This window comes from Amycolatopsis solani, assembly GCF_033441515.1.
GTDB classification, from domain to species: domain Bacteria; phylum Actinomycetota; class Actinomycetes; order Mycobacteriales; family Pseudonocardiaceae; genus Amycolatopsis; species Amycolatopsis solani.
This window is the reverse complement of record NZ_JAWQJT010000001.1, coordinates 3,229,785-3,285,920: the sequence shown is the minus strand read 5'-3', so window position 1 is coordinate 3,285,920 and position 56,136 is coordinate 3,229,785. Positions and strand designations below refer to the sequence as shown.

Annotated in this window: 55 protein-coding genes (2 of these 55 running past the window's edge); 30 read left to right on the top strand and 25 right to left on the bottom strand. The window is 72.5% G+C overall.

The window, feature by feature from the left end:
* Window positions 1-313, top strand: the 3' end of a protein-coding gene (gene bdeA, locus SD460_RS16125; RefSeq protein WP_290062678.1) for a bis(hydroxyethyl) terephthalate hydrolase. Its footprint begins 617 nt before the window's first position; only the last 313 of its 930 coding nucleotides appear in the window; its start codon lies beyond the left edge, outside the window; its stop codon occupies window positions 311-313.
* 22 nt (window positions 314-335) lie between these two features.
* Here bdeA and SD460_RS16120 read toward each other — a convergent pair whose 3' ends face one another.
* Entirely contained in the window at window positions 336-1,175 is an 840-nt protein-coding gene (locus SD460_RS16120; RefSeq protein WP_290062676.1) for a helix-turn-helix transcriptional regulator, read from the bottom strand.
* Between the two features lie 100 nt (window positions 1,176-1,275).
* Here SD460_RS16120 and SD460_RS16115 point away from each other — a divergent pair, with 100 nt between their 5' ends.
* Entirely contained in the window at window positions 1,276-2,157 is an 882-nt protein-coding gene (locus SD460_RS16115) for an aldo/keto reductase (protein WP_290062675.1), read from the top strand.
* Here SD460_RS16115 and SD460_RS16110 read toward each other — a convergent pair.
* Window positions 2,138-3,115 carry an NAD(P)-dependent alcohol dehydrogenase gene (locus SD460_RS16110; RefSeq protein WP_318306307.1) on the bottom strand — a complete coding sequence of 326 codons (978 nt, stop codon included), beginning with the start codon at window positions 3,113-3,115 and terminating at the stop codon, window positions 2,138-2,140. The two genes, SD460_RS16115 and SD460_RS16110, sit on opposite strands and share 20 nt — an antisense overlap.
* 91 nt (window positions 3,116-3,206) lie before the next feature.
* Here SD460_RS16110 and SD460_RS16105 point away from each other — a divergent pair, with 91 nt between their 5' ends.
* Both SD460_RS16105 and SD460_RS16100 read left to right on the top strand, forming a co-directional pair.
* Complete coding sequence (locus SD460_RS16105) at window positions 3,207-3,860, top strand: TetR/AcrR family transcriptional regulator (protein WP_290060051.1); 654 nt, start codon at window positions 3,207-3,209, stop codon at window positions 3,858-3,860.
* 45 nt (window positions 3,861-3,905) lie between these two features.
* A complete protein-coding gene (locus tag SD460_RS16100) occupies window positions 3,906-4,913 on the top strand; it encodes an LLM class flavin-dependent oxidoreductase (protein ID WP_290060053.1) in 1,008 nt (335 codons plus the stop codon).
* A 1-nt stretch (window position 4,914) separates the two neighbouring features.
* Here the strand turns inward: SD460_RS16100 and SD460_RS16095 are convergent, their stop codons facing one another.
* The 3 genes from SD460_RS16095 to sigK form a co-directional block, all read right to left on the bottom strand.
* Window positions 4,915-5,583: a fasciclin domain-containing protein gene (locus tag SD460_RS16095; protein WP_290060055.1), complete on the bottom strand. Its 669-nt coding sequence runs from the start codon at window positions 5,581-5,583 to the stop codon at window positions 4,915-4,917.
* A 140-nt stretch (window positions 5,584-5,723) separates the two neighbouring features.
* A complete protein-coding gene (locus tag SD460_RS16090) occupies window positions 5,724-6,422 on the bottom strand; it encodes an anti-sigma factor (RefSeq protein ID WP_290060056.1) in 699 nt (232 codons plus the stop codon).
* Entirely contained in the window at window positions 6,419-7,015 is a 597-nt protein-coding gene (gene sigK / locus SD460_RS16085; protein WP_290060057.1) for an ECF RNA polymerase sigma factor SigK, read from the bottom strand. The genes SD460_RS16090 and sigK overlap by 4 nt, the downstream gene beginning before the upstream one ends.
* Window positions 7,016-7,601: 586 nt before the next feature.
* Between sigK and SD460_RS16080 the strand changes: the two genes are divergently transcribed.
* Complete coding sequence (locus tag SD460_RS16080; RefSeq protein ID WP_290060058.1) at window positions 7,602-8,015, top strand: SsgA family sporulation/cell division regulator; 414 nt, start codon at window positions 7,602-7,604, stop codon at window positions 8,013-8,015.
* Window positions 8,016-8,028: 13 nt separating this feature from the next.
* On the top strand, window positions 8,029-9,468 hold the full coding sequence (locus SD460_RS16075) for a class I adenylate-forming enzyme family protein (protein WP_318306306.1): 1,440 nt from the start codon (window positions 8,029-8,031) through the stop codon (window positions 9,466-9,468).
* Here SD460_RS16075 and ilvD read toward each other — a convergent pair.
* Window positions 9,369-11,060 (bottom strand): dihydroxy-acid dehydratase, encoded by a 1,692-nt coding sequence (gene ilvD / locus SD460_RS16070; RefSeq protein ID WP_318306305.1) that lies wholly within the window; start codon window positions 11,058-11,060, stop codon window positions 9,369-9,371. The two genes, SD460_RS16075 and ilvD, sit on opposite strands and share 100 nt — an antisense overlap.
* Before the next feature lie 113 nt (window positions 11,061-11,173).
* Here ilvD and SD460_RS16065 point away from each other — a divergent pair, with 113 nt between their 5' ends.
* Together SD460_RS16065 and SD460_RS16060 are read left to right on the top strand one after the other, a co-directional pair.
* Entirely contained in the window at window positions 11,174-12,250 is a 1,077-nt protein-coding gene (locus tag SD460_RS16065; protein WP_290060062.1) for an NAD(P)H-dependent amine dehydrogenase family protein, read from the top strand.
* Window positions 12,247-12,732, top strand: a complete 486-nt coding sequence (locus tag SD460_RS16060) for a carboxymuconolactone decarboxylase family protein (RefSeq protein WP_290060064.1) — start codon at window positions 12,247-12,249, stop codon at window positions 12,730-12,732. Before SD460_RS16065 ends, SD460_RS16060 begins: the two co-directional genes overlap by 4 nt.
* A gap of 52 nt (window positions 12,733-12,784) precedes the next feature.
* Here the strand turns inward: SD460_RS16060 and SD460_RS16055 are convergent, their stop codons facing one another.
* Window positions 12,785-14,338 (bottom strand): GMC oxidoreductase, encoded by a 1,554-nt coding sequence (locus SD460_RS16055; RefSeq protein ID WP_318306304.1) that lies wholly within the window; start codon window positions 14,336-14,338, stop codon window positions 12,785-12,787.
* 224 nt (window positions 14,339-14,562) lie between these two features.
* Between SD460_RS16055 and SD460_RS16050 the strand changes: the two genes are divergently transcribed.
* From SD460_RS16050 to SD460_RS16040, 3 genes are all read left to right on the top strand, one after another.
* Window positions 14,563-14,910 (top strand): RNA-binding S4 domain-containing protein, encoded by a 348-nt coding sequence (locus SD460_RS16050; protein ID WP_438860836.1) that lies wholly within the window; start codon window positions 14,563-14,565, stop codon window positions 14,908-14,910.
* 258 nt (window positions 14,911-15,168) lie between these two features.
* Complete coding sequence (locus tag SD460_RS16045; RefSeq protein WP_290060067.1) at window positions 15,169-15,681, top strand: sigma-70 family RNA polymerase sigma factor; 513 nt, start codon at window positions 15,169-15,171, stop codon at window positions 15,679-15,681.
* A gap of 23 nt (window positions 15,682-15,704) precedes the next feature.
* The gene (locus tag SD460_RS16040; RefSeq protein ID WP_290060068.1) at window positions 15,705-16,007 is read left to right on the top strand and encodes a cupin domain-containing protein; all 303 of its coding nucleotides are present in this window, start codon (window positions 15,705-15,707) and stop codon (window positions 16,005-16,007) included.
* A 3-nt stretch (window positions 16,008-16,010) separates the two neighbouring features.
* Here SD460_RS16040 and shbA read toward each other — a convergent pair whose 3' ends face one another.
* Together shbA and SD460_RS16030 are read right to left on the bottom strand one after the other, a co-directional pair.
* Window positions 16,011-16,652 carry an RNA polymerase sigma factor ShbA gene (gene shbA / locus SD460_RS16035; RefSeq protein WP_290060071.1) on the bottom strand — a complete coding sequence of 214 codons (642 nt, stop codon included), beginning with the start codon at window positions 16,650-16,652 and terminating at the stop codon, window positions 16,011-16,013.
* 40 nt (window positions 16,653-16,692) lie between these two features.
* On the bottom strand, window positions 16,693-17,100 hold the full coding sequence (locus SD460_RS16030; RefSeq protein WP_290060069.1) for a hypothetical protein: 408 nt from the start codon (window positions 17,098-17,100) through the stop codon (window positions 16,693-16,695).
* A gap of 346 nt (window positions 17,101-17,446) precedes the next feature.
* Between SD460_RS16030 and SD460_RS16025 the strand changes: the two genes are divergently transcribed.
* Both SD460_RS16025 and SD460_RS16020 read left to right on the top strand, forming a co-directional pair.
* Window positions 17,447-20,257, top strand: coding sequence for a tetratricopeptide repeat protein (locus SD460_RS16025; RefSeq protein WP_318306302.1), 2,811 nt, complete (start codon window positions 17,447-17,449; stop codon window positions 20,255-20,257).
* Entirely contained in the window at window positions 20,254-21,852 is a 1,599-nt protein-coding gene (locus SD460_RS16020) for a protein kinase domain-containing protein (protein WP_318306301.1), read from the top strand. The genes SD460_RS16025 and SD460_RS16020 overlap by 4 nt, the downstream gene beginning before the upstream one ends.
* Before the next feature lie 60 nt (window positions 21,853-21,912).
* Here the strand turns inward: SD460_RS16020 and SD460_RS16015 are convergent, their stop codons facing one another.
* Window positions 21,913-22,881, bottom strand: a complete 969-nt coding sequence (locus SD460_RS16015; RefSeq protein ID WP_318306300.1) for a hypothetical protein — start codon at window positions 22,879-22,881, stop codon at window positions 21,913-21,915.
* Window positions 22,882-23,397: 516 nt separating this feature from the next.
* Here SD460_RS16015 and SD460_RS16010 point away from each other — a divergent pair.
* Genes SD460_RS16010 through SD460_RS16000 form a run of 3 tightly spaced genes read left to right on the top strand, consistent with a single transcriptional unit; the run spans window position 23,398 to window position 26,835 of the window.
* Entirely contained in the window at window positions 23,398-25,560 is a 2,163-nt protein-coding gene (locus tag SD460_RS16010) for an ATP-binding protein (RefSeq protein WP_318306299.1), read from the top strand.
* Between the two features lie 56 nt (window positions 25,561-25,616).
* Window positions 25,617-26,615, top strand: coding sequence for an SEFIR domain-containing protein (locus SD460_RS16005; protein ID WP_290059005.1), 999 nt, complete (start codon window positions 25,617-25,619; stop codon window positions 26,613-26,615).
* A gap of 52 nt (window positions 26,616-26,667) precedes the next feature.
* On the top strand, window positions 26,668-26,835 hold the full coding sequence (locus tag SD460_RS16000) for a hypothetical protein (RefSeq protein ID WP_290059004.1): 168 nt from the start codon (window positions 26,668-26,670) through the stop codon (window positions 26,833-26,835).
* Window positions 26,836-26,989: 154 nt separating this feature from the next.
* Here SD460_RS16000 and SD460_RS15995 read toward each other — a convergent pair whose 3' ends face one another.
* Genes SD460_RS15995 through SD460_RS15985 form a run of 3 tightly spaced genes read right to left on the bottom strand, consistent with a single transcriptional unit; the run spans window position 26,990 to window position 29,565 of the window.
* Window positions 26,990-27,622 carry a TetR/AcrR family transcriptional regulator gene (locus SD460_RS15995; protein ID WP_290059003.1) on the bottom strand — a complete coding sequence of 211 codons (633 nt, stop codon included), beginning with the start codon at window positions 27,620-27,622 and terminating at the stop codon, window positions 26,990-26,992.
* Window positions 27,623-27,631: 9 nt separating this feature from the next.
* Entirely contained in the window at window positions 27,632-28,489 is an 858-nt protein-coding gene (gene sigJ, locus SD460_RS15990) for an RNA polymerase sigma factor SigJ (protein ID WP_290059002.1), read from the bottom strand.
* Complete coding sequence (locus tag SD460_RS15985) at window positions 28,486-29,565, bottom strand: amidohydrolase family protein (protein WP_318306298.1); 1,080 nt, start codon at window positions 29,563-29,565, stop codon at window positions 28,486-28,488. Before SD460_RS15985 ends, sigJ begins: the two co-directional genes overlap by 4 nt.
* Window positions 29,566-29,678: 113 nt before the next feature.
* Between SD460_RS15985 and SD460_RS15980 the strand changes: the two genes are divergently transcribed.
* From SD460_RS15980 to SD460_RS15970, 3 genes are all read left to right on the top strand, one after another.
* Complete coding sequence (locus SD460_RS15980) at window positions 29,679-30,572, top strand: ABC transporter ATP-binding protein (RefSeq protein ID WP_290059000.1); 894 nt, start codon at window positions 29,679-29,681, stop codon at window positions 30,570-30,572.
* Complete coding sequence (locus SD460_RS15975) at window positions 30,562-31,380, top strand: DUF2705 family protein (RefSeq protein WP_290058999.1); 819 nt, start codon at window positions 30,562-30,564, stop codon at window positions 31,378-31,380. Before SD460_RS15980 ends, SD460_RS15975 begins: the two co-directional genes overlap by 11 nt.
* Window positions 31,381-31,465: 85 nt before the next feature.
* Entirely contained in the window at window positions 31,466-33,772 is a 2,307-nt protein-coding gene (locus SD460_RS15970) for a putative bifunctional diguanylate cyclase/phosphodiesterase (RefSeq protein ID WP_290058998.1), read from the top strand.
* 315 nt (window positions 33,773-34,087) lie between these two features.
* Here the strand turns inward: SD460_RS15970 and SD460_RS15965 are convergent, their stop codons facing one another.
* Window positions 34,088-34,909: a cyclase family protein gene (locus SD460_RS15965; RefSeq protein WP_290058997.1), complete on the bottom strand. Its 822-nt coding sequence runs from the start codon at window positions 34,907-34,909 to the stop codon at window positions 34,088-34,090.
* Window positions 34,910-35,006: 97 nt separating this feature from the next.
* Here SD460_RS15965 and SD460_RS15960 point away from each other — a divergent pair, with 97 nt between their 5' ends.
* Entirely contained in the window at window positions 35,007-35,429 is a 423-nt protein-coding gene (locus SD460_RS15960) for a DUF5709 domain-containing protein (protein WP_438860662.1), read from the top strand.
* Between the two features lie 266 nt (window positions 35,430-35,695).
* Entirely contained in the window at window positions 35,696-38,452 is a 2,757-nt protein-coding gene (locus SD460_RS15955) for an AfsR/SARP family transcriptional regulator (RefSeq protein WP_318306297.1), read from the top strand.
* Here the strand turns inward: SD460_RS15955 and SD460_RS15950 are convergent.
* Window positions 38,449-38,817 carry a MerR family transcriptional regulator gene (locus SD460_RS15950; RefSeq protein WP_290061859.1) on the bottom strand — a complete coding sequence of 123 codons (369 nt, stop codon included), beginning with the start codon at window positions 38,815-38,817 and terminating at the stop codon, window positions 38,449-38,451. The two genes, SD460_RS15955 and SD460_RS15950, sit on opposite strands and share 4 nt — an antisense overlap.
* A gap of 54 nt (window positions 38,818-38,871) precedes the next feature.
* Here SD460_RS15950 and SD460_RS15945 point away from each other — a divergent pair, with 54 nt between their 5' ends.
* Entirely contained in the window at window positions 38,872-40,032 is a 1,161-nt protein-coding gene (locus SD460_RS15945) for an MFS transporter (RefSeq protein ID WP_318306296.1), read from the top strand.
* Between the two features lie 58 nt (window positions 40,033-40,090).
* Here the strand turns inward: SD460_RS15945 and SD460_RS15940 are convergent, their stop codons facing one another.
* Window positions 40,091-41,278, bottom strand: a complete 1,188-nt coding sequence (locus tag SD460_RS15940) for a glycoside hydrolase family 18 protein (RefSeq protein WP_290061863.1) — start codon at window positions 41,276-41,278, stop codon at window positions 40,091-40,093.
* 156 nt (window positions 41,279-41,434) lie between these two features.
* On the opposite strand from SD460_RS15940, the gene SD460_RS15935 reads away from it, so the two are divergent.
* Entirely contained in the window at window positions 41,435-41,827 is a 393-nt protein-coding gene (locus tag SD460_RS15935; protein WP_290061856.1) for a hypothetical protein, read from the top strand.
* Here SD460_RS15935 and SD460_RS15930 read toward each other — a convergent pair.
* Complete coding sequence (locus tag SD460_RS15930; RefSeq protein WP_318306568.1) at window positions 41,821-43,170, bottom strand: pyridoxal phosphate-dependent decarboxylase family protein; 1,350 nt, start codon at window positions 43,168-43,170, stop codon at window positions 41,821-41,823. The two genes, SD460_RS15935 and SD460_RS15930, sit on opposite strands and share 7 nt — an antisense overlap.
* A 43-nt stretch (window positions 43,171-43,213) precedes the next feature.
* Window positions 43,214-43,798: a YdeI/OmpD-associated family protein gene (locus SD460_RS15925; RefSeq protein ID WP_290061853.1), complete on the bottom strand. Its 585-nt coding sequence runs from the start codon at window positions 43,796-43,798 to the stop codon at window positions 43,214-43,216.
* Window positions 43,799-43,883: 85 nt separating this feature from the next.
* On the opposite strand from SD460_RS15925, the gene SD460_RS15920 reads away from it, so the two are divergent.
* Window positions 43,884-44,417: a GNAT family N-acetyltransferase gene (locus SD460_RS15920; protein WP_290061852.1), complete on the top strand. Its 534-nt coding sequence runs from the start codon at window positions 43,884-43,886 to the stop codon at window positions 44,415-44,417.
* Here the strand turns inward: SD460_RS15920 and SD460_RS15915 are convergent.
* Both SD460_RS15915 and SD460_RS15910 read right to left on the bottom strand, forming a co-directional pair.
* Entirely contained in the window at window positions 44,407-44,874 is a 468-nt protein-coding gene (locus tag SD460_RS15915) for a nitroreductase family deazaflavin-dependent oxidoreductase (protein WP_290061861.1), read from the bottom strand. The genes SD460_RS15920 and SD460_RS15915 overlap by 11 nt on opposite strands.
* A 23-nt stretch (window positions 44,875-44,897) precedes the next feature.
* A complete protein-coding gene (locus SD460_RS15910) occupies window positions 44,898-46,826 on the bottom strand; it encodes a glycosyl hydrolase family 28-related protein (RefSeq protein WP_318306295.1) in 1,929 nt (642 codons plus the stop codon).
* 214 nt (window positions 46,827-47,040) lie between these two features.
* On the opposite strand from SD460_RS15910, the gene SD460_RS15905 reads away from it, so the two are divergent.
* The 4 genes from SD460_RS15905 to SD460_RS15890 all read left to right on the top strand — a co-directional run bounded on the left by SD460_RS15905 (window position 47,041) and on the right by SD460_RS15890 (window position 49,577).
* The gene (locus SD460_RS15905; protein WP_318306567.1) at window positions 47,041-47,577 is read left to right on the top strand and encodes a class I SAM-dependent methyltransferase; all 537 of its coding nucleotides are present in this window, start codon (window positions 47,041-47,043) and stop codon (window positions 47,575-47,577) included.
* A gap of 96 nt (window positions 47,578-47,673) precedes the next feature.
* A complete protein-coding gene (locus SD460_RS15900) occupies window positions 47,674-48,852 on the top strand; it encodes a PucR family transcriptional regulator (protein ID WP_290058208.1) in 1,179 nt (392 codons plus the stop codon).
* Window positions 48,853-48,891: 39 nt separating this feature from the next.
* Complete coding sequence (locus SD460_RS15895) at window positions 48,892-49,371, top strand: DUF2975 domain-containing protein (protein WP_290058207.1); 480 nt, start codon at window positions 48,892-48,894, stop codon at window positions 49,369-49,371.
* Window positions 49,371-49,577 carry a helix-turn-helix domain-containing protein gene (locus tag SD460_RS15890; RefSeq protein WP_072476895.1) on the top strand — a complete coding sequence of 69 codons (207 nt, stop codon included), beginning with the start codon at window positions 49,371-49,373 and terminating at the stop codon, window positions 49,575-49,577. The genes SD460_RS15895 and SD460_RS15890 overlap by 1 nt, the downstream gene beginning before the upstream one ends.
* 18 nt (window positions 49,578-49,595) lie before the next feature.
* Here the strand turns inward: SD460_RS15890 and SD460_RS15885 are convergent, their stop codons facing one another.
* A complete protein-coding gene (locus SD460_RS15885) occupies window positions 49,596-50,105 on the bottom strand; it encodes a hypothetical protein (protein ID WP_290058206.1) in 510 nt (169 codons plus the stop codon).
* Window positions 50,106-50,355: 250 nt separating this feature from the next.
* Between SD460_RS15885 and pgfA the strand changes: the two genes are divergently transcribed.
* Window positions 50,356-51,423: a cell envelope lipid trafficking protein PgfA gene (gene pgfA, locus SD460_RS15880; RefSeq protein WP_290058205.1), complete on the top strand. Its 1,068-nt coding sequence runs from the start codon at window positions 50,356-50,358 to the stop codon at window positions 51,421-51,423.
* On the opposite strand, the gene SD460_RS15875 is transcribed toward pgfA, so the two are convergent.
* On the bottom strand, window positions 51,420-52,115 hold the full coding sequence (locus SD460_RS15875) for a class I SAM-dependent methyltransferase (protein WP_290058204.1): 696 nt from the start codon (window positions 52,113-52,115) through the stop codon (window positions 51,420-51,422). The genes pgfA and SD460_RS15875 overlap by 4 nt on opposite strands.
* A gap of 160 nt (window positions 52,116-52,275) precedes the next feature.
* Between SD460_RS15875 and SD460_RS15870 the strand changes: the two genes are divergently transcribed.
* On the top strand, window positions 52,276-53,415 hold the full coding sequence (locus SD460_RS15870; RefSeq protein WP_318306566.1) for a glycosyltransferase family 4 protein: 1,140 nt from the start codon (window positions 52,276-52,278) through the stop codon (window positions 53,413-53,415).
* A 43-nt stretch (window positions 53,416-53,458) separates the two neighbouring features.
* On the opposite strand, the gene SD460_RS15865 is transcribed toward SD460_RS15870, so the two are convergent.
* The 3 genes in view from SD460_RS15865 to SD460_RS15855 are tightly spaced (at most 3 nt apart) and all read right to left on the bottom strand, a layout consistent with a single transcriptional unit that may run on beyond the window.
* Window positions 53,459-54,520 (bottom strand): hypothetical protein, encoded by a 1,062-nt coding sequence (locus SD460_RS15865; protein ID WP_290058202.1) that lies wholly within the window; start codon window positions 54,518-54,520, stop codon window positions 53,459-53,461.
* A 3-nt stretch (window positions 54,521-54,523) separates the two neighbouring features.
* The gene (locus SD460_RS15860) at window positions 54,524-54,706 is read right to left on the bottom strand and encodes a hypothetical protein (RefSeq protein ID WP_290058201.1); all 183 of its coding nucleotides are present in this window, start codon (window positions 54,704-54,706) and stop codon (window positions 54,524-54,526) included.
* Between the two features lie 3 nt (window positions 54,707-54,709).
* On the bottom strand, window positions 54,710-56,136 hold the 3' portion of the coding sequence (locus SD460_RS15855; protein WP_318306294.1) for an MmpA family trehalose lipid delivery protein. 256 nt of this gene lie beyond the right edge of the window; the window shows 1,427 of its 1,683 coding nt (coding positions 257-1,683); the start codon falls outside the window, past its right edge; its stop codon occupies window positions 54,710-54,712.

Below are 56,136 nucleotides of genomic sequence, written 5' to 3'. Positions count from 1 at the left end.
GAAGAGCTGGTCGACGGTGCAGGTGCCGACCCTGGTCGTCGGGGCGGAGGCGGACACCGTCGCGCCGGTGGCGACGCACTCGATCCCGTTCTACACCAGCCTGCCGTCCTCTTTGGACAAAGCGTACCTCGAACTGCGCGGGGCCAGCCACTTCGCGCCGAACTCGTCGAACACGACGATCGCGAAGTACACGCTGTCCTGGCTCAAGCGGTTCGTCGACAACGACACCCGCTACGAGCAGTTCCTCTGCCCGATCCCCGGCACCAGTCTGTCCATTTCGGACTACCGGGGCACCTGCCCGCACAACGGCTGACGCCCGGCCGCCGGGCCCGCGGTCAGCGTTCCGCGGGCTCGGCGGCCCACTGCAGCAGGAACCGCAGCGCCTCTTCCGACGGTGAGCCGGGCTCGGCGGTGTAGGCCACCAGCCGCTGTCCGGGGTGCGTCTCGACGGCGAACTGCTGGACGTCCAGGGTGACCGGCCCCGCCACCGGGTGCCGGTAGGTCTTGGTCAGCTCCCGGGCCCCGCGCACCTGGTGGGTGTCCCACCACAGCCGGAAGTCCGCGTCCTTCTCCAGCAGCTCGCGCACGAGCGCGGCGAGCACCGGGTCGGCCGGGTCGCGGCCGGACTCCATCCGCAGCACCTCGACGCACGCGCCCGCCGCCCGCGGCCAGTCCGCGTAGCGGGCGCGGTAGTCCTCGTCGAGGAACGTCAACCGGATCAGGTTCCGCTCGGCGGGCGGGCGCGCGCCGAAGTCGCCCAGCAGCGCGACCGCCGCGCGGTTCCAGGCCAGCACGTCCTGACGGCGGTTCAGCACCATCGCCGGGACGTCCGGCATGCCGTCGAGCAGCTGCCGCAGCGGGCCCGCGACGTGGTCCTCGGCCGGCGCCCGGGTCTCCGGGGCGACGTCGGCGAGGGTGAACAGGTACGCGCGCTCGTCCGGGGCCAGCCGCAGCGCGTCGGCGAGGGCGTCGAGGACCGCGCGGGACACGCGCCGCGTGCGGCCCTGCTCCAGCCGGACCACGTAGTCGATGCTGATGTGCGCGAGCTGGGCCAGCTCTTCCCGGCGCAGGCCGGGGACCCGCCGGAGCCGCCCGTCGTCGGGCAGCCCGGCCCGTCGCGGGTCGAGCGCGGCGCGGCGGGCCCGGAGGAACTCGCCCAGTTCGGTGGCTGCCATGCCCCCAGTGTCGCAAGACCGGCCGCCGCGTGCCTGGTACCAGGCTCCATAGGCAGAACCCTCCCTGGCCGGCCACCCCGGACCGGCCGACGGTGGAGTCATGACCGAACGAACCACCCTCCAGCTCGGCGACCTGACGACCGGCCGGATCGGCTACGGCGCGATGCGGCTCACCGGCCCCGGCCACTGGGGCGACTACCCCGACCGGGCCGCGGGCCTCGAGCTGCTGCGCCGGGTCGTCGACGCCGGCGTCACGCTGATCGACACCGCCGACGTCTACGGCCCGCACACCAACGAGCAGCTGATCCGCGAAGCCCTCCACCCGTACCCGGAGCACCTGGTGCTCGCGACCAAGGGCGGCTTCGTTCGCAGCGGCCCGGAGATCTCCACGATCGCCGCGATCGGGCACCGCCAGTACCTGCGCCAGTCCGCGATGCTGTCCGCGCGCCGCCTCGGCGTCGAGCGGATCGACCTCTACTACCTGCACAGCGGCTACGCGCAGGACGCGTCCTTCGAAGACCAGGTCGGCACGCTCGCCGAGCTGCGGCAGGAGGGGGTGATCCGGCACATCGGCCTGTCCAACGTGACGCTGGAGCAGCTGAAGGCCGCCCGCGAGATCGTCGACATCGCCGCCGTCACCGCGCACTACAACGTCGTGGACCGGCACGAACAGCCGTTGCTGGACGCCGCCACCGAGGCCGGCGCGGTCTTCGTCCCGTGGCAGCCGGTGTCGCTCAGCACGCCGGGCGCGCCGACCGACACCGCCGGGCCGGCCGCCGTCCGCCGCGTCCTCGAACCGATCGCGGCCCGCCACGGCGCCACCGTCTCCCAGGTCGCGCTCGCCTGGCTGCTCGGCCGCTCGCCCGCCGTCATGCCGATCCCCGGGACGACGTCGCTCGCGCACGTGCGCGAAAACCTCGCCGCGCAGGACCTCGTCCTGAGCCCCGAAGAGGTCGCCGAGATCACCGCGCTGCGACGGTGACGGCAAGCTTTCCCCGGGTGTGCCCGGCTTCCTGGTAGGCGAACGCGGCACGCAGGTCGTCGAACGGGTAGGTCCGGTCGATGACCGGTGTGAGCGCGCCGCGCTCGGCGAACGCGGCCAGCTCGCCCAGCACCGCCTTCTTGTCCGGGCAGCCCACCGCGTCGGCGAGCACGACCCGCCGTCGCGCGAACGGGCCGGCCGCCAACGCGGCGAAGACGTGCCCGGCGGGCTGCAGCCAGCGCCCGGCCGGGCCGCCGACGGCGACGAAGGTGCCGTCCCGCTCGAGGATCCGGCGGCAGGCGAACAGCGTCCGGCCGCCCGCGACGTCCAGCACGAAGGCGTAGCGGCGGCCGCCGCGCGTGAAGTCTTGGGTCCGGTAGTCGAAGACGTGCGTGGCGCCGAGGGACCGGACCAGCTCGGCGTTGGCCGCGCCGCACACGGCGTCGACGTCGGCCCCGAGTGCCTTGGCCAGCTGGACGGCGAAGGTGCCGACGCCGCCGGAAGCGCCGTTGACGAGGACCCGCTGCCCCGGCGCCACGCCCCGCAGGGCGACCAGCGCGGTGACGGCGGCCATCGGCATCGTCGCGGCTTGCTCGTGGGACAGGTTCGCCGGCATCGGTGCCAGCAGGCTTTCGGGCACGCACACGTACTCGGCGTGGGCACCCCGCGGCAGCAGGGCGTAGACGTCGTCGCCGGGTGAGAACTCGGTCCCGGCCGTCTCCACCCGGCCGGCGAGGTCGCAGCCGAGGACGCCCACCGGCGGGCGGCGGAGCCCGAAGCCGCCGGTCATCACGCGCGCCACGCGGGGCTCGCCTCTGAGGAAGTGCCAGTCGTACGGGTTGACCGAGGTGGCGTGCACCCGGACCAGCACCTCGCCTTCGCCGGGGACGGGATCGGGCAGGTCTTCCCAGGTCAGAGCTTCGGGCGAACCGTACATACGCTGTACGAGAGCCTTCATGACATCTCCCTTACGTTGTAAGTCTTACGTCGTAAGGTAGCTCCGGGCGCGCCATCGGGTCAAGACGGACTTACGTTGTACGATCTTCGGCGTGACCACTGACGCCCGGACCCCGCTGAGCCGGGAGCGCGTCCTGCGCGCGGCCGTCGCGCTCGCCGACGAGCACGGCCTGCCCGCGGTGACGATGCGCCGGCTCGCGGACGAACTCGGCGCCGAGGCGATGTCGCTCTACTACCACGTGGCCAAGAAGGAAGACGTGCTCGACGGGATCGTCGACGTCGTGGCCCAGGAGATCAACGAGGCGGTCGCCGCACTCGAGCCCGGCCCGGACTGGAAGCGGACGGCCCGGCGGCGCATCCTCGCCGCCCGCGAGGTGTTCCTCCGCCACCGCTGGGCCCCGGCGCTGTTCGGGACGCGGTCGTCGACGAGCGTGGCGGTGCTGAAGTACTACGACAACCTGGTCGGCTTGATGCGCGAAGGCGGCTTCTCGCACGACCGGATCCACCACGCGCTGCACGCGCTCGGCAGCCGGGCGCTGGGGTTCAGCCAGGAGCCGTTCGACCCCGGCCCGGGCTCGTCGGCCGAAGTCCCGCCGGAGGTGGTCGCGCAGCTGCCCAACCTGGTGGCCATGCTGAGCGAGATCGCCCACGACGACCCGGATTCGACGCTGGGCTGGTGCGACGACCAGGCGGAGTTCGAGTTCGGCCTGGACCTCGTCCTCGACGGCCTGGACCGGCTGCGGTAGTCCACCAGGTGGGACACCCCCGAGCACCGGAGCAGAATCGGCGGGGTGTCACGACCACTGCGGAAGCTCGGCTTCCTGACCATCGGCCTCTTCGACGCCGCCGACCCGCGGCGGGGGCACGAGTCGACCCTCGAGATCATCGAACTGGGTGAGCGGCTCGGGTTCGACAGCGCCTGGGTGCGCCACCGGCACCTGCAGTACGGCATCTCGTCGCCGGTCGCCGTGCTCGCCGCCGCGTCGCAGCGGACGAGCCGGATCCACCTCGGCACCGCCGTCATCCCGCTCGGCTGGGAGAACCCGCTGCGGCTCGCCGAGGACCTCGCCACCGTCGACCTGCTCTCCGGCGGGCGGCTCAACCCGGGGATCAGTGTCGGGCCGCCGATGCGCTGGGACGACGTCAAGGAAGCCCTCTACCCGGACACCGCCGACGCCGAGGACTTCTCCTACGACCGCGTGGAACGGCTGCTCGGGTTCGTGCGCGGCAAGCCGGCCACCGGGTTCAGCGGGACGCAGGGCTTCGAGGTGTTCTCCGACCGCGTCCAGCCGCAGGCGCCCGGGCTCGGCGAGCGCCTCTGGTACGGCGGGGCGAGCCTGCGCTCGGCCGAGTGGGCGGGCAAGCACGCGATGAACTTCCTGACCAGCAGCGTGGTCAAGGCCGAAGGCGAGAGCACGGACTTCGCGGACATCCAGCTGTCGCACATCCAGGCGTTCCGGGCCCACCACCCTGACGGCGAGGCCGCCCGCGTCTCGCAGGGCCTGGTCGTGATCCCGACCGACCGCGCGACGCCGGAGCAGCGCGCCAAGTACGAGGCCTACGCCCGGAAACGGCTGCCGCGCACGGCCGAACCGCAGGGCCCGGCCCGGATGCTCTTCTCCCCCGATTTCGTGGGCACGTCGGCGGAAATCGCCGACCGGCTGAACGCGCACAAGGCGTTCCGCGAAATCGACGAGGTGGCTTTCGCCCTGCCGTTCACCTTCGACCACGAAGATTATGTGCAGATCCTCACCGATATCGCGGAACGCCTCGGCCCGGCACTGGGCCGGAATTCCTGACTTACTTGTTGGTGCCCGGCGTGAGGACCTTGTCGATCACGAAGACCGTGGCGTTCTTCGTCGGGATGTTCCCGCACAGGATCTTCGCGCCGTTGACCGTCATGTTCTCACCGGAACCCTCGATCTTCAGCTGCCCACCGGCCGCGTTGAGGGTGTCGAGCGAGCCCGCGGCCGCGAGGCCCTTGGCGTCGTAGCGCTTGCCGACGACGTGGTACTGCAGGATCGGCGACAGCTCGGCCGGCTTGCCCGCCAGCTCGTTGAACTTCGCGTCACCGAGGGCGGCGAAGGCCGGGTCGGCCGGGGCGAACACCGTGATCGAGGGCGCGCTGTTGAGCGTGTCCACCAGGTTGGTGGCCTTGACCGCCGCCACCAGCTTGGTCAGCAGCGGGTTCGTCGACGCGGCCGAGGCGACCGGCTGCGGGCCCATCGAGTCCAGCGAACCGGGCGCGGACCCCTGCGGCAGCTGGGAACAGGCCGGGCCGAAGACGTCGGCGTTGGTGGTCATGCCGTCGCCGGCCGCGGCGGCGCTGGAGGACGGGGCGGCCATCGACGACGACGGGGCGGGGGCGCTGGAGCTGCCCGACGAAGCGGTGTCGCTGCTGCTGCACGCGGCCAGCGAAAGAGCGGCGACAGCGGCGACGCCGATTCCGGCGACACGAAGCTTGGTCACGAAAATCACTCCCATAAGCGGCTGAGAACTTCTTCTTGACGGGTATTCGGAACTGCTCGTGAATCGGTTTGCCACCCGATCGGGTGATCCGGGTCACTGACGGTGGGAAAGCGCTATCTGCCGAAGAGGGAAACGTTTGCTCAGGTCAGGTCGATCCGGGTGACCGACGGCGTCGTCGGGCCGGGTGAACCGCCCGCGGGCTCGACGGTGATCCCGATCCGGTCGACCCCCGCCGGCAGGGTGGTCTCCATGGGCCGCATGCGGTCCGGCGACTCCGGCTGCATCAGCCCGGCCGAATGCGCGCCGCCCTTGCCGATCAGCCACACCTGGTAGACGTGCGCCGCGTCGAGGGCGGGCAGCCCGGACGCGAGCAGGACGGCCTGGTTGCGGCTGCGGGAAACCACGAGCGTCGCACTGCCTTGTCCGGTCCCCTGGATCGCCGTGGCGTCCGGGGCGGCGAGCACCGGATCGGCCTTCTGCTGCGGGACGGTCGTGGTCTGCACGCCGGCCAGCACCACCGCCGCCACGGCCGCCGCGGCGGCCCCGAACAGCGCGACGCGCACCTGCCACGTCTTAGCGCGGCTGAGCTTGCGCACCACGGGCACCCGCGGCGGCACCTGCCGGGTGCGGGCCACGTCGGCGAGCACGACCAGCTTCAGCTCCGGCGGCGGCGTCACTTCGGCGGCCACGCCGAGCCGGGCGCCGGTCGCGCGCAGTTCCGCGACCTCCTGACGGCAGGCAGGGCACTCCCCGAGGTGCCGTTCGAACTCGGCCCGCTCCACATCGGACACGGCGTCGAGCGCGTAGGCCCCGGTCAGCGTGTGCAGCTCGGCGGTCATCGGTCCACCCCCAAGCAGTCACGCAGCCGAATCAGGCCATCGCGGATCCGGGTCTTCACGGTTCCCGGCGCCACCTTCAGCACCTCGGCGACCTCGGGGTAGGTGTAGCCGTTGTAGTAGGCCAGCACGATCGACTCGCGCTGCAGGTCGGTGAGCGCGGACAGGCACTGCCGCACCCGCTGCTGGTCCAGACCGGCCAAAGTGGACTCGGTGACCTCGTCGAACGGCCGCCGCACGTCCATCCGCCCGGCCCGGTCCTCCCGGTCGAGCACGGCCTGGTGCGAGCGCACGCGGTCGACGGCCCGGCGGTGCGCGATCGTCAGCACCCACGAAAGCGCGCTCCCGCGCTCCGGGACGTACCTCGTGGCCTTGCGCCACACCTCCACCAACACCTCCTGAGCCACTTCCTCGGCTTGCGCGTGGTTGCGCAGCACGCGCGTCACCAGCCCGAGCACCGGGCCGGCGACGAGGTCGTAGAGCGACGAGAACGCGGTCTCGTCACCCGCCGCCACCCGCCGCAGCAGTTCCTCGGCGCTCGGCGGAGGCACCGGCGTCTCGTCCGGATGCAGCCGTAGCCGTCCACGCTCACCCATGCCCGGCACCCTCCACGTCACCCACCACGCCCTCCGGCCTCGAGGGGGATTCGCGGCCGGACGCCGGGGCGGACTGGTGCGCAGTGGCCCTTCCCACCCGGAAGGCCCAACTCCGGCCCGCCGACCCATCCGGCGACGCCGCGGCTTCGAAAGCCAGGGATACGGGTGCCCGTTTCGTGGGCTGGGGGGCGTTCCCGGCCCGGGGTAGCGGCTGTGATGCGGGGTCGCGAATAACTCATTCGCGACCCCGGCGCCCCATCCGGCGCCCCGGGTGGCTCCGAAAAGCTCGGGACTCAGAGCCCGCTCAAGCTCCAGCACGCGGGTCGCGAATGACTCATTCGCGACCTCCGAGGTCCCCAATGACTCATTCGCGACACCCGGCGGCCACCGGCAGACCACGCCGCAAGCTCGCCTGGCCTCTTACCGTGTGTGAGGACTTGCCCGTTCGGCCATGCCCACGGTGACCTCCGACACTTCTTGATCACCCCGAAGTGTGAAAGATTTTCGGAACGCTGGGCGTTGAACTCACTATGCGTTATCTCTGGAACAAGACGAAGTTAACCGACGAGTAGCAAAGGGGGCCACCATGGCCGACCCGCACAGCGTGACCAGCGCCGGCGTGGACTTCGCCCTGCGCACCTTCGGCGCCGGGCCGCGGCCCGTGCCCGCCGAGCTCGAGTACGACACCCGGGATCCCTACGCGGTCGCCGTGGTGCTGCACGCCGGCCCGAGCGCGGTCCGGTGGCTCTTCGGGCGGGACCTGCTGGCCGACGGCCTGCTCGCCCGCTGCGGTGACGGTGACGTCCGGATCGGGCCCGCCGGAGATCCCGCGCTCGTCGTCGTGGAGCTGAACTCCCCCGACGGCGCCGCCGTGCTCGAAGCGCCCGCGAAGGAGCTCGCCGCCTTCCTCGACCGGACCTACGACGTCGTGCCGGCCGGCAGCGAGAGCGACTGGTTCGACTTCGACACCGAACTCGAGAAGCTGTCCTACCAGGACTGAGTACCGTCGCCCGGTGAGCTTCTTCCTGACGAAGGTCCTCGCCGCGCTCGACGACGGTGGCGACCGTCCGCTGTTCATCCAGAACAGCGTCACGACCTACCACCAGGCCCGCGACCGGCTCCACCGGCTGCACGCGGGCCTCGGCGGGGGCGGGGTCGTCGCGATCGACCTCCGCAACCGCCCCGAGACGCTCCTCGTCCAGCTCGCCGCCCTGCTGCGCGGGGCGACCGTCCTGCTGGTCCCGGCGTCCGCGCCGGACGGGCCGCGGTACCCGGGCGTGAGCACCGTCGTCACCGACCGCCCGCGGCGCTGGCCCGGCGAAGACGTCCGGACCGTCGAAGACCTCGACGGCGAACCGGTGCCCCTCGAGCCGCCGGGCACCGTCCACCTCCTCTTTCCCACCGGGGGCACCACCGGCACCCCCAAGCTCATCCGCCACAGCGGCATCTACGACGGCATGGCGCACATCTTCGCGCCGTCGCCGGACGGCCCGGGCCGGACGCTGCTCGTCGCCCCGATGACGCACATGACCGGCAACGCCACCGTGCTCGGCGTGCTGCTGCGGGGCGACACCGTCGTGGTGCACGACGGCTTCGACGCCGGCGCGGTCCTCGCCGCGATCCAGGAGCACCGGATCGACACGCTCTCGCTGACCCCGCCCCGGCTGGCCGCGCTCCTCGACCACCCGGCGCGGCCGGACACCGACCTGAGCAGCGTCCGGTCACTCTCGCTCGGCGCCGCGCCGCTGCCACCGCACCGGCTCGCGCAGGCGCTCGACGTGTTCGGGCCGGTCGTCGGCCAGGGGTACGGCCTCACCGAGGCCCCGATGATCGCGAGCATCTCCGCCGCGGAGCTGGCCGGCCGCCCGGACCGGCTGGGCTCGGTCGGCCGGATCGTCCCCGGCATGGAGGCCCGGCTCACCGGCGACGGCGAGGTCGAAGTGCGCGGGCTGGCCATGATGGACGGCTACCTCGGCGGGCCGAAGGTCGGCGCCGGCTGGCTCCGCACCGGCGACCTCGGCCGCTTCGACGACGAGGGCTACCTGTACCTGCTCGACCGCGCGGACGACGTCGTCGTGACCGGCGAGCACGGCACGAAGGTCCCCACGACCGTCGTCGAGCACGCCATCGCGACGCACCCGGCGGTCGCCGGCGCGGCCGTCTTCGGCGTCCCCGGCCCGGACGGGCAGCTGCTGCACGCCGTCGTCGTGGCCACCGGGCCGATCAGCGCCGACGAGGTCCGCGCCCACGCGAGGGCGGCCTTCGGCCGAGAGCACTACGTCCCGGCCGGTGTGGACTTCGTCGCCGCGCTGCCGCTCACCGAGGTCGGCAAGGTGGACAAGCGCGCTCTCGCTCAGCTCGTGACGGCGCCGTCCGACGACGACTTGACCAGCTTGACGTACTTGCCGAGCACGCCTTCCGGGAACTTGTTCGGCAGCGGCTCCCAGCCCTGACGGCGAGCGGCCAGCTCGGCCGCGTCGACCAGCAGGTCGATGCTGCGCGCCTTGATGTCGACGGCGATGCGGTCGCCGGTGCGGACGAACGCGATCGGGCCGCCGTCGACCGCCTCCGGCGCGACGTGGCCGATGCACAGCCCGGTGGTGCCGCCGGAGAACCGGCCGTCGGTCAGCAGCAGGACGTCCCGGCCCAGGCCGGCGCCCTTGATCGCCGCGGTGATCGCCAGCATCTCCCGCATGCCCGGGCCGCCCTTGGGGCCTTCGTAGCGGATCACCACGACGTCGCCGGCCTCGATGCGGCCCTCGTTCAACGCCGCCATCGCCTCCTGCTCGCGTTCGAACACGCGTGCCGGGCCCTCGAAGTTGGCGGTGTCGAAGCCCGCGGACTTCACGACCGCGCCCTCGGGGGCGAGCGAGCCGCGCAGGATGGTGATGCCGCCGGTCGGGTGCAGCGGGTTGTCGAGCCGGCGCAGGACCTCGCCGTCGATCGGGTCGGGGTCCAGCTCGGCGAGGTTCTCCGCGACCGTGCGGCCGGTGACCGTGAGCGCGCCGCCGTGGATCAGGCCCTCGTCCAGCAGCGCCTTCATCAGCACCGGGATACCGCCGTGGCGGTCGATGTCGTTCATGACGTACTTGCCGAACGGCTTCAGGTCGCCCAGGTGCGGGACGCGGTCGCCGACGCGGTTGAAGTCGTCGAGGGTCAGCTCGACCTTCGCCTCGTGCGCGATGGCCAGCAGGTGCAGCACGGCGTTGGTCGAGCCGCCGAGCGCCATGATGACGGTGATCGCGTTTTCGAACGCCTCGCGCGTGAGGATGTCCCGCGCGGTGATGCCCTTTTCGAGCAGCCCGACCACGGCTTCACCCGAAAGGTGCGCGTAGTGGTCGCGGCGGCGGTCCGCGGACGGCGGCGCGGCCGAGCCCGGCATGCTCATCCCCATCGCTTCGGCCGCCGACGCCATCGTGTTCGCCGTGTACATGCCGCCGCAGGCGCCTTCGCCGGGGCAGATCGCGCGCTCGATGCGGTCCAGGTCGTCGGTCTTGAGCCGGCCCGCGCGGCAGGCGCCGACCGCCTCGAAGGCGTCGATGAGCGTGACGTCCTTCTCGGTGCCGTCGGTCAGCTTCACCCAGCCGGGGGCGATCGAGCCCGCGTAGAGGAACACCGACGCGAGGTCGAGGCGGGCCGCGGCCATCAGCATGCCCGGCAGCGACTTGTCGCAGCCGGCCAGCAGGATCGAGCCGTCGAGCCGCTCGGCCTGCATGACCGTCTCGACCGAGTCGGCGATGACCTCGCGCGAGACCAGCGAGAAGTGCATGCCGTCGTGGCCCATCGAGATGCCGTCGGACACCGAGATCGTGCCGAACTGCAGCGGGTAGCCGCCGGCCGCGTGCACGCCTTCCTTCGACGCCTGCGCGAGCCGGTCCAGCGACAGGTTGCACGGCGTGATCTCGTTCCACGAACTGGCGACGCCGATGATCGGCTTGCGCCAGTCGCCGTCCCCCATCCCGACGGCGCGGAGCATGCCGCGGGCGGGCGCGGCCTCGATCCCGTCGGTCACCGTGCGGCTGCGGGGCTTCGGGTCGATCGTCATCGTGGGCCTCCGATACGACGTCCGGACGAACTGCATGCTACCAACGTCCCGGCGGTCCGCTGGCCGGAACGATTCCCTTTCGGGGCGGGCGCGGGACGGCGAAAACTCAGGCCATGATCGCCACAGTGGTGTGGGGCACCGGCAACGTCGGCCGGGCAGCCATCCGGGCCGTCGACGCGCACCCGGCGCTGGAACTGACCGCGGTGCTCGTCCACGACCCGGCGAAGGTCGGCAAGGACGCGGGCGCGCTGGCCGGCGTCGGGGATCTCGGCGTCGCCGCGACCGATGACATCGAAGCCGTGCTGGGCGCGAGTCCGCGGGCGGTCGTCTACGCAGCGTCGGGGGACGTCCGGTTCGACGACGCGCTCGCCGACATCGTCCGCGCCGTCGGGTCGGGCGCGGTCGTCGTGACGCCGGCCCTCTACCCGCTCTACGACCAGCGCAACGCGCCGCCCGAACTGCGCGACCCGGTCCTCGCCGCGATCAAGGAGGGCGGCGGTTCGCTGTTCGTTTCCGGCGTCGATCCCGGCTGGGGCAACGACGTGCTGCCGCTGCTGATCAGCGGGCTGGGTACCGATGTCGACGTCATCCGCTGCCAGGAGATCTTCGACTACTCGACCTACGAACAGCCCGACTCCGTCCGGTACCTGGTCGGCATGGGCCAGCCGATGGACTACGACCCGCCGATGCTGATGACCGGCGTGCCGTCGATGGTGTGGGGCGGGCAGGTCCGGCTGATCGCGCGCGGCCTCGGCGTCGAGGTGGCCGAGCTGCGCGAGACGCTGCAGCGGCGTCCGCTCGAGGAGACGATCTCCACGCGGACGATGGGCGAGTTCGAAAAGGGCACGCAGGGCGCGGTGCGGTTCGAAGTCCAGGGCATTGTGGACGGTGAGCCGCGGATCGTCATCGAGCACGTCACGCGCATCCACCCGGCGTGCGCGCCGGACTGGCCGACGCCGCCCAGCGGCGACGGTGCCCACCGCGTGATCATCGAAGGCCGGCCGCGCATCGAGGTCAGCGTCGAAGCCTCCGACGAGGGCGAAAACCGGTCCGCGGGCGGCAATGCCACCGCCGTCGGACGGCTCGTCGGCGCGATCGACTGGCTGGCCGAAGCGGAACCCGGTCTCTACGACGCACTCGACGTCCCGCTGCGCCCGGCAGCCGGCAAGCTCGGAAGGAGGCGCTCGTGAACATCGACATCCCCGAAGGCAAGGACCCGATCGGGTACGTGTGGGGCGAAATGGTGCCCGGCATCGGGATCGCCGCGTCGAAGTTCTCGCTGGCGGTGTACGAGCACACCACGCTGGGGCTGCGGGAGTTCGAGGCCGCACGGCTGCGGATCGCCCAGCTCAACGGGTGCGTCTTCTGCCTCGACTGGCGGACCGAGCGCGACGGCGTGAAGGTCGAGGAGGAGTTCGCGGACGCCGTCCTCGAGTGGCGTACGACCGACCGCTTCGACGAGCGCACGCGGCTCGCGGCGGAATACGCCGAGCGGTACACAGTGGACCACCACAACCTGGACGACGAGTTCTGGAAGCGGATGTCCGCGTGCTACAGCCAGCAGGAGATCGTCGAGCTGAGCATGAGCCTCGGCGCGTGGCTGGCATTCGGGCGCCTGAACCACGTCCTGGGTCTCGACGTCGCCTGCGTCCTGCCGTCCCACCGGTCGTGAGTGATAAGTCGGGTTCTAACCCGACTTATCACTCACGACGACTTGCGCCGGGTCAGAAGTCCGTGGCGATGATCTTTTCGATGTTGCGTTCCGCCAGCGCGGTGATGGTGACGAACGGGTTGACGCTGGTGTTGCCCGGGATCAGGGAACCGTCGATCGCGTACAAGCCCGGGTAGCCGGCGAGCCTGCCGTAGTTGTCGGTCGCCTTGCCGAGCACCGCGCCGCCGAGCGGGTGGTAGGTCAAGTGGTCGCCCCAGATCTTGTACACGCCGAAGAGGTCGGTCCGGTAGATCGTCCCCTCGGTCGCGTTGATCTTGTCGAAGATGGTCTTCGCCATGTCGATCGACGGCTGCTTCCACGCCGTCTGCCAGTTCAGCTCGACCGCGCGCGTGGTGGGGTTCCACGTGAACTGCGCGCGGTTCGGGTTCTTCGTGATCGACAGGTAGAACGACGCCCACGTCTCGATCCCGGTCGGCAGCGGCGCGACCTCCGCGAAGGCACCGCCCGCGTTCCAGTTGTCGATGCCGCCGCACGGGATGGACGACTGGAGGCTCCCGGTCGGGTCCCAGATGTGGTTGGCGCGCCCGCACATCACGTTCCCGTTGTCGCCCCAGCCCTTGCCGACCTCGCCGTTCAGGTTGGGCAGCGCGCCGGTCGCCTTCAGCTTCACCAGCAGCTTGCTCGTCCCGACGCTGCCCGCGGCGAAGAACACCTTGGCCGCCGTGACGGTCTTGGTGGTGGCCACCGCGCCCGCGGTGGTCAGCTGCTCGATCGTCACCGTGTAGCCGCCGCCGGACGCGGGCACCACCTGTGTGACGCGGTGCAGCGGGGAGATGGTGACGCGGCCGGTCGCCGCGATCCGCGGGAGGTAGGTCTTCTGCAGGGACTTCTTGCCGTAGTTGTTGCCGTACAGGATTTCCCCGGCCAGCGCCGACTTCGGCACGGTGCCGGCGGCTTCCTGCTCCATGTAGTTCCAGTCGTACACGTCGGGCACGAACACGAACGGGAACCCGGACCGCTGCGCCTGTTTCCGGCCCACGCGGGCGTACTGGTAGGCGTCGGTGGTGTCGAACCAGGCCGGGCGGACGGTGGCGACGCCGAGGCCGGCGTTCGCACGCGGGTAGTAGGTGTTGTACATCTCGTCCGCGTTCACCGTCGGGAGGATCGAGCCGAAGTTCTCCCGCTTGGGCGTGACGGCCATGCCGCCGTTGACGAGCGAGCCGCCGCCGACCCCGCGGCCCTGGTAGACGGTGATGCCGCTGAACTCTTCGGCGTCGAGGATCCCGGTGTAGCGCGGGATGTCCTTGTCGATGGGGAACCCGAGGAAGTTGGACAGCGGCTGCTTCGTCTTGGTGCGCAACCAGAACGAGCGCTGGTCGGGGCTGGTCGTGTTGGCGAAGATCTTGCCGTCCGAGCCGGGCGTGTCCCAGGCCATGCCCAGCTCGACCATGTGCACGTCGACCCCGGCCTCCGCGAGCCGGAGCGCGGCGACCGAGCCGCCGTAGCCGGTGCCGATCACCAGCGCGGAGACGTTCGCGCCGTCGGGGATGGCGGCCTTGGCCTGGGTCGCGGCACCGGCTCGACCGGCCAGCGCGGCACCCGCCAAGATAGAACCGGTTCCTGCAATGAATAGACGGCGGGAAACTGCCCCAGAAGCTGTACGCCACATGGATTCGTCACGCATGTGATAGTCCTCACCGTTGAGGTATATTAGAACAGGTTATAACTCAGTGGTGCAGACAAGTCGACATATACCCGCGAGTAACATCCCCGGGTTGTGCGGGGGTTCCGCTGAATGGGCCATGATGGACGACTGTGGAGTCCACCCGTGTGGACCGCTGGCTTTGGGCGGTCCGGCTGACGAAGACCCGACCGGACGCCGCGGCGGCGTGCCGCGGCGGGCACGTGCGCGTCAACGACAAGCCCGCCAAACCCGCGACGACCGTCGTCCCCGGCGACGAAGTGCGCCTGCGCATCGCCGGCACGACGAAGGTCCTCGACGTGGTCCGCGTGATCCAGAAGCGCGTCGGCGCCCCGGACGCGGCGACGTGCTACGTCGACCGCACCCCGAAACCACCCCCGGAGACGGCGATCCCGGTGGCCCGCCGCGACCGCGGCGCGGGCCGGCCGACCAAGAGGGAGCGCCGGGTGCTGGACGCGTTCCGGCACCAGGAGTGACCTGAAGGGGACGTTCAGGTCATGTGATGCGCTGAAGGGGACGTTGCTGTCGTCACATGCCGGCAACGTCCCCTTCAGGTCGGCGGGCCGGGCCGCGCAAGGTCATCCGGTGACTTGATCGAGAGATCGCCGTTCCCGGCCCGGTTTTTCCGGACAGAGCGGGGAATTCGCCGTGCCCGGGTCCGCCCGCGGGGAAAACGGGTAGTTCCCCGCGGGCGGTGCGCGTGCCGCCGGGACGGGCGACGGGGAGAGGGAGTCATGGCGATCAGCGCGGCCCGCGCGACGGGAGCCCCGGATCGGTTGCTGGCCGCGGCGAGGCCGCTCGTGGTGCGCTACTGCCGGGCCCGGCTCGGCGCCGGGCAGGACTCCGACGACGTCGTGCAGGACGTCTGCCTCGCGGTGCTGAAGGCGCTGCCCGCGCGGCCGCCGGAGCGGCCCTTCCCGATCTTCGTCTCCGGCATCGCCCGCCACCACGTCGAAGCCGCCCGCAAGGCCGCCGCCCGCCGCCGGGCCGAGCCGGTCGCCGAACTGCCGGACGAGGTCGACGAGACCCTGGATCCCGAGCACCGGGCGCTCCAGCGCGAACTCGGCGATCGGATGGCGAAGCTGCTCCGGATCCTGCCGGCGAAGCAGCGCGAAATCCTGGTGCTGCGCGTGGCCGTCGGCCTGTCCGCGGAGGAGACGGCGGCGGTGGTCGGGTCGACGCCCGGCGCGGTGCGCGTCGCCCAGCACCGGGCGCTGAGCCAGCTGCGAAAAGCCGTGGCGGGCTGAGCGGCCGGGGCTACCCTGGGCCGGTGAGCGACAGCGAGAACTTCGAGGGACGCGACGTCGGGTCCGGGATCTCGGTGATCCGCGAAAGCACGGACGTCGTCGGCTCCGGGCCGCGCCTGCACCGGCACCCGTACGCCGAAACGTTCGTGATCATCCGCGGCCGCGCCCGGTTCACCATCGGCGACGAGCAGCGCGACGGCGGCGCCGGGGACGTGCTCGTCGTCCCCGCCGGCACCGCGCACAAGTTCGCTGTACTCGGCCCCGGCGTGTACGAGGCCGTGCACATCCACGAAAGCGACCACTTCGTCACCGAATGGCTGGAGTGACCGTCAGAGCCCGCGCTCGCCGATCATCCCGCGCAGCTTGGTCAGCGCGCGGTACTGCGTGATCCGGACGTTGCCGGGCGAGATGCCCAGCGCGTCCGCGGTCTCGTTCGCCGACAGCCCCACGATGATCCGCATCGAGAGGATCTCCTGGTGCAGCGGCGGGAGCAGCGCGAGCAGCTTGCCCAGCCGCGCCCCGAGGTCGAGGTCGAGGACGTGGCTCTCGGGCTCGTTCCCGCCGAGCGGCCGGTCGGGCAGCTCCGGCACCGGCTTCGACCGGTCCCGCGCCACCGACCGGAAGGCGTCGGCGACCTTGTTCGCGGCGATGGCCCGCACGAGGTACAGGAACGAGCCCCCGCGGTCCTGGTAGCCGGGCAGCACCTTCAGCACGGCCAGGCACACCTCCTGCGCGACGTCGTCGGCGGAGAGGTAGGAGAGGTCCCGACCGCCGATCCGCGCGCGGCAGTAGCGCACGACCGTGGGCTTGACCAGCCGCAGCAGCGCCTGCACGGCCTCGGGGTCGCCGGCCCGCGCGGCCGCCACGACCGGGTCGAGCTCCTCCTTCCCCAGCTTCCCCTCCGGCCGCGGCAAGTCCGCCGGCACCGAATAGCCGTCCAGTACCTCCGGCGCCGCCGGCGCCGAGATCATGGTTTCCACGGGTCCCTCCTCGCGTCCGCCACCAGGGGCGTCATCGATCGCCGCCGGACCCGGGGCCGTCGAAGACCCGCATCCGCACGTCACGTTCCAGTTGCCGCAGCGCGGCTTCGAGCCCGGGTGCCAGCGGCAACCGGCCGCGGCCGAGCAGCACGACACCGTCGTCCTCGGTGCGCCGGGCGACGGCGAACAGCCCCAGCCCGCGCTCCAGCGAGCCGGGCACCGGCATCGCGGACACCAGGACGGCGTCGTCGGCCCGTTCGAGCACCCGCACGCCGGGCACGGCACCGAGCGCCGCCGCGAAGTCGGCGTGCGCGCCCGGCCCCGCCACCTGGCTGACCACCGTGGCGCCCGCGGTGAAACCGGTCAGCGAACAGGTGGTCATCGCCGACCACAGGTAGACGCCCGCCACGGCGACGAGCAGGATGACCAGGAGGGTCACGGCTCGGCCCGCCGCACCGGCCACTGTGGATCAACCGCGCATTCCATGTCCGCTCCTACGATTCGCACTCCGAACAATCGGTTATCGAGGCGCTGAACAGGGGCGTTGCACGGCCGCACTTGTTGTCCACAAGTTGTCCGTTAACCAGAAACCGCCTCTTCGGCGGCCCCGGCGGACACCACCGGACTACCGGTCAAATTCTTGACAATTCCCGCCTGCGCGCGAAGAGCGGTAGCGAAAACACCTCGTTCGCCGATCCACCGCCCGTACCGCCGCCGACCACCAGGACCTCCTCATGATCACCCACTGAATGACGCACCCGACGCCACCGGAGAGTGTTCCCCCGATGACGGATCCCGATCCCGGTCTGTCCGGCACCCGCACGGCGGACCGATTCGACGTGTTCCTGTGTTTCACCCGGGCCGACGCCGAGGGCGCGAGCGCGGTCGACCGGATCGAAGAAGCGCTGCGCGCCGACGGGCTTCGCGTGTTCCGCGACGCCGGAATCGGCGCGTTCGAGCCGATCACCCGCGAACTCGCGGACGCGATCGCCGGTTCGCGCGTGCTGCTCGCCCACTATTCGCGCATTCTGCCGACCCGGTACGCGTGCCAGTGGGAATTGACGGCCGCGTTCGTCGCCGCGCGGCGCCACGGCGACCCGGCGGACCGCGTGCTGGTGATCAACCCGGAACCGGGGACCGAGCACCTCGCACCCGTCGAACTCGCGGACGCGAAGTTCTTCACCGGCCCGGTGACCGCCGAGGCGCTGCCGGAGCTGGTCGGCCGGGTGCGGCGGAAGGTCGAGCGCACCCGCGTCCCGCTCGGCGCGCCGTCCGGGCGGACGGCCCCGCCGGGGCGGCGGCCGCCACCGCGGCTCGTCGGCCGCTACCCGCAGCTGTGGGCTGTCCACAGTGCACTGAACGCGGCCGCTTTCCCCGGCGCGACAGCGTATTCGCGGCCGGTCGCCGTGCTGCGCGGCCTGCCGGGGGCCGGCAAGACGGCGCTGGCCGAGCAGTACGCCTACCTGTTCCACGACGCGTTCGGCGGCGGGGTCGTCCGGCTCGGCCCGTTCGGGCACCACGAGCCGGACGACTTCCTCGCCCAGTTCCCGCTCGCCCTCGCCCGCGCCGCGGGGGACCGCCTCGGCACCGACGTGTCCGGGCTGGACCTCGACCGCCTGCGCGAGCTGCTCGCCGACCGGATCGACGCGGCGGGCGAGCGGGTGCTGGTGCTCGTCGACGACGTCCCGGCGGGCCTGCCGCCCGCCGTCCTCGACCGGCTGCTGCTGCCGAGCGAGCGGGTGCACACGCTGATCACCAGCCGGTTCGCGCAAGCGCCGTGGGACGCGGTGACCGTGGACCTCGATGGGCTCGGCCCGGAGGAGAGCCTGCGGCTCTTCGCGGAGTTCCGGGCCCCGGACGGCGACGCCGAACGCGCGGCCGTGCTCCGCTTCGCCGAACGCTGCGGCGGGCACCCGGTCACCGTGCGGGCCGCCGCGTTCGCGGTCCGGCACCGCCCGGGGCCGCTGACCGGCGACGTCCTCGCGGCGCTCCCGGACACCGCGCCGCAGGCGGTCCACGACCTGCTCGCCGAGCTCGGCCCGCTGGCCCGCGACGTCGTCCGGCTGGGCACGGTGCTGGCCCCGGTGCCGTTCCCGGCGAACCTGGCGTGCGCGGTGCTCGGCCCGGTCGGCGCGCCGGAGCTGACCGCGGCCGTGGACGAACTCGTCACGTGCGGGTTCGCCGCGCAGTCCGACGGCGAACTGCGGCTGCAGGCACTGGTCGTCGAGGTGGCCCGCACGGAACCCGCCCCCGCCGGGCTGGCCGCGCGGGCGGCCGACGCGCTGCTCGACCGGCTCCCCGGCGACCGCGACTTCCTGCTCCAGCACGCCCGCGCGCTGGCCGAGCACGCGCCCGGCCACCGGGTCCGGCTGCTCCGCCCGGTGGCCGCGGCGTACGAGGCGCAGGGCGACCCGGCCACGGCGGGCGAGGTGCACGCGGTCATCCTCGCGACCGGCGAAGCCACCTCGGCCGACTTCACCGCGGGGGCCCGCGTCGAGCTCGCCTGCGGGTTGTACGCGGAAGCCCTCGACCACGCGCGGGCCGCGGGGGCGCTGGCCGGCGACGAGGCCGAGCGGTACGCCGCCGGGCTGACCGAAGCGCAGGCGCTCGACGGCCAGGGCGACTACGCCGAAGCCGACCGGACGTTCTGGGCGCACCACGGCGACGCCCTGCCGGCCGCGGGCGAGGAGCGCTACCGGGCCGCGCTCGCCGTGGCGCTCGCCCGGCGGCTGCGCGGGCGGCCACGCGAGGCCGTCGCCCTGCTCGAACCCCTGCTCGCGGAGCTGCGGGACGCGCCGCCGGGCCCGGTCCGCGACGAGCTCGCGCCGGCCACCCGGCTCGAGTACGCGCGGAGCCTCCAGCTGGCCGGGCGGCCCCGACGGGCGCGCGAGGTGGCCGGCGACGTCGTCGCGGAGTACCACGCGACCGGCCGGGAGCGGCACGCCCGCTGCGTCGAGGCCGAGCTCGTGCGTGCCGACGCCGTGCTGGCGCTCGACCTGCGCGACCTGCGCGCCACCCCGGCCGACTGGGAGCGCTCGGCGGCCGAACTGCGGGAGCTGGAGCGGACCTACGCGAAGCGGTACGGCTCCGAGAACCCCCTCACCCTGACCGCGGCGGTGTTCGCCGACCGCGCGCTGCTGGCGCTCGGCCGGCCCCAGGAGGCGCTGGCCGTGCTGGCCGCGACCGAGCAGGTCGTGCTGCGGGTGCTCGGCGCGGACCACCCGCTGCGCTACCGGATCCGGCACGGAATGGGACTGGCGCACGCCCAGCTGCGCGAATTCGGCCGCCAGGCCGAACTGCTCGAGGACATCCTCGAACCGCAGACCCGGCTGCTGGGGCGGACCCACCCGGAGACCATCGAGAGCCGCCTCGACCTGGGGATCGCTCTGGCGCTGAGCGGCCGCGGCCCGCGCGCGCGGGCGACCGAGCTGGTCGACGGCGCCGCGCGCGACCTCGTCGGCGCGCTGGGGGCGGCCACCGAACTGTCGGCCAAGGCACAGGCCGCGAAGCGCGTCGTGCGGCTGCCCCAGCCGTTCGTCTCCGCGCTGTTCACCGTCGAACGGCTGATCTGGCCGGGCCGCGAGAAAGGCGAATGACCATGGAACGTCAGCTGGCCGAGCGCTACCGCCTCGGTCCACCCCTCGGCCGCGGACCGGCGGGCGAAGTCTTCGCCGCCACCGACCTCGAGGGCCGCGAGTACGCCGTCAAGCTGCTCGACGCGCGCCTGACCGGGAACTCCGACGCCGTCGAGCGCTTCCTGCGCACCCAGTCCCCGCTCGTCGGCCTGGCGCACGAGCACCTGGTGACCCTGCACGACCTGGTCGTCGAGGCCGGCGTGGTCGCGCTGGTCGTGGACCGGGTGCCGGGCGGCTCGCTGCGCGAGCGGCTCAGCGCGTCGGGACCGCTGCTGCCCGCCGAGATCGCCCGGATCGGCGCCGGGATCGCGGCGGCGCTGCAGGTGGTGCACGACGCCGGGGTCGTGCACGGCGACGTCAAGCCGTCGAACGTGCTGATGGACGACACCGGCGCGGTGCGGGTGCCGAAGCTGACCGACACCGGCGTCGCGTTCCTGGCCCCGCAGCGGACGCACACGTCGCTGGCGACCGCGTCGAAGTACGCGGCACCCGAGGTCGTGGGCGGCGCGCCACCGGGGCCCGCCGCCGATCTCTACTCGCTGGGCGTCGTGCTCTACGAGCTCTACTGCGGGGTCGCGCCGTTCGCCGGCGGGTTCGTCCGCGACGCGGGCGAAGGCCCCGGACGGCCCGGGGAGCTCCCGGCCCCGCTGTGGGACCTGCTCCGCCTGCTGCTGGCCGTCGAGCCGACGTTGCGGCCGGGCGCGGGCCAGGTCGCGACGGTGCTCACCTCGATGCTGCCGGACCTCGTCGGAGCGCCCGTCGGGCCGCGGCTCGACCGGCCCCCGCCCACCGAAACCGCGCGGCGCCAGGCGGTCCCGCCCCCCTTCACGATAGGAGACGACATGTTCGGCGAGCAGTTGTACAGCCCACCCCCGAAGAAGCGGAAGAAGTGGATCCCGGTCACCGCCGCGGCGGCGGTGCTGGCCGCCGCCGGCGTCACGACGGTGGCGCTGGCGAGTTCGGGCGGCACCCCGGCGGCGGCGCCCGCCCCGGTGACGGTCACGCAGGCACCGCCCACCGCCACGGTGACCGCCGCCGCGCCCACCACGTCCACGTCCGCGTCCACTGCGCCCGCGTCCGCGTCCGGTTCCGCCGGCGAGGCGACGGTCGAGCAGTACCTGAGCGAGCTGAACCCGGTCGAGGGGTCCTTCGACCGGAGTCACCAGACCGGCAACATCGGCGGGAAGCCGTACCTGCACACGGTCGGCACCGGCGTCCAGGAGTGCTCGGAAGCCGATTCGGCGGAGTACAACATCTCGAAGGGCTACCGGAAGTTCACCGCCACCGCGGGCCTCGACGACAACTCCGCGGACTCCGGGTTGAAGGTCCAGCTCGAGGTCTTCGGCGACGGCCGCAAGCTGCAGACGACGGTGCTGGAGCTGAACAAGCCGACGGCGATCGACCTCGACGTGACGGGGGTGCTGCGCCTGAAGATCGGCTGGCAGCCGGTCAAGTCCGGGTCGTGCGGCGACTCCGGCAACTACCTGAACCTCGGCGAGGCGAAGCTGCTCGGCGTGCCGGGCGAGGTGCCCACGTCCCTGGCGCCGACCGGCTGACCCGCGTTCCCCGTGCCGTGAATGACTCATTCATGTCGTCGGACGACATGAATGAGTCATTCACGGCGTCTCGGCGTCGGGCTGCCAGCGGATGCCGTAGGCGAAGCCCGGGGCCAGGTGGCGGAACTGGACGTGGACCTCGCCGGCGTCGTCGGCGGTCAGGGCCGTGCCCCGCGGGAAGCGGTCGCGCGTGTCGTTCTGGAACGCCTTCTCCAGCAGCACGATCCGCTCCGGCACCCGATCCCGGAAGCGGACGTGCAGGTCGAACAACTCGCACGGATGCCGCGGCACGCACACGTAATGCGGTTCCCGCAAGCGCGCCCGTACCCGCAGTGCGATCTCGTGCCGCTCTCCCCGCTGCAACGGCGCCGGCAATCGCAACGCGAGGCCGACGCGGTCGCTCGACTCCATCTCGCGCTTGGTGAGCACACCGCCGTGGAACACGTCGACCTCGAGATCCGCGGCACTCACCGATTCCCCGGAATTGGCGGTCGTGGTGAGCGTCAGCGCGAGATCGAGTTCGCTGATTTCGTCGGCGTCCGCGACCACCCGGCGGATTTCGAACACCTCCGCCACCGGCTGGTCGAGCGCGAGCGAGACGCGCAGTTCTTCGGTGTGCCAACTGCGGCTCGGGTAGGGCGACGGCGAGTGCGGCCGGGCCGACGCCACCGCCATTGCCGCGATCTGCTCGATGCCGTCGTCGATGCGCCGCCGGACCGTGCGGTCGTCGCGGTCCAGCGTGATCGCGGCCCAGCGGACCCGCTCCTGGTAGAACGGCTTTCGCGACGCGTCGTCCAGCGCGAACGCCGCCAGCAGCGCGATCTTCAGGTCCTCCGGCAGCGTCTCGACGAGCGGGCGCAATAGGGTCGTGAGTTTACGCCGGATCTCCACGGTGTCGTCATCTTCCAAAATGCCACATGTGCGGCGCAACGCCGGGCCGACCCGGTCGCCGAGCGGTGTGGTGAAAATTGCCCTCCCCTTGCGGAGAATCTTCAGCTCACCGACCACGTCCGCCGCACTGAGGTCCACCGTTCCTCCCCTGCCCGCTCCACGCACGGGGATCAATAATCGTCACCCCCGCGGCCGGTGTCCAGTCGATCATGGCGGGACGAACGGATCGTTATCCCGGGGTTTCCTTTCCCCTCGTTAGCGGAAACAGGAAACTCCTTGTCGAACCGTTCCCGGTCGCCGCATTCTTCAAGTGCCGCATCGATTCCGCGGCGATAAACCACAAGACCACCGGGTGTTCCCGGGTGCCCGAGTGGTGCCCGGGCGCGCCCAGTCGAAGGAGTCGAAATGACATCCCGCTGTTCGTTTTCACCGCAGCTCACCCCGGTGGTCGCCACGCACGGAGAGGAGGTGCGGTAGCGATGCAGACCCACGCCATCGGGCTCGTCCTGGCCCTGCTGACCGTCGTGTTCGGCTGAGGCCGGCATGCGGAACGACCACGAGCCGGCCGGGGCCGCCGTCCCGGCCGGCCTTCCCGCACGGTGTCCCGGCACCGTCTCCACGGCCATACTTGTCCTTCGACGAGGGTGGGTGCTGATGAGCGAACGAGCGACGTTCGGCGCGGAGCTGCGCCGCCTTCGCCGGGCCGCCGGCCTCTCCCTCACGGAACTGGCGGACCGCGTCCACTACAGCAAGGGCTACCTGAGCAAGGTCGAAACCGGGCTCACCACGCCCAACGCGGCGCTGGCCACCCTGTGCGAGGCCGAACTCGGCGCGCCCGGCGTGCTCACCGCGCTGCTCCCCCGCGAACCGGCGCGACGGCGCACCCGGCCCGACGTCCGCCCGTCGGGGCTGCCGCCGGCGACCGCGGACTTCACCGGCCGGGCGGCCGAACTGCGCGCGGTCCGCGACGCGCTCGAGACCGAGGCCGGCGTCTGCGTCGTGTCCGGGATGGGCGGCGTCGGCAAGACGGCGCTCGCGGTCCGCTGCGCCCACCGGCTCGAAGCGGCGTTCGCCGACGGGTGCCTGTTCGTCGACCTCCACGGCCACGCCGACGCCCCGGTGCCGGCTGCCGCGGTGCACGACCGCCTGCTGCGCGTGCTGGGCGTGCCCGCGGAGCGGATCCCGGCCGACCCCGACGACCGCGCCGCGCTGTACCGCTCGCGGCTGCGCGGCCGCAGCCTGCTGCTCGTGCTCGACAACGCGGGCAGCGCCGCGCAGGTCCGCCCGCTGCTGCCCGCCGAACCGAAGTGCCGCGTGCTCGTGACCGCCCGCTCGCGGCTGAGCGCGCTCGACGACGCGCGGCACGTCTCGCTCGACGTGCTGCCCGCCGGCGCCGCGGCGGAACTGGTCTCCGCGCTGACCGGGGCCGGCGAGGCGGACGCGGCCCGCGTCGCGGACCGGTGCGGCCGGCTGCCGCTGGCCATCCGGATCGCCGCGGCCCGGCTGCGCGCGCACCCGGCGTGGGACCTGGCCGAGCTCGACCGGCGGCTGGCCGGCGAAACGGGCAGGCTCAGCGAGCTCGACGACGGCGAACGCAGCCTGTCGGCGGCGTTCCGGCTGTCGGCCCGGCAGCTCGGCGCCGCGGAGGCCCGGCTGTTCGGGCTGCTGGCCCTGCACCCGGGCAGCGACCTCGACGTGCTCGCGGCGAGCGCGCTGGCCGGGCTCCCGCCGCGGGAGACCGACCGGCTGCTCGACCGGCTGCACGACGCGTACCTGATCACCCAGCCCGCGACCGACCGCTACGGCTTCCACGACCTGCTGCGCGCGTTCGCCGCCGGCAGCCCGCCGGCCGACGGGGAGCAGGCGTTCGGCAGGCTCGCCGCGTTCGCCGTCCGGGAGGCCGAGCGGGCCGACCGGGAACTCGCCCCGCAGCGCTACCGCCCGGAGCTCGGCTACCCCGCCGGGCTCCCCGAGCCGGCGCCGCTCGACGGCGTCGCGTGGTTCCGCGCCGAGTGGCCGAACCTGGTGGCGCTCTGCCGCCGGGCCGGCGAGCTGGGCGAACACGACCGGTGCTGGCAGCTCGCGTTCTTCCTCCGGAGCTACTTCTTCCTGGCGAAGCTGTGGGACCCGTGGATCGCGACGCACCGCTGGGCCCGCGCGGCGGCCGAAGCGGCGGGCGACCGGTGGGCGCTGGCGATCACGACGGCCAACCTCGGCGTCGCGCTGGTCGACCGCGGCGACCTCGACGGGGCGTCCGAGTGCTACGGCGACGCCCTGCGCGAGTACCGCGCGATCGGCGACCGCCACGGCGAGGCGACCGCGCTCGCGCACCAGGCGTGGGCCGACCACTACCGCGGGGAGCACACCGCCGCCCTGCGGAGTTTCCGGACGGCGCTGGAGTTCTACGAACAGACGGGCAACGACCGCAACACCGCCATCACGAACCGCGGCATCGCGCTGGTGCTCGTCGGGCTCGGCGACGCGGCCGAAGCCGCGGAGCTCGCCACCGGCACGCTGGCCGTGTTCGACGACCTGGACCTCGGCCTCGACGCCGCGATGGCGCTGAACTGCCTGGGCTGGGCCCGCTTCCACACCGGCGAGCACGACCTCGCGGCGGCGGCCTACCGCGAAGCGGCCGCGCGGGCGGAAGCCTGCGACAGCAGCCACGAAGCCGCGCGCGCGTACACGGGGCTGGGCAACGTGGCGGCGGCCCGCGGCGTGCGCGAGGAGGCGGCCGGCTTCTGGGCCCAGGCGGACGAGATCCACCCGGACCTCGACCCGGTCGTCGTCGGCGAAGCCCGAGCGCGGCGGGCGTAACGGGACCTGACGGGACACCGACTCTGGTGGCGCCCCCGAGCGGACGGAGAACGATGGTGACGCGCCGCCCCCGGGTTTTCGTGTCGTACTCGCACGACGACGAGAACCACAAGACACTCGTGCGCCGGTTCGCCGAGTTCCTGCACCGGCACGTCGGCCTCGAGGTGCACCTGGACCAGTGGGCCGACGGGTACCGCATCGACTGGGCGAAGTGGGCGGCGCGCCAGCTGCAGCAGGCCGACTTCACCCTGGCGATCGCGTCCCCGGTGTACCGCCGCCGGCTCGACGGCGACGAGGCGCCCCAGGTCGGCTGGGGTTCCCAGTTCGAGGGCGCGATCCTCCGCAACCAGCTCACCAGCGACATCGACGGGTACACCGCGCGGATCCTGCCGGTCGTGCTGCCGGGGCGGGCGATCGAGGAGATCCCCGGTTTCCTCACCCCGTATTCGGCGTCGCACTACAAGATCCGGCAGTTCCAGCTGGACGATCCCGGCGTCCGGAGCTTGGTGCGGGCGATCGCCGGACAGGCCGAAAACCCCAGGCCGGACGACGAGCCCGGGGAGTTCGCCTTCCCCGATTTCGTCCCGCCCGCGCGGCGCCGGAAACTGTTGCTCACCACCGAATTGAAGCCGGTCTCGAAGGGACCGGACGTCCGGCTCGGCGCGGTCGGCATCGACGGCACGCACTACGGCAACGGCATCGCCTACCGCTGCTCGATGTTCTGCAGCGAACCCCGCGGCGTCGTCGAATACACGCTGGGCCGGAAGTACCGGCGGTTCGAAACGACGGTCGGCGTCCTCGACGACGCGAGCGACGCCCAGCAGACCGGCTACTTCGAGGTCTTCCTCGACGGCGTCGCCCACCCCGGCGCGACGGTGAAGCTCGGATCCCCGGCGCACCTGAGCGTCGACGTGTCCGAAGTGCTCCGCCTGCGGCTCGTGGCCTACCGAACCGACACGACGGTCCACCCGATGCTCGCGGGCGCGCGCATGGCGGGCGGCCTGTCCAACGGCCTCCCCGAACTCGGCTGGGGCGACCCGGTGCTCTACACCTGATCGTGACGGTGACGCCGGGTTGGCGGCCGCGGGCAGCGGGTACTTGTTGATCATGAGCCCGAAGATGTGGCGCCTGCTGATCTCGGGGTCGTTGCGGCTGTTCCTGCTCAGCGCCGTGCCGGCCGCCGCGCACCTGTCCGTGCTCATCGGGGTGCTGGCCGGGGTGATCGCCTTCGTGGTGCCCGCACCGGGCGGACCGCGGGACGCCGAAGGCGCCTAGCTCGCCTGCCGTCCGCACCACGCGGACCTGGTCGCGAATGACTCATTCGGGACCACCAAGGCCGCGAATGACTCATTCGCGACCTTCGCGCCGACTGACGTCACGGCGGGGATCCGGTGGGCCGGGTGAAAGTCCCGGGCGACGCCGAAGGCGCCTAGCCCGCCACCACGCGCGCCAGGACGGTCGGGACTTCCCGTTCGAGGTCCGCCGCGGCCTCCTCCGCCCCCGACAAGTACTGCAGCAGCGCCTGCTGGAACAGCCCGTCCAGCAGGGCGTACGCCACCCTCGGCGGCACGGTCACCGGGGCCGGGACCAGGTCCGCGTACCGCGACACCACGTGCCAGATCATCGCTTCGCGGCGGCGGTCGATCTCCAGCACGTCGGGGCGGAACGACGCCTCGAACAGGCTCTGGTTGCGCAGGTCGTACCAGAGCCGGTGCAGTTTCGCGTCCGCGCGCAGCGTCGCCGCCATCGCCGTCGCGAAGTCGCGTTGCAGCTCTGACGCCGTGTGCGCGCGGGCCACGATCTCGTCGTAGCGGGTGACGCACGCTTCCTCGAACTGCCGGACGCAGTGGGTCAGCAGGTCGACCTTGTCGGTGAAGTAGTAGTGCAGCACGCCGTGCGAGAAATCCGAGTTCTGCGCGATCTCCCGCAGGCTCGTGCGCGCGTAACCGAGCTCGGCCAGCGTCTGCAGCGCCGACTCGGCGAGCTGCGCCCGGCGCTGCTCGAACTTGTCGACCTGGCGGCGCGAGATCCGGTCGCGGGTCCGCTCCTTCGCCTCTGTCACCCGATCAGTTTATCGAGCGAGTGACCAGCGGCGGAGCTTCTCCGGGTTCCGCACCGCCCACACGCGCCGGATCACGTCCCCGGCGACGTCGAACGCGATGACGGCCGCGAGCATGCCGTCCTGCCGGACGACCAGGCCGGGCCGGCCGTTGACCAGGTGTTCGGCGAGCGTCATCCCGGCCGCGCGGGTCGCGAGGCCCACGGCGTAGCGCGCGACCCGCTCGCCGCCTTCGATCGGGCGCAGCACCGCGCTGGCCAGGCCGCCGCCGTCGGCCGTCAGGGTGGCGCCCGGGTCGAGGAGGCCGAGCAGGCCGTCGATGTCCTTGGCCTCCCAAGCCACCTTGAAGGCACGGACGACCCCGACCCGCGGCGGTGCCGGCGCGCGAGCCGCGCGGACGCGGCGCCGCGCCGTGGAAGCCAGCTGGCGGCACGCGGCCGCCGAGCGGTCGAGGACCGCCGCGACCTCGGCGAACGGGTAGCCGAACACGTCGTGCAGGACGAACGCCACCCGCTCGGCCGGGGTCATCGCGTCGAGCACGACGAGGAACGCCATGGTGACCGACTCGGCCAGCGCGACGCGGTCGGCGGGATCGGCGAGCGGGTCTTCCGGCACCGGCTCGGGGAGCCACTCGCCGACGTACCGTTCCCGCCGGACGCGCGCCGAGCCGAGGTGGTCGAGGCAGATGCGGCTGGTGACCGTCGTCAGCCACGCGCCGGGTGACTCGATCGCCTCACGCTGCGGCGCGGACAGCGCGTACCACCGGCCGAAGGCCTCCTGGACGACGTCTTCGGCGTCGCTCAGCGAGCCCAGCAACCGGTGGGCCAGCCCGGTCAGCTGCCGCCGTTCCTGCACGATCGCGCTCGTCATGGAGCGTTGACGAGTCCCGCGGGCCGATTGTGACGCTGCCGCACGAGCCGGCCCCGCAGCACGACCGCCACCGGCGCGGCGAGCCGGCCGAGATCCGCCCGCGGATCGCGGTCGTAGACCACGGCGTCGGCCGGGGCGCCGGGCTCCAGGCCGGGCAGCCCCAGGTACTCGCGGGCGTGCCACGACGCCGCCGCCAGCGCGTCGTGCGGCCGGACGCCCGCGGCCGCCAGCGCGCGGATCTCCGCGAGGATCCCGCCGTGCGGCAGGGAATCCGTGCCGGCCAGCACCCGCACCCCGGCTTCCGCCGCGGCCGCCGTCAGCGAGGCGTGGACGCGCGCGCCGCCGAGGTACCACCTCCGCTGCGGGCTGTCCGGGGACTGTTCCCGCCGCGCCAGGCCGGCGTTGATGGCCGACAGCGTCGGCGTCAGCGCCGTGCCCTGCGCGGCCATCCGCGCCAGCAGGTCCGGGTCGAGGCACATGCCGTGTTCCAGGGAGTCGACGCCCGCGGCGACCGCGGCCGCGCCGCCCTCGGGGTGCTGGCTGTGCACCGCGACCCGCCCGCCGGCCGCGTGCACCTCGCGCACCACGGCGGCCAGCACATCGGCGGGGACGGCGGAATCGCCGACGCGCCAGTCCGCGACGATCTTCGCCCACCCGGTGCGCGCCGCCTGCGCGGCCGCCAGCGCGGGCAGCTCGGCGTGGTCCGCGCGGCGGCCCCAGCCGTCGAAGAACTGGCCGTGCTGCGCGAGCCACGGGCCGGCGTGCCGGGCCCGCGGCACGTCGGGGTCCTCGCCGAACCACGGCGGCGGCTCGCCCGGCAGCCCCGGCGACCGGATCAGCGTGACCCCGGCGTCGACGTGCTGGTGCAGCTGCGCCCGCAGCACCTCGTCGTCCATCGGCTGCCCCGGCTCGGTCGCGCCCGGGTGGGTGTGCGCGTCGACCAAGCCCGGCACCAGCCAGCCCTCACCCGCGAGCGTCGCGCCCGGCACCGGATCGGTGGTCCAGCGATCGCCGTCGGCGTAGAGGTCGGCGTACTCGCCGTGCGGCAGGGCGTAGCCCCGGATGCGGACGATCACCACACCGAACGTACCCGCGTACGCACCCCGGCGTAGCCGCAAGAGCCGTCCGCCGCCGGACGACCGGGACGGCCGGGATCCCGAGGATGGGAGGCAGCGAAAAGGAGGTCCCCGTGACCCAGCCCGTGGAAACGACCGCGCTGACCAAGCGCTACGGACCGGCCGCCGCGGTCGAGGACCTGAACCTCTCGGTGCCCGCCGGTGAGGTGTACGGCTTCCTCGGCCCGAACGGCGCCGGCAAGACGACGACGCTGCGGATGCTGCTCGGCCTGATCCGGCCGACCTCCGGGAGCGTCCGGGTGCTCGGCGCCGAACCGGGCCCGGGCAGCCTCACCCGCGTCGGCGCGCTCATCGAAGGCCCCGCGTTCTACCCGTACCTGTCCGGCCGGGCGAACCTGCGGATCCTCGCCGACCACGCCGGGGTGCGGCGGACCCGCGTCGACGCCGTGCTCGACGTCGTCAGCCTCACCGATCGCGCCAAGGACCGGTATTCGACGTACTCGCTCGGCATGAAGCAGCGGCTCGGCCTCGCCGCGGCGCTGCTGAAGGACCCCGAGCTGATCGTCCTCGACGAGCCGACCAACGGGCTCGACCCGGCCGGCATGGCCGACATGCGGGTCACCCTGCGCAAGCTCGCCGCGGACGGCTGCACCGTGCTGCTGTCCAGCCACCTGCTGACCGAGGTCGAGCAGATCTGCGACCGCGTCGGCGTGCTCGACCGCGGGCGGCTCGTCATCGAGACCACGGTGGCGGACCTGCGGGCGGGCGGCGCGCTGCGCGTCGTCGCGGAACCGCTCGAGCAGGCCCGCGACCACCTGCGACGGCACTACGACGGCGTCCGCGTCGACGGCCGGGCGCTCGAGCTCGACGTCGAACCGGCCGAAGCCGGCCGCGTGAACGCCGGGCTCGTCGGCGCCGGCTGCGTCGTCACCGAGCTGCGCTGGCACGAACCCGACCTGGAACAGACCTTCCTCGCCCTGACCGGAGGCACCTCCGATGCTGCGTGACATCCGAGCCGAGCTGCTCAAGCAGTCCCGCCGTCCCGCGAGCTGGCTGCTGCTCGCCGTCGCCGTCGTGCTGTCGCTGACCTTCGGCTACGCCGTCCCGTACGCCGGGCTGAGCGGGGCGACGTCCGGTCCGCCGGGCTCGAACCGCGGGCTGGCCGCGATGCTGCCGGACGCGTTCGTCGGCAGCGCGCTGGGCGGGCTGCCCATCTTCGTCGGCGCGCTGGCGCTGATCTTCGGCGTGCTGGTCGCCGGCAGCGAATACGGCTACGGAACCTGGAAGACGGTGCTCGTGCAGCACCCTTCGCGCATCGCGGTCTACAGCGCGAAACTGGTCACCGTCGCGCTCGCCGCGCTGACCGTGGTGCTCGCGCTGTTCGCGGCGACCGCCGGCGCGAGCGCGCTGGTCGCGTCGCTGCAGGACCAGCCGCTGACCTGGCCGCCGGTCGCCGACGTCCTGCGTGGCCTCGGGGCGGGCTGGCTGGTCGCCACGATGTGGGGCGCGCTCGGCGTGCTGCTCGCGATCGCCCTGCGCTCGGTCGCGCTGCCGATCGGGCTCGGCCTGGTGTGGCTGCTGGCCGTGCAGAACCTCCTGTCCTCGATCGCCGCGCCACTGCTGGACTGGGTCGCGCAGCTGCAGAAGGGGCTGCCGGGACCGAACGCGGGCGCGCTGGCCGCCGCGTTCGGGGCGAGCGCGCCGGGCGTCGAGCAGGTCGTCGGCGCCGGGCAGGCCACCGTCGTGCTGGCCGGGTACGTGCTCGTGTTCGGCGTCCTCGGCGGCTGGCTGCTGCACCGGCGTGACATCGCCTGAGCACCCGGTGCGGTGCGCTTGTGCCCGGTCACGCCCGGTGTAGTGTTTGCCGGTCCGACGGCAGGAGTGACCCACGTGAGGTGCCATGACAGTGCGGCGGTACCCGGCCGCGACCGTGCTCGTCGTCCTCACGGCGGCCCTGGTCGTGGTCAACGGGTTCGCGTTCTGGGGCGACACCTTCGCACTGTGGATCGACGACGCCATGCAGCTGAGCGCCGGGGTGGCCGCGGTGGTCTGCGGCGTCGTCGTCGCCCGGCGGGTGCGCGGGCACCAGCGCTGGTGGCGGGTCCTGGTGGCGGTCGGCATGGCCGGCTGGTCGCTCGGGCAGTGCGTCTGGTCGTGGTACCAGCTCGTCGACGGGCGCGGGCTGCCGTCGCCGTCGCTGGCCGACGTCGGCTACCTGAGCTTCCCGGTGTTCGCGCTCGCCGCCCTGTTCACGCTGGCCAGGGCCCGGGTGCGGCCGGACCGCGAACGCTGGCAGCCCGCGCAGTGGACCGCGCACTTCGGCGTCGCGGTGGTGCTCGACGGCCTGATCGTCACCGGCTCGCTGTTCATCCTCACCTGGACCGCGGCGCTCGCGCAGCTGGTCCGCGCCACCGCGCCGGACAAGCTGACCTGGGCCGTCGCGATCTCCTACCCGCTGTCGGACCTCGTGATCGTGGTCGTCGCGGTGCTGCTGGTGGTGTTCGACCGGGTGGACCGGCCCTACCGGGCGAACCTGCTGCTGGCCGCGGTCGGGATCGTCGCGCTGGCCGCGTCCGACAGCGTGTTCGCCTACCTGGTCAGCATCGGCGCCGAGAGCATGAAGCCGTGGTCGGACGGCGGGTTCGTGCTCGGCCCGCTGTTCATCGCCTTCGCGTTGCTGGCCACGCCCGGCACGCGGCGGCGCGAGGACGCGAACCAGCCGGTCGGGATCGACTGGTGGCAGCTGGCGCTGCCGTACGTGCCGGTCACCGCGGTCGCGCTGCTGATCACCGGGCAGGTGGTGGCGGGCGCGGGCCCGGACGCCGTCGAGGTGTACGTCGGCGTGCTGGTGGTGTTCCTCGTGCTCGCCCGCCAGCTGCTTTCGTTGCTGGACAACAGGTTGCTGCTACGCCGGGTGTACGAGGGGCAGCAGCAGCTGACCCACCAGGCCTACCACGACCCGCTGACCGGACTGGCCAACCGCGCGCTGTTCGCCGACCGGCTGGACCGGGCGCTCGAGAGCGGGCCGCGGCCGCTGGTGCTCATCTTCGTCGACCTCGACGACTTCAAGGAGGTCAACGACCGCTTCGGCCACGCGGGCGGCGACGTCCTGCTGCACGCGGTCGCCCAGCGCCTGCTGAGCTGCGTCCGCGCGGAAGACACGGTGGCGCGCCTCGGCGGCGACGAGTTCGCGATCCTGCTGGAGGGTGAGGTGGCGGCCCCGCAGGCGGTCGCCGACCGCATCCAGGGCGTCCTGCGACGGCCGTTCGCGGTGCACGGCACGCTGGTCCCGGTCCGGGCGAGCATGGGCCTGGTGGTGCCGGACCCGGCCGAGCCCCTGATCACGTCGGACGTGCTGCTCGGCCGCGCCGACACGTCGATGTACGCGGGCAAGCGCCTCGGCAAGGACACGACGGTGGTCTACCGCCCCTCCGACGACGGCCCGCCCGACTTCCCGGCCGCCCTGCGCCGCGCGAACGGCGGCATCCCGGAGGGCTTCGCCCTGGTGTTCCAGCCGATCGTCCGGCTCCCGGACGCGACCCCGGTGGCGGTCGAGGCGCTGGCCCGCTGGACCACGCGCGACGGCACGGCGGTGTCCCCGGAGACGTTCGTCCGCGCGGCGGAGGGAGCGGGCCTCGGCGCGGAGCTGGACGCGCTGGTGCTGGACCTGGCCTGCCGCGAGATCACCGCGGCGGGCGTCGACCTGACGGTGCACGTCAACGTGTGCGCGAGCCGCCTGGGGGCGGCCGAGCTGGAACAGAGCGTCGGCGCGAGCCTCGCCCGCTACGGCCTGCCGGCGGACCGCCTGGTCGTGGAGATCACCGAGACGGTCCCGGTCCCGGACCTCGCCGCGGGCGCCGCCGCGATCCGCCGCCTGCAGGCCCTCGGCGTCCGGGTGGCCCTGGACGACTTCGGCGCGGGGTACAGCTCGCTGACGGTGCTGCACGCGCTGCCGGTCGACCTGATCAAGCTGGACCGGGCGTTGACGACGGGGGTCCAGCCCGAGCGCGACGCGGCGCTGTGCCGGTCGCTGGTCGGGCTGTGCCGCGATCTCGAGGTGGCGGTGGTGGCGGAGGGCATCGAGACGGCGGAGCAGGCCGAGCTGGTCACGCGCGCGGGGTGCCCGACCGCGCAGGGATACCGCTTCGGCCACCCGGCCCCGCTGTCCTCGCTCCACCTCTCCGCGGCCCCGCTCACCGCCGGCTGAGGTTCGGTAGTCGCGGGCCGGCGGGCGAGGTCGCGAATGACTCATTCGGGACCGCGGAAGTCCCGAATGAGTCATTCGCGACCTCCGCAGCCACCCGACCCCGCCCCCAAACGCCATGAATGAGTCATTCACTGCGTCCAGCGCCATGAATGGGTCATTCATGGCATCCGACACCGGCCTGCGCACCGGCGATCGGCAAGTCGAGTGCCGTCGGCCGGCAGGTCGCCGGGCGGCGCAGGGAACGTCGCGAATGACTCATTCGGGACGTCTAAGGTCCCGAATGAGTCATTCGCGACCCCCGCAGCCAGCCAAGCCTCAGCCCGCCTTCACCCCCGGCGGCAGCACCCCGAAGATCGTCGCCGTCGAACCCGCCCCCTTCCGGTTGATCGGCCCACCGGCCAGCACCCACGCTCCGGTCGTCGGCAACGCCTTCAAGTTCGCCAGGATCTCCAAGCTGATCCGGTGCCGCCGGTACACCAGCTTCGACACCGTGTACGTCTCATCGGTGCCGACGTCCGGGCTGAACGTGTCGGTGCCCGTGCCGCCGCGGCGACCCAGCCGTCCGGTGTCGATCAGCCATTCGACCGCCGGGATCGAAAACCCCGGCTGGCGCAGGACGCCGTTCGCGTCCGTGTTCGGGAAGGCGGGCGTGCCCCACTTCGCGTCCCAGCCGGTCCACAGCACGACGACGCTCTCGTCCGGGATGCGGCCGTTGCGCCGCTCCCACGCCTTGAGGTCGTCGATCGTCACCGCGTAGTCCGCGTTGTGGGCCGCCTTAGCTCTTATGTCGATCTTCACGGCCGGGCGGAATAGATCGGCCGGGTCCATGTCGTCGGCCAGCGGTTCGCCGGTGTTGAAGTGGCCGGGCGCGCCCCAGTGCGTGCCCGTGTGCTCGCCTTCGCGGACGAACTGCAGGTAGTAGCCGTCGTCGGGGATGGTGGCGATCGTTTCCAGCTCGAAGGCCGGGTCGCCGGGGAAGACGTTGGTCGTCGCCGGGTCGTTGACGTGCGACAGGTTGACCAGGTTCAGCTGGTCGAGCCGCACCGGCGGGACCGCCGCCTGGGCCGTCCGCCCGGACAGCGCGGCGCCGAACACCCCCGCCAGCCCCGCGGCCAGCACCCTGCGTCTCATCGGCATGGGATCACCTTTCACCCGAACGCCGCCCGTGCGGCGACCTGCACGGTCCTATCACCCAGGCTCGGCACGGCCAAGGAGTTGCGCGAGGATGGACGGCATGGACGACTCCGAAGACCGCGCCGACGACGGCATCCTCGACCCCGAGGACACCTTGGACGACCGCGACGAACTGGCCGAGGGCTACTCCCCGCCGGAACGCGCGCAGGCGACCGAAGGCTGGGGCACCACCGCCCGCGAGACGGCGGAGGGCGAAAGCTGGGAAGCGCGGCTGGCCCGTGAAGTCCCGGACTCCTCGTCGGACGAGGACGGCGACGGCCTCGGCGACAGCGAAGACACCGACGGCGAACTGCTCGACGACGAGGTCGGCGACGTCCGCGCGGGCCGGCTGGTCGCCACCGACGAAGGCTTCGGCGAGGACAGCGACGAAGAGCTCTACGCGTCGGACGCGGGCATCGACGGCGGCGCGGCTTCGGCGGAGGAAGCCGCGGTCCACGTGATCGACCCGGCCCGCCGCTGGTGAGGTGACGGAACGGACCCGGTGTTCGAGGGCGACCGGGCCCGCTCCGTCACCAGCCGGATCGACAGTGGCCGGTGGAGTAGCCGGCCACCACGGGGAAAGACGATCCGGCCCGCGGTCGTGGCAGGGAACACGAACCGCCCCCTCGACGGTTCCTGCCGACCCCTGCCGACGGGGTCCACCGTGCCGGAGGGGCCTTGCGCGAACCTTTCCCGGCACTTTCCGGGTCGGTTACAGTGGGCGCCCGAGCGGGTACGGGAGGACGATCGGTGCTGTTCAGGCTGCTGGGCGAGCTCGACGTCCGCGCCGGCGACCGGGTCGTGGAGATCCGGCGGCCCCGCCTCCAGGGGTTGCTCACCGCACTGCTCACCGACCTGAACAAGGTCGTGCCCGCCGACGTCCTCGCCGAGCGCGTCTGGGGTGAGCGGCTGCCCGCCCACCCGCGCAATGCCTTGTACAGCTACGTTTCCCGGCTGCGCACGGCACTCGGTGAAGCGCTCATCACGCAGCGCTCCGGCGGCTACCTGCTGACCGCCGATCCCGGGTCCGTCGACCTGCACGTCTTCCGGCAGCTGCTCGGCGAAGCCGGCCAGACCGCCGGCGACGACGAGAAAGCGGCGCTGCTGACCCGCGCGCTGGGCCTGTGGCACGGCGAACCCTTCGGCAGCCTGGACACGCCGTGGTTCGTGAACCAGCGCACGGCACTGGCGAGCCGCCGCCTCGGCGCGCAGCTGGACCTCGCCGACCTCCGGCTGCGCGGCAAGCGGCCCGGCGAACTCGTGCCCGAACTGACCGCGCTCGCCGAAAGCCACCCGCTGGACGAACGCGTGCGCGGGCAGCTGGTGCTCGCGCTGCACCGCGCCGGCCGCCAGGGCGACGCGCTGCGCGAGTACGACCGGATCCGCCGCCTGCTGGCCGAAGAGCTCGGCGCCGATCCCGGTGCGGCGCTGCGGCAGGTGCACGAACAAGTCCTGCGCGGCGACCCGCGGCCGCGGGCCGCCGCGGCGAGGCCGGTCCCGCAGCAGCTGCCGGCGGCTCCGGCGGCGTTCGTCGGCCGGGCCGGCCTGCTGGCGGAGCTCGACCGGGCCGCGGCCTCGGCGGACCCGGTGGTGATCTCGGCGATCGGCGGCGCGGGCGGCATCGGGAAGACGTGGCTGGCCCTGCACTGGGCGGCCGGGAAGCTCGCCGAATTCCCCGACGGGCAGCTGTACGTGAACCTGCGCGGCTTCGACCCGGTCGCCGAGCCGATGCCGGTTTCCGTTGCGGTGCGCGGGTTCCTGCACGCACTGGGCGTGGACGGCGCCGCGGTGCCGCCGGACCAGGACGCCCAGCTCGCGCTGTACCGCAGCCTGCTCGCGGGAAAGCGCGTGCTGGTCGTGCTCGACAACGCCGCCGACAGCGCGCAGGCCGCGCCGCTGCTGCCCGGCAGCCCGACCTGCCGCGTGCTGGTGACCAGCCGGAACCGGCTCGGCGGGCTGGTCGCGGCGCACGGGGCCCGGCCGGTCCCGCTGGACGTGCTGTCCGCGCGCGAGGCGCGGGAACTGCTCGACCGGCAGATCGGTCCCGGCCGGCTCGACGACGTGACGGCGGGCGAGCTGATCCGGCTCTGCGCCGGACTGCCGCTCGCGCTGGGCATCGTCGGGGCCCGCGCGGCCACGTCCCCGGAACTGCCGCCGTCGCTGCTGGCCGAGGAACTGCGTGACCAGGCGGCGCGGCTGGACGGGCTGGACGCGGGCGAAGCCGGGCTGAGCCTGCGGACGGTGTTCTCGTGGTCCCTGCGCCACCTGACGCCCGAGGCGTCGGCGTTGTTCGGCCTGCTGGCCACCGCGCCCGGTCCCGACATCGGCCTGCCCGCCGCGGCGGCGCTGGCCGGCCGCCCGGCCGCCGCGACGCGGACGGTGCTGCGCGCGCTGGACAACGCGCACCTGCTGACGCGGACGCCGAGCGGCCGCTACCGGATGCACGACCTGGTCCGGCTCTACGCATCCGAAGAGGCCGAGCGGGCGCTCCCGGAAGACGTCCGCGAAGCCGCGCTGCGGCGGGTGACCGACTTCTACCTCCGGACGTCCTGGCACGGGCACCTCGCGATCGAGCCGCTCCAGACGCCGATCACGCTCGAGCCGTCGTTGCCCGGGGTCGAGGCGCAGCGGTTCGGCGACCAGGCCGAGGCGGTGCGGTGGTTCGCCGCCGAGCACGCCTGCCTGACCGCCACGACCGAGCTGGCGGCCGGGCGCGGCTGGCACACACAGGTCTGGCAGCTGGCTTGGCTGCTCAACGAATTCCGCGCCCGCCAAGGGCAGTTGCGCGAGCGCGAGGCCGCGGGCCGGCTCGCGCTCGCGGCGGCGGAGCAGCTCGGTGACGTCACCGCGCAGCTGATCGCGTACCGGATCCACGCCAGCGCCAGCATCTTCGCGGGCCACCCCGAGGTCGCGCTCGAGTGCTTGCCCGGGGCACTGGCGCTGGCCGAGCGCGCCGGCGACCGGCTGCAGCAGGCCCACCTGCACTACGTCATGGCCGGCGCGCACGAGTACCACGCCCAGGACTACCGGGCCGAGCTGGCGCAGTGCGAGCGGATCTTCGAGCTGATCGAGCCGGACGACGCACCCCGCCTCTACATCCGGGCGCTCGACCTGGTCGGCTTCTGCCACCTCCAGTGGAGCGACTGGCCGCGGGCCCGGCACTGGCTCGACCGGGCCACGGCGGTGGCGCGCAAGTACGGCGACCTGGACGGCGAAGCGCACGCCACCGGGAACCTGGGTTTCGTCGCGCTGCGCAGCGGCGACTGGGCCGAGGCCGTCGAGCACCTGGAGCGGGCGATCGGGATCCTGACGACGATCGGCAACGAACGCCACGCGGCGTTCTTCCTCGTCGCGCTCGGCGACAGCTACCGCCTCGTGGACCGCGAGGACGACGCGCGCCGGGTCCTCCACGACGCGCTCGACCGCTACCGCACCCACCCGGAAGGCGCGCGGCTCAAGGAAGTCGAGGCGTGCTTCCTCGCACTCGACGAGCAGCCGGTCGGCTAGGCGCGGTTGTACTCGCGCACCGCGTCCAGGTACCCGGAGATCGCGTCGCGGTTGCGCAGCAGGCATTCCGCGCGCCGTGCCATCCGGTCGCGCTCGGCCTCCAGCGTGGCGAGCATTTCCGGGGTGGCGTCCGGGAAGTAGATCGCGCGCGGCTTGTCCAGGCACGGCAGGATCTGCTTGATGATCCGCGTCGGCAGCCCGGCGTCGAGCAGGCCGCGGACCTGGAGCACGCGGTCGACCGTCGGCTCGTCGTAGTCGCGGTAGCCGTTCGCCCCGCGTGAAGCGATGATCAGGCCCTGCTCCTCGTAGTACCGGAGCAGCCGGCGCGCGGTGCCCGTGCGTTCCGCCAGCTCGCCGATCCGCATGTGCGCCACCTCACGTAGACCTTCACACGTATGTGAAGGTTCCAGCATAACCGCATGACGATCTCCAGCACCCGGACGGCGGCTCCCGCCCTCCTCGCGTTGACCACCGCCGCGTTCGTCACCGTGCTCACCGAGGCGCTGCCCGCCGGCGTGCTGCCCGGGATGAGCGCCGGGCTCGGCGTCGGCGAGTCCGCCGCGGGCCAGGCCGTGACGATCTACGCGCTCGGCACCGCGCTCACCGCGATCCCGCTCGCCGCGGCCACCGCGGCCTGGCCGCGCAAGCGCTTGCTGCTGGCCGGCGTGGCCGGGTTCGCCGTGGCCAACACCGTCACGACGTTCTCCGCGGACTACGCGCTGACGATGGTGGCGCGGTTCGTCGCGGGGATCGCCGCCGGGGTGGTCTGGGCGCTGCTCGCCGGGTACGCGCGCCGGCTCGTCCCGGACGGCCACGGCAAAGCGATCGCGGTCGTGATGGCGGGCATCCCCCTGGCGCTGTCGCTGGGCATCCCGGCCGGGACGTTCCTCGGCGACCTGCTCGGCTGGCGCTGGGCGTTCGGCGTGATGTCGGCGATCGCGGTGGTGCTGCTGGCCTGGATCGCCGCGCGGGTCCCGGACCAGCCGGGGCAGGCGGGCGGCCGGTTCCCGGTCCGGCGCACGCTGACCGTGCCGGGCGTGGTCCCCGTGCTGGCCGTGACGCTCGTGTTCGTCCTGGCGCACACCGTGCTCTACACCTACATCGCGACCTTCCTCGCCCACGCCGGGCTCGGCGGTTCGGTCGACGTCGTCCTGCTGGTGTTCGGCGTCGCGTCGATGGCCGGCATCGGGATCGTCGGCGCGGTGATCGACCGCGCCCTGCGCACGCTCACGGTGCTCAGCACGATCCTGGTCGCGGTGGCCGCGGCGCTGCTGGCGGTGTTCGCGGGCAGCCCGGTGCTGGTCTACGCCGCCGTGGCGCTGTGGGGACTCGGCTGGGGCGGCGTCCCGACGTTGCTCCAAACGGCCGCGGGGAACGCCGGCGGCGAAGCGGCGGACAACGCGCAGGCCATGCTCGTCACGCTGTGGAACGCGGCGATGGCCGCGGGCGGGGTGGCCGGCGGCGTCCTGCTCGACGCCGCCGGGCCGTCGTCGTTCCCCTGGGCGCTGCTCGTGCTCCTGCTGCCGGTGCTGGCCGTGGTGCTCGGCGCGCGGCGGCACGGGTTCCCGGCGGCGTCCTGAGTGGACGAAGGGCCCGGACGCGTTCGCGCCCGGGCCCTCCAGCTTTTCGGGAAGGCGGTCAGCAGCGGCCGGCGATGGCCCGCAGCAGTTCCGCGTTCGCGGTGTCGCCGGACAGCTCCCAGGCGAACACGCCGCCGAGCCCCTGCGACTTCGCGTACCCCGCCTTGGCCGAGGCCGTTTCGGGCGTGTCGTAGCTCCACCACTGCGAGCCGCACTTCGCGTACGCCGTACCGGCGACCTTCCCGTTCGCCGGGCAGCTGTTCTTCAAGACCTTGTAGTCCTCGACGCCGGCTTCGTACGTGCCCGGTGCCGGGCCGGTGGCGGTGCCGCCGGGCTGCTTCTGCGTGACGCCGTCCCAGCCGCGGCCGTAGAAACCGAGGCCGAGCAGCAGCTTCGACGACGGCACGCCCTGGTGGCGCAGCTTCTGGATGGCCGCGTCGGCGTAGTACCCGGCGTGCGGAAGGCCCGGGTAGGCCCGCAGCGGCGAGTGCGGCGCGGTGGGCCCGGTCGGCTGGCCGCCGGCGACGAAGTAGTCGTAGGTCATCACGTTGTACCAGTCGAGGTACCGGCTCGCGCTGCCGTAGTCGGTGGCGTCGATCTTGCCGTTCTTCGAGCCGTCCGCGGTGATGGCGGCGGTGACCAGCTGCTTGTTCCCGAACTTCGCGCGCAGCGCCTTGACCAGTCCGGTGAACGCCTTCGGCCCGCTGGTGTCGCAGGTGTCGCCGCAGGCGTTGGGGTATTCCCAGTCGATGTCGATGCCGTCGAAGACCCCCGCCCAGCGCGGGTCGTTGACCAGGTTGTAGCAGGACTCGGCGAACGCGGCCGGGTTCTTGGCCGCCTCCGGGAAACCGGACGACCAGGTCCAGCCACCGAAGGACCACAGCACCTTGAGCTTCGGGTGCAGCTTCTTCAGCTCGAGGATCTGGTTGAAGCTGCCGTGCAGGGTGCCGCTGTCGGCCTGGCCGCTGACGCTCGTGGCGGCGTCGTAGGGCATGTCGTGGTCGGCCCACGGGTCGCCGACGGCGCAGCCGCCGCCCGTGACGTTGCCGAACGCGTAGTTGATGTGGGTCAGCTCCGCCGCCGAGCCGGACGTCTCGATGTCCTTGACGTGGTAGTTGCGCGCGTAGACGTCCCAGTCGGCGAAGTAGGCCATCACCTTGCCCTTGGCCTGCCCGGCTTCCGCGGGCGGCGCGACGACGGCGGCGCCGGCCAGTGCCACTGCGACGGCGGCGATGCTCTTTTTCATCCGGTGCACGAAAATCTCCTTCGGCGGACCGCCCGTTCGGATCCGCCGAGGCTAACAGGTTTAGACCACTGCGGACCAGAGCGAAACGTTGGGGTCAAAGGGTTTCCCGGTACCCCCGCAGCCGGGTGCGGATTCACGGCGTGCGATGATCGGCGGATGACCGAGTTCGGCTGCGCGCGCTGCTCGGGCGCCGACGCCCTCACCGCGCTGGCGTTCTGCACGACCCGCCTGCGCGAGATCCACCGGTTGGTCGAACGGTCGCATTTCGGCATTTCGCTGCGCGAATGCCCCGAATGCGGCCAGGCTTTCGCCGCGATCTTCACGGAATTCGTCGACTGGAAGGGCGGTGAAGACGCGCAGTACTTCGACTTCGTCCCGATCACCGCCACCGAGGTGACATCGTTGGCGGCGCAGGGATCCCGGGTCGACCTCGCGGAACTCGGCGCGCTCGGCAGCGTCCGGCGGCGGCTCTCGTCGAGCTGGCCGACCGGCGCGGAGAAGCGGATAGCCTGGCGGACGGACTCCCTGTCGGTGCGCGAAGGCTACTGACGGGTTTCCGCGGCCAGCCGGAGGATCGCGGCGGCCGAGCGGTCGACGTCGGCTTCGGTCGTCGACCAGTTGGACACCGAGATCCGCAGGTGACGGCGGCCGCGCCAGGTCGTGCCGCCCAGCCAGCAGGTGCCGTCGGCCTGGACGTTCCGGACCAGCGCGTCGACGTCGACGTCCCCGAAGGACACCAGGACCTGGTTGAGCACGACGTCGTTGGCGATTTCGGCGCCACCGGCCGCGAGCCGTCCGGCGAACCGGCGCGCGAGCCGGCAGCAGCGCTCGACGAGCTCGGCGACCCCGTCGCGGCCGAGTTCGCGCAGCGCCGCCCAGACCGCGAAGCCCCGGGCGCGGCGCGAGGATTCCAAGGTCAGGTCGCCCATGCCGGAGACTTCGCCGGCCCCGGTCAGGTACGCGGCGCGGTAGGCGATCGCCTCGGCGTGGACGTCCGGCCGGGCGCAGAAGACGAACCCCGAGTCGTACGGGACGTTGAGCCACTTGTGGCCGTCGCAGGCCCAGGAGTCGGCAAGCTCGACGCCGTCGAGCAGCGGCGCGGTGGCCGGGTTCGCCGCGGCCCACAGGCCGAAGGCGCCGTCGACGTGCACCCAGGCCCGGTGGGCGCGCGCGGCTTCACAGGCGGCGCGGAGGTCGTCGCAGGCACCGGTGTTGACGTTGCCCGCCTGGAGGCAGACGATCACCGGCCCGCTACCGGCGTCGAGGGTGCTCCGGAGGTCATCGACATCGATGGCTCCCTGACGTCCGGCGGCCACCGGCTCGATCGCGCTGGTACCGAAGCCGAGCAGCCGGAGGGCCCGGTCGATGGTGGCGTGCCGTTCTTCGCTCGCGACGATCCGGACGCGCGGCGCGCCGGCCAGCCCGTCGCGCTCGACGTCCCAGCCCGCTTCGGCGAGGACGTGGTGCCGCGCGGCGGCGAGCCCGACGGTGTTCGCGCCCTGTCCGCCGGTGACGAACCCGGCGGACGCGGTGGCGGGGAGGCCGAGCAGGTCCTTGAGCCAGCGCCCGGCGGTCTCCTCGGCGGCGGCCGCGGCCGGTGACAGGACGGCGTTGAAGGCGTTCTGGTCCCACCCGGCGGCGAGGACGTCGGCCGCGGTGGCGGCGGGCAGCGCACCCCCGATGACGAACCCGAAGAACCGCGGCCCGGCCGTCGCGACGAGCCCCGGCTCGGCGGCGCGGGCGAGTTCTTCGAGCACTTCGGACGGTGAGGCCGGGCCGTCCGGGAGCGGACCACCGAACGCGGGGGCGGTCGCGGTCGCGACCGGACGGTCCGGGAGGCCGGCCCGGTAGCCGGCGGCCAGCTCGGCGGCGCGGGTCAGCAGGGCACGCATGTCGTCCACGCGCCGACTGTAGGCCGGATCCGCCGGTTTGCGCTTACGCCGCCTTCGGGTGGGCCGCCCGGCGGTTCTCCCGGGCCAGCTCCACCGTCTCGGCGATCCGCCGTTCCCGCGTCTCCGGCCGCTTCGCCCTCGCGATCCACTCCAGGATCAGCCGTCGCGACGACGGCGGAAACCCCTCGAAGCACCGCCGTGCCACCGCCTCCCCCTCGAACGCGCGGCGAAGCTCCGGGGGCATCACCCCGTTTTGGGCCTCGGCGAGTACGTCCCAGGTCCCCGTCCGGCGGGCGAGGTCGATCATCGCCTGGCCGGCCGGGGTCATCAGGCCCGCCGCCGTCAGGCGCTCCACCCGCTCGCGGTTCACCCGGCTCCACGTGCTCCGCAGCTTTCGCGGCGTGAAACACAGGTACGTGCTCTCCGCGTCGCGCCGGAGGGCCTTGCTGTCGATCCAGCCGAAGCACAGCGCCTGCTCCATCGCCTCGTGCACCCGGACGCCGGGCACCCGGCTGTGCTTGCGCCGGATCACCAGCCACACCGACGGGACCGGGGCCGACGCCAGCCAGCTCCGCCAGCCGGCCACCGACGTGACCTCCACCACGGGGACACCCTCGATTTGCTCCATGCCCAGATCATCGTGGTCAAACCGCTCACCTTCTGAGCACTTTGGCCCGGGAACAATCCCGGCCTTCCCGGCGTAGCGTCCTGGTATGGACACCCCGCTGAACACCGACCGGCTCGTGATCCGGGACTGGACGGTGGACGACGCCGAAGCCGCGTTCGCCGTCTACGGCGCGGAAGACGTCACGCACTGGCTGACCCCGGCCATGGACCGCGTCGGCGACATCGCCGCGATGCGTTCGGTGCTGCACGCCTGGCAGGAGGCGCAGCCGAACCTGCCGCCGCCGCGGGGCCGGTGGGCGATCGAGCGCAAAGAGGACGGTGCCGTGATCGGGGGCCTCGGCATCCGGTTGCTGCCGCCGTTCGAAGAGGACCTCGAACTGTCCTGGCAGCTCAGCCCCGGCTTCTGGGGCCAGGGTTACGCCTCGGAAGCGGCGACCGCGCTCATCGAGTGGGCCTTCACCCAGGACACCGAGGAGCTCTTCGCGGTCGCGCGGCCGAACAACACGCGCGCGATCGCCGTCGCCAAGCGGCTCGGCATGCAGTGGGTCGGGGAGACCGACAAGTACTACAACCTGCGGCTCCAGGTGTACCGGATCCGGCACACCGACCTCATCGGCTGACCGGCTCCAGCAGGAAGACGCGGATTTCGCGGTGCTCGGCCCGCACGGCGTAGCGGTCGTACGCGGGCCAGTACGCGGCGACGGCGTCCCACATCTCCTGGCGCTCGTCCCCGGTCAGCAGGCGGCCGGTGACGTCCACCGTCCGGCCGTGCAGCGCGACCGTGGCCGCCGGGCGCGCGAGGAGGTTCGCCGACCAGGCCGGGTGGTTCTCGCCGCCCCAGTTCGAGCCGATCACGACGTAACCGCCGGCGCGCTCGACGTACAGCAGCGGCACCTGCCGCGGCTCACCGCTGCGGCGGCCGACGGTGGTGAGCAGCAACGTCCGCAGCCCGACCGCGGTGCCGACGCCGACCCGGCCGCCGCTGATCCGCAGCAGCACCCGGTCGGCGGGCACGAGCGCCCGCCCCAGCACCGCGAACGCCTTGCTCTTCCCGAACCCCGCGAACACCCCGCGCAAACCAGCCACGGTCGAACCCTAGGTCACCACCGCGACGGGGCGGGCGGCGCCACGACCGGTGGCCGGTCGTCGCAGGTGATCGTGTTCGGCAGCAGCCACGGCGCCAGCCAGCCGCCGTCGTTGCCGCCCACGTCCGTCAGCGTGAACTCCGATCCCGTCGGCGGGAAGTTGAACGACCCGCAGTTGTTCACACCCACCGCGCCCACGTTGCGCGCGTCGACGTTCCGGAACGACGCCGAGCCCGCCGACCGCGCGCTGAGCACCGACGTCCCGGTGCCGTCGACCCGCAGGTCCGCGAACCGCAGCCCGGTGATCGAGTACTTGTCCTTCACCGGGAAGTCGCTGACCAGCATGATCGCGTTGTACGTGCTGTCGAGGAAGTGGTCGCCGGTCACCTCGACGTCCGCGGCGATGTCCTTCTCCAGCGCGTAGAACCAGAGCGCGCCCAGCCCGATCTTCCAGTTCAGTTCGAACGTCCCCGCCCGCACGGTCGTGTTGTCCGTGATCCGCAGCGCCCCGCCGAACGCCTCGGCCCCGAACCGCGACCCCACCTGGATCGCGCTGCCCTCGCGGATCGGGTCCGCCACCAGGTTGCCGGAGACGGTGTTGTCGACGCCGCCGTACACCGCGATCCCGTTGGCCAGCACCGGGGTCTGGATCGTGTTGTGGTCGAACACGTTGCGTGCGTCGGCATCCTTCTCCGACCACATCGCCAGCCCGTCGTCGCCGGTGTTGCGGACGAAGTTGCCCGACACCAAAGAATCCGTGACTCCGGTGTGGAAGTTCAGCCCGTCGGCGATCTGGTCGGCGATGACGTTGTGCGTGATCCGCGTGCGCGCCATCGGCCCGTCGAACCAGAGGCCGACCTTCGTGTGGTGCAGGTACAGGGAGTCCACAGTGGAGTCGCTGAGCGCGCCGCCGATCGCGTTGACCTGGTCGGTGTCGACGCGTTCCCGGACGTCGCCTTCGATCGCGAAGCCCGAGAGGTGGACGTCGTGGCTGCCCCCGGCGGCGGCTTCTTCGCCGTAGACGCCGACACCGTGACCCTTGAGGGTCGTGTACCAGCTGCCGGCGCCTTCGATCGTGACGTCGTCGACGACGAGGTGCCGGTTGACCTGGTACGTGCCCGGCGGCAGGTAGACCTTCAGGTGCGTGCGCCGCGCGAAGGCGACGGCGCGGTCGATGGCGTCGGCCGAGTCGCGGCGTCCGGTCGGGTCGGCGCCGAAGAGCACGGCGTTGGCGGCGAAGGGAACCACGCGGGGCGGCGCCACCTGCTCGGAGTCGAGCAGGTCGACGACGGTCCACGCGGCGGCGGCCGACGCGGTGAGGCGCACCTTGTCCCCCGCCCGGTACGACCGCCCGAGCAGGAGCCGCTGTTCGTCGTAGAAGTGGCTGGGGCGGAACGGTTTTTGGATCACCGGCGCAGGCGTGGTCGTGGCCGGCACGCACCCGCACTCGGTGATCCACCAGTCCGGGTGCAGCAGGTCCGCGTCCGGGTCGTTGGTGAACGGGTATTGGTTGTACAGCCACGAATACTGCGAGGTCAGCGTCATCCGCTGCCGGTGGCCGCCGTTCACCGTGACGTCGAGGGGCGCGGTGATCCCACCGCCGCGCGGGGCGTCGGGAATGCTGTAGCGGACGGTGATCGCGTTCGCCGCGGCGGGCAGCGTGAACTCGACGTACTGCCCCGGCGCGAGCCGGACGGCTCGCCGTCCCGACGCCTCCGAAGGCAGCGTGTACGCCGTGCGGTCGGGGCCGATCACCACGCCGTCGGTGCGCGCGTTCTCCGCCTCCTGTTCCAGGAAGCCGACGGTGGCGCCGCGCCCGGCGACCAGCGCGGGGTCGAGCGCGGCCCGCGTCACGACCGGCCGGTCGGCGGCGGCGGCCGGTGCGGCCACCGACACGAGAGCGGTCACCGCGACGAGCGCGGCTCCGAAGGTGCGTCGCGACATCCAGGGCCTCGTTTCGCCGGAGGGACTGCGGCGGAAGATTAGGCGACGCTCGCGCACCAGACAATACTTTGCCCCGAACTTGCAAGAAGAAGTCGATTCCTTGCGCAAGCTTGCTTCTGGCAGAGTTCGGGCATGACCCGCCCCGAATCCGCCGCCGAGGTGTTCGACGCGCTCGGCCTGGACTACGAGCACCGCGACCGCCCAGCGCGCGGCGATCACCGGCCTCCTCGCGGACCTGCCACCCGGGGCGAAGGTGCTCGACCTCGGCGCGGGCACCGGGCGGCCGACCGCGGAGCTGCTGGCCGCCGCCGGCCACGACGTCACCGGGTACGACGTCGCGCCGAAGATGGTCGAGCTCGCGCGCGCCCAGGTCCCCGCCGCCCGCTTCGAGGTGGGTTACATGCGGGAACTGTCCTTTCCCGACGGTGACTGGGACGCGATCACGGCGTTCTTCTCGATGCTGCAGCTCCCCCGGGCCGAGCAGGAAACCGTGATCGGCCGCCTGGCGCACTGGCTGAAACCCGGCGGCCTGCTGGTGTTCGCGACCGTGCCGGCCGACGTCGACGGCGTCGACATCGTCTTCATGGGACACCCGGTCCGCGCGAGCAGCTTCACGACCGGGACGCTGACCGAGCGGCTCCGCGCGGCCGGGCTGGAGATCGTCCGCGAGGAGGAGGCCCTGTTCGTCCCCGACCACCCCGGCGCCGGGCCGGAGCCGCACGTCTACCTGACCGCACGCAAACCGGACTGAGCCCGTCAAGTCCTCACCAGCACGATCACCCGACGGATATGAATTTTGCTCAAGTTCGTGCATGTCCTGGGCGGCGGACCCGAGCTAAAGTGAGGGATGGGCATCGAAGCTCTGGCCAGGCCGGTACCGCGCGAGCACCGTGAGCTCGTGCGCGAAATGCTGACCAGGCTGCCGGAGTTCGCCGATCGGCTCGCCCGCCTGCTCAGCGAAGAGGACGAGTTCTACCGCCAGGTCGAGCACGTCGCGCCCGGCGAGCTGCGCCAGGTCTGCCGGGCCAACCTCGAACGAGCGCTGACCGCGCTGGTCGACGGCCGCGGTCTCGCCCTCGACGCCGCCCGCAAGACCGGGCTCGTCCAGGCGCGCCAGGGCATCCCGCTGCCCGCGGTGCTGCGCGCGTTCCGGATCGGCGGCACCTTCGTCTACGAAGCCCTGCTCGAACTCGCCGGCCCGGAGTTCCTCAACCCCACCCGGACGATCGAGATCAACTCCTACGTCTGGAAGGCGATCGACCTCTACTCCGACGCGCTGACCACGGCGTACGAAGAGGTCGCCGCCGAGCCGTCGCACGCGAACGCGCGGCTGCTGGACGACCTGCTGCGCGGGCGGCTCGCGAGCCAGGCCGACATGGAGGCGGCCGCGCGCGAGCTGGGCCTGCCGACCGCGGGCATGTTCGTCGCGGTGGTCACCGAACGCGTCGAGCCGGACGAGCAGGACTCCGTCGAAGCCCTGCTGCGGGCGCGCCGCTGGCGGTCGGCGTGGCGGCCCGGCGGCGAAGCGGGCCTGGTCGCGATCGACCGGATCGAAGACGTCCGGCGGCTGCGCGAAGTGCTGGGGTCGCTGCCGGTGGCAGCCGGGATGAGCAAGCCGTTCAGCGGGTTCCCCGACGTCCCGGACGCCCTGCACCGCGCGCGGATCGCCCGCCGCTCGCTGCCGTCGGCGACGCCGGGCGTGGTGGTGTTCGGCGATTCGCCGGTGACGACGCTGGTGGCGGCCGCGCCCGGGATGGCCCGCGACGTCGTCCGCTCCGCACTGACCGGGGTGCTCACCCTGCCCGGCGCGGAACGCAAGGTCCTGCTCGACACGCTGCTCGCGTGGTTCGCCGGCCACGGCTCGGCGAAGGAGGCGGCGGACCGGCTGTTCGTGCACCCCAACACGGTTCGCTACCGCCTGCGGCGCGTGCAGGAACTGACCAAGCGCGACCTGACCGACCCGGTCGACATCGGCGAGCTGTACGTCGCCCTGGAGTCGGTGCGGCTGGACCCGGAGCTCGACTGATCGATTGACTTTCGATAGAAATCGAGCGATAGTCATCGCATGGTTACCGAGAAGTGGGCCGTTGCCGCGCTCAGAGTGTTTCTGGTGGTGCTGTTCGGCGTCCTCGTGGTGTTCCAGACGCTGTCGCTGCCGGGCGGGATCGCCTACACGACGTCGCAGAACCCGCACGACGCCGGCCTGCGCTGGCCGCTGACCGCCATCGCGGTGTTCCTCGTGCTGTGCGTCGAGGTGGTGCTCGTCGCGACCTGGAAGCTGCTGACCCTGGTCAAGAACGACCGCATCTTCACCCCCGCGTCGCTGAAGTGGGTCGACGTGATCGTCTGGGCGGTGGCCGCCGCGTGGCTGGTCTTCGTCGGCATGCTGCTCTTCGTGGGCTTCAACGCGGACGACCCGGGCATGCCGATGCTGCTGTTCCTGGTGACCGTCGCGATCACGGTGTTCGGCCTGCTCCTCGTGGTGATGCGCGCCCTGCTCCGGCGGGCGACCACGCTGCAGTCCGATCTGGAAGCGGTCATCTGATGCCGATCGTCGTGCGCATCGACGTCGAACTGGCCAAGCGGAAGATGAGCGTCGGCGAGTTCGCCGAGAAGGTGGGCCTGACCCCGGCGAACGTGGCGGTGCTGAAGAACGGCCGCGCGAAAGCGGTCCGGTTCAGCACACTGGAAGCGATGTGCCGGGTCCTGGGTTGCCAGCCCGGCGATCTGCTGGAGTGGGTGGACGACTGAGCGGATTCCGCCCAGGTACTAGGCCGCGTCGAGCTCCACCAGTCTCGCCAGTTCCAGCAGCGTTGCCTCGAACCCCGGGCCGGCGGTGAGCTCCACCGTGAGCGGACCCCCGCGCCGGTCCGTGCCCACCGGGAGCGCCACCGCCGGCTCCGTCCACTGGGGACGGTTCGGGGCGGCCGAGACGACCACGTCCGTGCGGACCGCGCCGCGGCGGTGGCCGGCCGCGTCGAGGTCGAGAACCACGTTGCCGTGCAACGAAAGCAAGGCCGCGACGTCGGCGACCGCGTCGCGCAGTTCGCGGTCGGCGATCGAGTCCGAATGCGCGCCGATCGCCGCGCGGGAGGGCTCGCCGCCCAGTCTCGGGACGAGGCGCGCGAGGTCGCCGGGGGCGCACGTGAGCACGCGGATGCCCGGCACGCCGGCCAGGGGGTCGGTGAGGGTGATGCCCGCGCTCGCGGCCGCCGCCACGATCCGGGCCCGCCACCGCGCGGTGGCCGCGATGGCGACCAGCGAGGGGTCCTGCGACAACAGGGAGTTTCTCCTTTGCTCTCCGGCGCGGCGGGTGGGGATCGTCCGATGGTGGGGCCGTGCCCGTTGTGCCCGGGAACAAACATGTTTGGTCGCTTGGTCCGAACGGGGGCGTCCATGCCACCTTCCGGTCGCACGCGGCACCTGTGACCGCCGGTCACACTTTGACGCGCGACGTGGCGCAGGCCACTATCCGGGCGACTGATTACCGCCGGGTAATTTGTGTCCGGAGTACGACCCTGGAGGACCGTTGCGACGAGCTTTCGGCCTGATCTTGCTGGCACTGGGGGTGTTCGCGGTCGCGGGTGCGGTGCTGCTGCCGGCCTACGTGTACCCGAAGCTCGCCAAGGTGCCGCTGGACCAGGACTCGACGTCGGTGCTCGAGGGCACCGCGAGCAAGGTCCTCGTCGTCACCGACAAGGGGCAGGGCCCGGTCACCGAGATCCGCAACAACGCGAAACTGACCGCGGTCGCCCACGTCCAGGCGAACTTCGCCACGCCCGAGATGCGCGCGGACACCGATTACGCGGTCTGGCTGCTCGCGGTCAAGGTCACCGACGACGCCGACGACACCGTCGTCAGCGGGAGCAAGCGGCAGGTCTGCTTCGACCGGCGCACCGGCGAAGGCTACGACCCGCGCGGGGAGTCCGACCCGAAGTGCGACGCCAAGAGCAGCTTCGTCGTCGAGCTCAAGGACAAGGCCGACAAGGTCGGCGAGACACCGGCGGAGACCAACGACTACAAGGCGCAGCCCGGCCTGAACTTCAAGTTCCCGTTCGGCGCCGAGCAGAAGGACTACAAGGTCTACGACGACAACACCGGCGCGGCCGCGATCGCCCGGTACACCGGCACCGAGACGGTGAACGGGATCGAGACCTACAAGTTCGTCCAGGACATCCCGGACACGAAGATCGCGACGAAGGAGGTGCCCGGTTCGCTCGTCGGCTCGACCGAGCCGACCGCCGACGCCGAGCTCTACTACCGCGGCGTCACCACGATGTGGGTGGAGCCGGTGACCGGGATCCAGGTCAAGCAGCAGCAACAGCAGCACCAGGAGCTGCGCACCGGCACCACCACCCCGACCGTCGTCTTCGACGGAACCCTGGCCTACAACGGGAAAACCATCTCGCAGATGGTGGACCAGGTGAACGCGAACAAGGGCAGGCTGGAGTTCCTCTCGAGCACCGGCCCGCTCTGGCTCGGGATCGGCGGGGGTGTGCTGATCGTCGTGGCGATCGTGCTGCTGGCCCGCCGCCGCCCGGCCGCCCCGCCGGCTCCCCCGCGGCGGCACCGGGAGCCGGTGGGCGCCGGGCGTTAACGGCGCCGCAGCACCAAGACCAGATTCCAGGAAGCGATTTCGCGGAGGCCGGGAATCCGCACGACCCCCATCGCCCAGCCCGGGTGGTAGCGCGGGTACCCGGCCACCAGATCGGCCAGCGGCGTCGTTTTCGCCCAGCGGAGCGCGGCGCCGACGGAAACCGGGAACAGGCTTTCCCCGAATTTGTTCTTGGGCTGCTTCCCGAGTTTTCGCGCATAACGGCGGCGCGCGTAGTGGCCGCCGAAGAAATGCCACGGCGCGGTCTCGTGCCCGCCCCACGGTGAATACCACGGGGTGAACGACGCGAAGACCGTGCCGCCGGGTTTGGTGACGCGGCACATCTCGCCGAGCATGACCCACGGCTCGGCGACGTGCTCCAGCACGTTGGAGGAGTAGCAGACGTCCACGGATCCGCTGCGCACGGGCAGTTCCGTGCCGCTGGCGCGGATCATGTTCTCCCCCGGCTCGCCGCGCGCGGACAGCTCGCCGACGTCCGGGTCGAGGCCGAGGTAGACCGCGCCGGCCGCGCGGAAGGCGTCGGAGAAATAGCCCGGCCCACCCCCCACATCGAGGACCGTGCGGCCGGACAACGGCGTGTGGGACGCCAATTGCCGCACGGAGTCGGCGGCGAGCGTGGAATAGAAGCCGTCGGGGTCCGTCTGCTCGGTGAGGAACGCCCGGAAGAGCGTCACGGAACGGGCGAGCGTGGCGCGATGGGGCCGCGCGGTCGCGGAGAGCACCGGATTACCTACCATTGAACCGTCGCTTTCCCGAATACGTTCATCTACTGTGTACGCACCAGTAACCTAGCACCGTCGCTACAGTTGGGATAACCCGATGGAACGTCCTCGCGTGCTCCTCGTCAACTGGCGCGACACCGGCCACCCCGAGGGCGGCGGGTCGGAGCGGTACGTCGAGCGGATGGCCGAAGGGCTCGCGAGAGCGGGCTACCGGGTCGAAATCCAGTGCGCGGCGTACCCGGGCGCGACCGCGGGCGAATGGCGTGACGGCGTCCGCTACCGGCGCCGCGGCGGGAAGTTCGGCGTGTACGCGCACGCGCTGCGCGCGATCCGGCGGGCCCGCGCCGACCTCGTCGTGGACGTGCAGAACGGGATGCCGTTCTTCGCCCGGCTGGTCGCCGGCTGTCCGGTGCTGGTGCTCGTGCACCACGTCCACAAGGAACAGTGGATCAGCGCGCTCGGCGAGGTGCTGGGCCGGGCCGGCTGGTGGATCGAGTCGCGGCTGGCGCCGTGGCTGTTCCGCAAGTGCCGCTACCTCACGGTTTCCGAGGTCACCAAGTCCGAGCTGGCCGGCCTCGGCGTCGAGCCGGACCGCGTCGCGGTGGTGCCGAACGGGCTGGACACGCCCCCGGCGTGCGAATCCGCCCGTGACCCCGAGCCGACCCTGGTCGCGGTGAGCAGGCTGGTGCCCCACAAGCGGATCGAGCACGCCATCGACGTCGTCGCGCGGCTCGCCGGGCGCTGGCCGTCGCTGCGGCTGGAGGTCGTCGGCCAAGGCCCGTGGGACGAGGTCCTGCGCGCGCACGCGGCTTCGCGGGGCGTCACGGATCGCGTGGTGCTGCACGGCTGGGTCGACGAGCACGCGAAGCACGAGATCCTCGCGCGCTCCTGGCTGCACCTGTGCCCGTCGGTCAAGGAGGGCTGGGGCATCGTGATCATGGAGGCCGCGGCCCACGGCGTGCCCTCGGTCGCCTACCGCGCCGCCGGCGGGGTCGCCGAATCCATTGTGGAGGGCCGGACGGGGCTGCTGGCCGACGACTTCGACCACTTCACCGCCCAGGTGGACGGCCTGCTCGCGGACGGCCTGCGCCGCGCGGAGATGGGCTTGGCGGGCGTCGAGCGGGCGGGGATGTTCAGCTGGGAGCGGAGTTCGGCGGAGTTCGCTTCACTGGTGCGGGAAGTCTCGGGCCGTCCCGCGCCCCGGCCGCGAGTGCTGACCCGCGCCCCGGAACTCGCTCAACCCCGGCCCTGATGACGTGAATGACTCATTCATGTCGTCCGACGACAGGAATGAGTCATTCACGGCAGCGCGGCGAGGCCTGGTCCCGGACCGCGTCGCCGAACTCCGCCAGTAACCGGGCCGCGGCGGGGGCGTCGAAGTCGCGGCGGCGGGCCCGGACCGTCACCGTCGTGGTGCCGCCGGTGGTGGCGGCGCCGAACGCCACCCCGGACCGCCCGCTCGCGGCCGGGTAGAACGCGAGCGAGCGCACCGTGTCCACCGTGGACACCAGGCCGAGGTTCGACACCAGGAACGTCGACCCCAGCCGGCCGGCCAGCAGGCGGGTTCCCAGCCGGGCGAAGCGGCTGCTGCGCGCCGGGAAGTCCGGCTCGGGCGGCCGTGTCCGCAGCAGCGCGGCGACGTCCGCCGCGCGGGAACCGAGTCGCAGCCGGAAGAACGCGCTGTCGTGCACCGGCTCCGGTGCCGCGCCGGACCGCCGTGACGCGCCCAGCGCGGCCACGACCCGCGCCGTGCGGGCACCGTGCGAGTGGTTCCAGCGTTCGGTGGCGCGGGCAGCGGCCGTGACGAACCCGGGGGCGCCGAGCCGCAGCCGCGGTTCGTGGCGGGCCGCGAAGACGTCCCCTGAGGACGGTGCGGCCCGATCCGGCACGATCCGGCCCGGCGGCACGAAAACCGCCTCAGCGAGCCGCTGGACGGCCGAAACGACGAAGGGTTTGCCGCCACCACGGGGGCCGATCCCGGTCGCCGCCGAGGAAACCGGGACGTCGAGGAGGATGCCGAGCAGGGCCAGCAGGCCGAGGCCGTCGAGGGCGCCGTGGTGCGCGGCGACGAGCAGCGCGTCCGCCCGGACGGCGACGCGGATGAGCGGCGCGGTGCGTTCGTAGGGCTCCGAAGCGAACCGGTCGCGGACGGCGGGCAAGTCGTCCGCGAGCTCGATTTCGGGCACGGCGCCGAGGTGCGGGTACTGCTGGACCGCGGCCGCGAGGCGCGCCCGGAGCTTCCCGGGTTCCGGTGCGGCCGCGGAAAGTTCCGCTTCGAGGAGGATGCTCCAGGAAACGGTGGGGTCGCCGTAGAGCCCGACGACGCGGTGCGCGTGGTCGGAGGCGAGCCGGGTCACGCGTCAGCGGCTCCCGTAGATCTTGCCGGGGTGGTCGGCCGGGTTGTACTTCACCTGCGCGTTGAGCTTGTCCTGCACCTGGGCGGAAGCGTCGGGGTCCGCGCCCTTGACGAGGGCGAACCCCGCGCCGGTCGCCACCCCGCCGCCGATGATGACGGCGACGACCGCGCCGATGACCGTGCCCACGTGTCACTCCTTCCGCGGCGGGGAAATCCTGCCGCGGCCCAATGTACGCATCGGTAACATGCGGCACAACAGTGCGACGCACAGCAATCCCAGCGCTACTCCGTTCGCCACCAAGGCGGGCGTCCACGAGATCGCTTTCACCGAAGGCACACCCGGTGTCCGGTAGAGCGTCAGCCATTCACCCGACCACACCGCGGTCGCGTCGGCGAGCAACCGCGGGTCGACGTCGCCGGGTGTCCCGTGTTCGACGAGGACCCAGCCGATCCCCGCGGCGGTGAGCTCCCGCGCGGACGTCGCGGCGCGGACGTCGCCGATCCGCGGGTCCTCGCCCGCGATGCGGTCGGCGCCCACTTGCAGCGTGTCGTCCATCAGCACGGGTCTCGGCAGCGCGCGCGGCGCCGGGTCCAGCTGAGTGCGGTCGGCGTTCCAGGCGAACCCGCGGAACGCCGAGAGCGGCAGCACGAGCACGTCGCCGGGGCGGTCACCGAGCACTTCGGACACGGCCCGCCAGTCGTCCGGGTACTGCGCCGTGCCGAGCCGTCCCCAGCCGCCCCACGCCAGATCCGGCATGGTGACCAAGGGCAAGGCGATCGCCGCCGTGGCCAAGGCGATCCGGCCGCGCTCGGTCTTCAGCTTCGCGGCGGCGGCTTCGACGGCCAGCGCGAAGCCGAGCGCGAGCGGAAGCGCCCACCAGGCCACCCATTTCTGGGCGTCGCGCAGCAGCCCGGCGCCGGGCACGTACCGCGTCGCCGCGGTGAGCAGCGCCGTCCCACCCGGCAACGTCGCCAGCGACGCCAGCAGCACACCCGCGACCCCGAGCAGGGACAGCGACAACGCCGGCGCCCGCCCCCACCACTTCGCCAGCGGCCGGAGCCCGGCCACGGCGATCGCGGCGACGACGAGGGTCAGCACCGGGACCAGCGGCATCGCCCGGCTGCCGGGCACCGTTTCGGCGTTCCAGATGCCGCCCAGCCCGAGCACGCTGAACAGCGCGGGGCCCCAGCTTTCGGCGCGGGCGCTGAACGCGGTCACCCCGGCCGGGTCGGAGAACGTGCCGCCGGGGTTGAGGAATGTCGGCACCAGCCACGGGAGGTTCAGCGCGAGGGCGATCGGGACCGTCTGCCAGAGCCTGCGCGACCCGGCGGCCGCGACCATGACGGCGCTCGCGAGCACGCCGCCCGGCGGGGTCAGGACCGCCGCCGCGCTCGCGATCACCAGTCTCGGCAGGGAATTCGGTTCGTGTGCGCGCGCCGCGAGTCCCGCGGCGGCGATCCAGGGCAGGCACGCGTAGGTCAGCAGCAGCGGCCAGTGCCCGATGAAGAGCCGTTCGGCGACGTAGGGCGTCCACGCGTACGTCGTCGCGGCGACGAGCCGGGTGCCGAGGTGGCCGGTCGGGACCAGCCGGCCCGCGCCGAGCGCGGCCGCGAAAA

Coding starts and splice junctions, on each gene's coding strand:
- SD460_RS16115 (WP_290062675.1), top strand. CDS start 1,276: ATGACCGAACGAACCACCCTCCAGCTCGGCGACCTGACGACCGGCCGG.
- SD460_RS16000 (WP_290059004.1), top strand. CDS start 26,668: ATGAGCCCGAAGATGTGGCGCCTGCTGATCTCGGGGTCGTTGCGGCTG.
- SD460_RS15960 (WP_438860662.1), top strand. CDS start 35,007: ATGGACGACTCCGAAGACCGCGCCGACGACGGCATCCTCGACCCCGAG.
- SD460_RS15910 (WP_318306295.1), bottom strand. CDS start 46,826: ATGTCGCGACGCACCTTCGGAGCCGCGCTCGTCGCGGTGACCGCTCTC.
- SD460_RS16090 (WP_290060056.1), bottom strand. CDS start 6,422: ATGACCGCCGAGCTGCACACGCTGACCGGGGCCTACGCGCTCGACGCC.
- SD460_RS16020 (WP_318306301.1), top strand. CDS start 20,254: ATGACCATGGAACGTCAGCTGGCCGAGCGCTACCGCCTCGGTCCACCC.
- SD460_RS15920 (WP_290061852.1), top strand. CDS start 43,884: ATGGACACCCCGCTGAACACCGACCGGCTCGTGATCCGGGACTGGACG.
- SD460_RS15895 (WP_290058207.1), top strand. CDS start 48,892: ATGGTTACCGAGAAGTGGGCCGTTGCCGCGCTCAGAGTGTTTCTGGTG.
- SD460_RS16120 (WP_290062676.1), bottom strand. CDS start 1,175: ATGGCAGCCACCGAACTGGGCGAGTTCCTCCGGGCCCGCCGCGCCGCG.
- SD460_RS15970 (WP_290058998.1), top strand. CDS start 31,466: ATGACAGTGCGGCGGTACCCGGCCGCGACCGTGCTCGTCGTCCTCACG.
- sigK (WP_290060057.1), bottom strand. CDS start 7,015: ATGGGTGAGCGTGGACGGCTACGGCTGCATCCGGACGAGACGCCGGTG.
- SD460_RS15935 (WP_290061856.1), top strand. CDS start 41,435: ATGACCGAGTTCGGCTGCGCGCGCTGCTCGGGCGCCGACGCCCTCACC.
- SD460_RS16045 (WP_290060067.1), top strand. CDS start 15,169: ATGGCGATCAGCGCGGCCCGCGCGACGGGAGCCCCGGATCGGTTGCTG.
- SD460_RS15900 (WP_290058208.1), top strand. CDS start 47,674: ATGGGCATCGAAGCTCTGGCCAGGCCGGTACCGCGCGAGCACCGTGAG.
- SD460_RS15940 (WP_290061863.1), bottom strand. CDS start 41,278: ATGAAAAAGAGCATCGCCGCCGTCGCAGTGGCACTGGCCGGCGCCGCC.
- SD460_RS15930 (WP_318306568.1), bottom strand. CDS start 43,170: ATGCGTGCCCTGCTGACCCGCGCCGCCGAGCTGGCCGCCGGCTACCGG.
- SD460_RS15925 (WP_290061853.1), bottom strand. CDS start 43,798: ATGGAGCAAATCGAGGGTGTCCCCGTGGTGGAGGTCACGTCGGTGGCC.
- SD460_RS15965 (WP_290058997.1), bottom strand. CDS start 34,909: ATGCCGATGAGACGCAGGGTGCTGGCCGCGGGGCTGGCGGGGGTGTTC.
- SD460_RS16110 (WP_318306307.1), bottom strand. CDS start 3,115: ATGAAGGCTCTCGTACAGCGTATGTACGGTTCGCCCGAAGCTCTGACC.
- SD460_RS16025 (WP_318306302.1), top strand. CDS start 17,447: ATGACGGATCCCGATCCCGGTCTGTCCGGCACCCGCACGGCGGACCGA.
- SD460_RS15945 (WP_318306296.1), top strand. CDS start 38,872: ATGACGATCTCCAGCACCCGGACGGCGGCTCCCGCCCTCCTCGCGTTG.
- SD460_RS15975 (WP_290058999.1), top strand. CDS start 30,562: ATGCTGCGTGACATCCGAGCCGAGCTGCTCAAGCAGTCCCGCCGTCCC.
- SD460_RS16010 (WP_318306299.1), top strand. CDS start 23,398: ATGAGCGAACGAGCGACGTTCGGCGCGGAGCTGCGCCGCCTTCGCCGG.
- ilvD (WP_318306305.1), bottom strand. CDS start 11,060: ATGACGATCGACCCGAAGCCCCGCAGCCGCACGGTGACCGACGGGATC.
- SD460_RS16065 (WP_290060062.1), top strand. CDS start 11,174: ATGATCGCCACAGTGGTGTGGGGCACCGGCAACGTCGGCCGGGCAGCC.
- SD460_RS15950 (WP_290061859.1), bottom strand. CDS start 38,817: ATGCGGATCGGCGAGCTGGCGGAACGCACGGGCACCGCGCGCCGGCTG.
- shbA (WP_290060071.1), bottom strand. CDS start 16,652: ATGATCTCGGCGCCGGCGGCGCCGGAGGTACTGGACGGCTATTCGGTG.
- SD460_RS16080 (WP_290060058.1), top strand. CDS start 7,602: ATGGCCGACCCGCACAGCGTGACCAGCGCCGGCGTGGACTTCGCCCTG.
- sigJ (WP_290059002.1), bottom strand. CDS start 28,489: ATGACGAGCGCGATCGTGCAGGAACGGCGGCAGCTGACCGGGCTGGCC.
- SD460_RS15890 (WP_072476895.1), top strand. CDS start 49,371: ATGCCGATCGTCGTGCGCATCGACGTCGAACTGGCCAAGCGGAAGATG.